Source organism: Winogradskyella litoriviva (genome assembly GCF_013249065.1).
Taxonomy (GTDB): domain Bacteria; phylum Bacteroidota; class Bacteroidia; order Flavobacteriales; family Flavobacteriaceae; genus Winogradskyella; species Winogradskyella litoriviva.
On the sequence record NZ_JABRWQ010000001.1, the window covers coordinates 865,072 to 911,668 of the forward strand.

Below are 46,597 nucleotides of genomic sequence, written 5' to 3' on the forward strand. Positions count from 1 at the left end.
CGACATTCTTGAAAAATTATTTCCTTGTATGCGCGTAATTTTTATGATTTCAGTTGAATCTCAAAGGTAATGAAACTAAAAACGCAAGCAAAAGTCCGAGACTAGAATCTGTTAAAATTTATGAGACTTTTATCAAGGTTCGTTTTGAAATGCTTAATTTCATAGAATTAAATATCCAACCACAATGATTAAGTCAAAATTCCTCTCGTTTACTTTTATATTAAGTTCATTGTTTTGCTTTGCGCAACAGCCAGCTACTTCAGCAGAAATAATTAAAGACGCTTTAGTGAAAAAGCAAAAAATGCAAGAAACATCTTTAGTGAAAAATGTACCTTTTCAAAATATTGGGCCAACAGTTATGAGTGGTCGTGTGGTAGATGTAGATGTAAATCCGGATGAACCTTCAGAGTTTTACGTTGGTTATGCATCAGGAGGTGTTTGGCATACTACAAATAATGGCACAACGTTCACACCTATTTTAGACAGTTCAGATACTCAAAATGTAGGTGATATTGCCGTCGATTGGAAAAACAGGACCATTTGGGTTGGTACAGGCGAAAATAATAGCTCAAGGTCTAGTTATGCAGGTATTGGTATTTTAAAATCAAATGATAATGGTAAAACATGGGAACATGTTGGTTTAGAAGACTCACATCATATAGGACGAATTCTTATTAATCCTAAAAATCCAGATGAAGTAGTTGTTGGTGTTACAGGTCATTTGTACTCTCCAAATGAAGAACGTGGGATTTACAAAACTACAAATGGTGGACAAACCTGGACTAAAACCTTGTTTGTTGATGCTATGAGTGGCATTATTGATGTGCAACACGCACCTAATAATTTCAAAATAATGTTCGCTTCTTCTTGGACAAGAGATAGAAAAGCTTGGAATTTTACTGGAAACGGAAATAATTCAGCAATTTATAAAAGTACAGATGCAGGCGATACTTGGACAAAAGTATCGACTAAAAAGAGCGGATTCCCAATAGGAGAAGGTGTTGGTAGAATAGGAATAGCCATGTACGACGAAAACACAATTTATGCCATACACGATAGTCAGTTTCATAGAAAAGCAAAGTCTAAAAAAAATAAATCTTCAGGATTAACAAAAGAAGATTTTAAAACTATGAGTGTTGACGCTTTTATGAATCTTGAAGACAAAAAACTAAACGCCTATTTAAAAACAAATGGATTTCAAGAAAAATACAGAGCATCTAACGTAAAACAATTAGTAAGTAGCGGAACTGTAAAACCAATTGATTTAGCCAATTATTTAGAAGATGCAAATGCTTTATTGTTTGATACACCAGTTATTGGTGCTGAGGTTTATAAAAGTACAGATGGTGGAAAAAATTGGAAAAAAACACACGACGATTATATAGATGGTTTATACTATAGTTATGGTTATTATTTTGGTGAGATAAGAGTAGACCCTCAAGATAAAAATGGTATTTACATTATGGGAGTTCCTATTTTAAAATCTAAGGATGCTGGTACAACATTCACCTCTATTAGTGCTGAGAATGTACATGCAGACCATCAAGCACTTTGGGTAAATCCTAAAAAACAAGGACATCTAATAAATGGTAACGATGGTGGACTAAACATGAGTTATGACGATGGCGAAAATTGGATTAAACTAAATTCGCCAAGTGTTGGACAATTTTATGCCATTAACGTAGATAATGAACAGCCTTATAATGTATATGGTGGACTACAAGATAATGGTGTTTGGTTTGGTGCAAATAATGCCGTAGAAGATAAAAGCTGGCATCAAAGTGGACAATATCCATGGGAAAGTATAATGGGAGGCGATGGTATGCAAATTCAAATTGATAGTAGAGATGCTAATATTGTGTATACAGGTTATCAGTTTGGAAATTATTATAGAATTAACCGTAAGACGGAAGAATTTAAATACATTCAACCCAAACACACTTTAGGTGAAACACCTTATCGCTTCAATTGGCAAACGCCAATATTATTGTCGTCTCACAATCAAGATATTTTGTACTTAGGTGGAAATAAATTAATGCGTTCTATGAATAAAGGCGATGATTTTGAAACTATAAGTAACGATTTAACAAATGGAGGCAAAAAAGGAAATGTAGCTTACGGAACCATAACGTCTATTAGCGAAAGCCCATTTAAGTTTGGGTTAATATATACAGGAAGCGATGATGGTGTTGTAAGTGTAACCAAAAATGCTGGTGGAAGCTGGACAACAATTTCTAGCGCTTTACCAAAAGATTTATGGGTAAGTAGAGTAGTTGCATCTCAACATAAAAAAGAACGCGTTTACGTAACATTAAATGGATATCGTTGGGACGATTTTAAAGTTTACATATATGTCAGTGAAGACTATGGACAAACATGGAAAGATATTAGTAGTAATATCCCATCATCTCCAGTAAATGTTATGAGAGAAGACCCTTCAAAAGAAAACTTATTGTATTTAGGAACCGACAATGGTGCATATATGTCCTTTAATAAAGGAGAATCTTGGGAAGCATTTTCTAATGGATTACCCAATGTAGCTGTGCATGATATGGTTATTCAACCTGAAGCTAAAGATTTATTGATAGGCACACATGGTAGAAGTATTTATAAAACTAATATTGAAGCGCTTCAAACAATAAACACGGAGAACACTACTAATGACATTGCGTTCGTTAGCTTAAAACCTGTAAAACACTCACAACGTTGGGGAAGCTCATGGAACTCATGGATTGATGCCTATGAACCCGAAATTACAATAAAGTTTTATAGTAATGTTTCAGGACCGAAAACCTTGAAAATCTTATCTGAAAAAGGTGTAGAATTGCATCGTATTTCTGTAGACGTAGAAAAAGGATTTAATTATGTGGACTATAATTTAGAAATTAACGAGAAAGGAAAAAAAGCTTTATTGAAAGAAGATTCTACTTTAAATTTTAAAGAAACAGGTAATAAAAAGCATTATTTACCTAAAGGTGATTATAAAATTGAAATTGAAAATGTTGTTACTAGCCTTGAAATTAAGTGATTATTGCTCTAGATTAAAACCATTCTAAATAAATCAATTATCATGCAGCGTTGTTGGCAAAAAGTTTATTGCGCTGTATCTTTGTTAGACAAATAACTAACCACTATAATAATGAGCGGAATTCTAAATTCGTCGATAGGAAGAAAGATAGCCATGGCGCTTTCAGCATTATTCCTTATTTTTTTCTTAATAATTCATTTAGCAGTTAATATTACATCACTTTTTAGTGCAGACCTCTTTAATGAATTATCCCATTTTATGGGTACAAATCCTCTAGTACAATTTGCATTACAGCCCGTTTTAGTTCTCGGTGTGATTTTTCATTTTATAATGGGTTTTGTTTTAGAAATAAAAAACAAAAAAGCTGTTGGTAATATTAGCTACAAAAGAAACAACGGAGCAGCAAATTCATCATGGATGAGTAGAAACATGATTTACAGTGGAATTGCAATTTTAGCATTTTTAATATTGCACTTCATTGATTTTTGGGTTCCAGAAATGAATCACAAATATATTGAGGTCCTTCCTGAAGATCCAACACGATATTTTGGTGAATTGCAACACAAGTTTGTTCCAATTTGGAGGGTTGCTGCTTATGTAGTAGCTTTTATTTTCTTGTCATTACACTTAATGCACGGATTTACATCTTCTTTGCAATCTATGGGTGTTTCAGCAATTAGAAAAAAATTCTATAAAAATTTTGGTTTAGTATATTCAATTGTAATTCCTTTAGGTTTTATAATAATTGCATTATTTCATCATTTTAACCATTAATCTTAATACAACATGACTTTAGATTCAAAAGTACCAGAAGGTCCAATTAAAGATAAATGGACAAGTTATAAAGATAAAATCAATCTTGTAAATCCTGCCAACAAACGTCATATCGATGTTATAGTTGTTGGTACAGGTCTTGCAGGAGGTTCTGCAGCTGCAACGTTAGCAGAATTAGGATATAATGTAAAAGCATTTGCTTACCAAGATTCACCTCGTAGAGCACACTCTATTGCAGCTCAAGGTGGTATCAATGCAGCAAAAAATTACCAAGGAGATGGTGATTCTACTTATAGATTGTTTTACGATACTGTAAAAGGTGGTGATTACCGTTCTCGTGAGGCTAACGTTTACCGTTTAGCTGAGGTGTCTTCTAACATTATTGATCAATGTGTAGCTCAAGGTGTTCCTTTTGCTAGAGATTATGGAGGATTGTTAGATAACCGTTCGTTTGGTGGTGTTTTAGTATCTAGAACATTCTACGCAAAGGGTCAAACAGGACAACAATTATTATTAGGAGCTTATTCTGCAATGAATAGACAAATTGCTCGTGGTAAGATTGAAATGTTTAACCGTCACGAAATGCTAGATGTTGTTATTGTAGACGGCAAAGCAAGGGGTATAATTGCTCGTAATTTAATTACTGGTGAAATAGAAAGACATTCAGCACATGCTGTTGTTGTTGGTTCTGGTGGATACGGAAATGTATATTTCTTATCAACAAACGCCATGGGTTCTAACGCAACTGCGTCTTGGAAAATACACAAAAAAGGAGCGTTTTTTGCTAATCCTTGTTATACACAAATTCACCCAACATGTATTCCTCGTTCAGGTGATTACCAATCTAAACTGACGTTAATGTCAGAATCATTGCGTAATGATGGACGTATTTGGGTACCAAAAAACATGGAAGATGTTTTGGCAATTAGAGAAGGTCGTAAAAAACCAACCGATTTGTCAGAAGACGAACGCGATTATTACTTAGAAAGAAGATATCCTGCATTTGGTAACTTAGTGCCTCGTGATGTAGCATCTAGAGCAGCAAAAGAACGATGTGATGCTGGTTATGGTGTTAATCAGACTGGAGAGGCCGTTTATTTAGATTTTGCTTCAGCTTTTGAACGTTACGGAAAAGAGCAAGCTAAAATTCATAATATAAAAAACCCATCTAAAGAAAAAATCATTGAACTAGGACAAGCAATTGTTGAGGCAAAGTATGGTAACTTATTCCAGATGTATGAGAAAATTGTAGATCAAAATCCATACGAAACGCCTATGATGATTTATCCTGCAGTACATTACACTATGGGAGGCGTTTGGGTAGATTATAATTTAATGACTACAATTCCTGGTTGTTATTGTATTGGTGAAGCTAATTTCTCTGATCATGGTGCGAATAGACTTGGAGCTTCGGCTTTAATGCAAGGTTTGGCTGATGGTTATTTTGTGTTACCTTATACTATTGGTGATTATTTAGCTGATGATATTCGTACAGGAAAAATTCCAACAGACACTAAAGAATTTGATGAAGCAGAAAAAGAAGTCGTTGATAGAATTAACTTCTTTGTAAACAATAAAGGAACAAAATCTGTTGACTATTTCCATAAGAAGTTAGGAAAAGTAATGTGGGACAAGGCTGGAATGTCTAGAAATGCTCAAGGTCTTACAGAAGCTATGGCAGAAATTAAAGCCATAAGAGAAGAATTTTGGAAAGATGTATCTGTTCCTGGTGAAGCAAATGAAATGAACCCAGAGCTTGAAAAAGCTGGTCGTGTTGCTGATTTCTTAGAGTTAGGTGAATTATTCGCAAAAGATGCATTAGTAAGAGCTGAATCTTGTGGTGGACACTTTAGAGAAGAATCAGCAGAATTAGATGGTCCTCAGAAAGGTGAAGCTAAGCGTAATGATAAAGACTTTGCTTTTGTCTCAGCATGGGAATATAAAGGAGAACCAGCCGATGCAGTTTTGCATAAAGAAGAATTAGAATTTAAAGATATAGAATTAAAACAACGTTCATACAAATAAGAGAGTTATGTCAGGAAAAGGAATGAATCTTACATTACAGATTTGGCGTCAAAAAGATGCAAACGATAAAGGCAAGATGGTCGATTATAAAGTGACTGATATTTCAGAACACATGTCTTTCTTAGAAATGATGGATGTTTTGAATGAACAATTGGTAAACTCAGGTGAAGAACCTGTTGCATTTGATCATGATTGTCGTGAAGGTATCTGTGGTATGTGTTCTATGTATATCAATGGTGAAGCACATGGACCAGATAGAGGTATTACTACGTGTCAGTTACATATGCGTATGTTTAATGATGGTGATACTATTACTATAGAACCATTTAGGGCAGCAGCATTTCCGGTAATAAAAGATTTAGTTGTAGATAGAATGGCGTTTGAGCGTATTCAACAAGCAGGTGGATTTATTTCTGTAAACACCTCAGGAAATACACAAGATGCTAATTCTCTTCCAATCTCTAAACATGCAGCAGATGAAGCTATGGATGCGGCTACTTGTATTGGTTGCGGAGCTTGTGTAGCAACTTGTAAAAATTCTTCTGCAATGTTATTTGTTGGTGCTAAAGTATCGCAATATGCATTATTACCTCAAGGACAAGTTGAAGCTGCAGATCGAGTAAAAAATATGGTAGCACAAATGGACCTAGAAGGTTTTGGTAACTGTACTAATACTGGAGCTTGCGAAATTGAATGTCCAAAAGGTATTTCATTAGATAATATAGCACGTATGAATCGTGAATTTATGGCAGCGAATATTAAAGGTTAATATCATTCTAAGCAACAGCGAAGAATAACATATAAAAGTAAAAATCCCAAGGTAAAATCTTATCTTGGGATTTTTACTTTTCTTATATTTCCATTTTAAATATGCATTATGCAAAACCCAAATACATTTTATAAAGAGCAATTAGAAATCAATGAAATTGAATCTAAGCGTATCTTCAAACAACTTAGTTTATATAGTGTATTGCGCCTTTCAATTTTTGTACTTTCAGCGATAGGTGTCTATTTTACGTTTCAGAATTGGCAATTAGCATTAGGAATTGGTGTTGTTGGTATGGCAAGTTTTCTTTTTTTGCTTTCTAGATATACAGATTTAAAAGCCAAAAGAAATCTTCATAAACGACTTATTGAAATTAATAAAGATGAATTAAAGATTGCAAATGGCGATTTTTATGACAGGCTAGATGGCGAAGAATTTCAAGACCCAAAGCATTTTTTTAGTTTAGATATTGATTTGTTTGGAAAAGGGTCTTTCTTTCAATTTATAAACAGAACAGCAATACAAGAAGGTACTAAAAAGTTAACAGATAACTTACTTTCTAATAATATTACAAATATTGAAGCTAGGCAACAAGCTATAAAAGAATTAGCCTCATTACCTCTATGGCGACAAAATTATGCAGCTGTTGCTCAAGGTGTAGAAATAGAGCATTCCGCTAAATCTATTATCACTTGGTTAAAAGATTATAATCCCTTTTTAGGAAAAACACAGTATTGGCTGACTATTGGTTTTAGTATCGCTTCTTTGGTACTTATAGGCCTTGGAATTGCCGAAATAATTCCTGTTTCAATTGCTGGTTATTGGCTGCTATTAGGTTTAGGAATTACAGGTGTATATTTAAAGAAAATAAACATATTAGCACAATATACAGGGAGAGCAAAAGATACATTTAGGCAATATGCATTATTACTTCATGCTATTGAAACTACTGAATTTAAATCTGAATTATTACAGGCAAAACAAAAACGTATTCAGTCTGAGGGTTTAAAAGCATCAGAAATATTTTCAAAATTTTCCAAAAAACTAGATGCTTTAGATAATAGAAACAACTTAATCTCTGCAATTTTTGGTAATGGCTATTTTCTAGTTGATATCAGAAACAGCTATAATGTTGAGAACTGGATTGAACAATATGGTAGTAAAGTAGAGGATTGGTTTGAAGTCGTTACCTTTTTTGATGCCTTTAATAGTTTTGGAAATTATGCATTTAATCATCAAGATTTTACATATCCGATTTTAACAGAAGAACCTGTTACAATTTTAGCAGAAGGTTTGGGTCATCCGCTTTTAAATGCTGAAAAACGTGTAGTTAGTGATTTAAAACTTCAAGAAGAGCAATTCTTTATTGTAACAGGTGCAAACATGGCTGGGAAAAGTACATTTTTAAGAACAGTGGCTCTTCATATTGTAATGGCTAATGTTGGATTGCCTATTTGCGCTAAACAAAGTAAATACAAGCCTATAAAACTTATTACAAGTATGCGAACCACAGATTCGTTAACAGATGATAGTTCGTATTTCTTTAGTGAGCTTACACGCTTAAAATTTGTAGTAGATACTATTGAAAATGATAAGAACTATTTTGTAATACTAGATGAAATATTAAAGGGAACCAATAGTACAGATAAAGCCATAGGCTCAAGAAAATTTGTTGAAAAGCTGGTAAAACAAAATGCCACAGGCATCATTGCTACGCACGATTTAAGTCTAACAGAAATTGAAACCGAACTTGAAGCCGTAAAGAACTATTATTTTGATGCAGAAATTATAAACGACGAACTCTTTTTTGATTATAAACTAAAACAAGGGGTTTGCCAAAACATGAATGCTAGTTTTTTATTGAAGAAGATGGAGATTGTATGATGATATCTTGATTACCTGACAGGTCTGTTTTAAGGAATCAAATAAAAAACCCTCTCTATAAATAGAAAGGGTTTTTTAATGTTTTAAGAAAAGGATTCTTAAGCCTCAAAAGGCTCTATAGAAACGTAAGACTTGTTGTCTTTTTTCTTAGTAAATTTTACTAGACCATCAACTTTAGCGTGTAAAGTATGATCTTTTCCTTGGTAAACGTTTTCACCAGGATGGTGCGTGTTACCACGTTGTCTTATGATAATGTTTCCAGCAATAGCAGCTTGTCCACCAAAAATCTTAACGCCTAAACGTTTCGATTCTGATTCTCTACCATTCTTCGAACTACCAACTCCTTTTTTATGAGCCATGATCTTAAGGTTTTATATTGTTATACTTAAGTGATTTAGCAATTATGCTTTACCACCATCTAATTCGTCTTGCCATTTTTTAAGCTCGTCCCACTTACCATCAGCAGCTAATTGTGCTTGTGCTGGCCAAGTATCCGTAACATGGTTACCACGAACTCCTGCAATGATTTCAGAAATTGCTTCTGGTGTAGCTTTAGCTAAATCAGAAAAAGTAGCGATACCAGCTTCTACTAACGTAGATGCAATTTTTGGTCCAATACCTTCAACTTTCTTTAAATCATCAGCTTTGCCTGTAGCTTTTTTAGCTTTTGGTGCAGCAGCTTTCGCTTCTACTTTAGGTTCAGCTTTCTTAGTTTCTTTTTTAGGAGCTGCTTTTTTAGCTCCAGAAGCAGTAATACCTTCAATTACGATTTCAGTTAAAGATTGTCTGTGTCCGTTTTTTACACGGTAACCTTTACGTCTTTTCTTTTTAAAGACTATTACTTTATCACCTTTAAGGTGCTTTAAGACTTTAGCACTTACTTGTGCTCCGTCTATAGCTGGGGCGCCTACAGTTACATTGTTACCATCGCCAATTAAAAGAACGTTATCGAAATCTACTTTCTTACCTTCTTCAGTTGCTAAACGGTGAACAAAAACTTTTTGGTCTTTTGCAACTTTAAATTGCTGCCCTGCTATCTCTACAATTGCGTACATAGCGTAACGTTTTTATTAATTTGTTTATATCAAAATTTACTTTCTTCTCAGAAAGCGGATGCAAATATACTCCTATATTCTTAAAATACAAACGTTTTAAGGGTTTTAGAAGCTTTTTTACTCTTAAAAATGAAAAGTAAATAGTTATAAAAGACATTATAATTGTAATATAAGGTGTTTTACCATTAAAATTCCATTAAAGAGATAATCATTGTTTATTTTTGTAAGGCTAGGTGTAACAATAGACATTTAGTAAAGACTAACACTTAAAACATTTTAATTTTAAACAAGACTACAATGAAAAACTATTTAATGGCTTTGGCTTCTTTGTTGTTTATTAGCCAATTGGCTATAGCGCAAAAGGTTGAATTTGAAGAATTTGATTTAGACAATGGGCTGCATGTTATTATGCACAAAGATAACACAGCACCAGTTGTAATTACATCCGTAATGTATGATGTTGGTGGAAAAGATGGCGATAGACAAAGAACAGGTTTTGCTCACTTTTTTGAACACCTTTTATTTGAGGGCTCTGAAAACATTGGTCGTGGAGAATTTATGAAAATTATTCCTGCTAATGGAGGAACTTTTAATGCTAATACTTCTCAAGATAGAACTTATTATTACGAAATATTTCCATCTAACAAATTAGAATTGGGATTATGGTTAGAGTCTGAGCGTATGTTACATCCTGTAATAGACCAAATAGGTGTAGATACACAAAATGAAGTAGTAAAAGAAGAGAAACGTCAGTCTTATGATAATAGACCTTATGGAGGACTTTTAAAGACTATTGGTGAAAATCTTTTTGACGCACATCCTTACAAAGATCAAAATATTGGATTAATGGAGCACCTAGACGCTGCAACATTAGAAGAGTTTAATGCCTTTTTTCATAAATATTATGTACCTAATAATGCAGTTTTAGTTGTAGCAGGTGATATTGATTATGCTAAAACCAAATCTATGGTAACTGATTATTTTAGTGCTGTTAAGAAAGGTCCAGATGTGGTGAGAGATTTTCCTATGGAAACACCAATTACTGAAACTAAAAAAGCTGTTGAATACGATAAAAACATTCAAATTCCTGCAATTATTGCAGCATATAGATTACCAGGTCAGTCTACTAGAGAAGCGTATGTATTAGATATGATTTCGAGTTATTTAAGCGGAGGAAAAAGTTCGGTACTTTATAAAAAATTAATCGATGAGAAAAAGGAAGCATTAACAGTGCAGGCTGTAAACTTAGGACAAGTAGATTATAACATATTTGCATTATTTGCCTTGCCATTAGGAGATGTGAGTTTAGAAACGTTGTTAGCAGACATGGATGAAGAAATCCTTAAAATGCAAAATGAATTAATAAGCGAACGTGATTACGAAAAGCTGTTAAATCAATTTGAAAATGATTTCGTTAATTCTAATTCTAGTGTAGCTGGTATAGCAAGTTCTTTAGCAACATATTATTTATTGTATGGTGATGTTAATATTATAAATAATCAATTAGATGTTTATAGATCGATAACACGAGAAGAAATTCAATCAGTGGCTAAAAAATATTTGAGTCCTAATCAAAGAGTAGAAATTCAATATCTACCAAAAACAGAAGATCAATAATATAAAAACAGTATTAAACATGAAAAATAAAATAGTAGCGTTTTTTGCATTATTTGTTATAACTATTAGTGCAACTGCACAAATAGACAGGTCTCAACCACCTATGGCTGGTCCTGAACCTGAAATATCAATTGAAAAGCCACAAGAATTTGAATTAAAAAATGGTTTAAAAGTACTCGTAGTAGAGAACCATAAATTACCAAGAGTATCTTATTCTCTAAGAATTGATAATAAACCAATTGCTACTGGTGATAAAGCTGGTGTAGAAAGCTTAATAGGTAGTATGTTAGGAAATGGAACAACTTCAATTTCTAAAGATAAATTTAATGAAGAAGTAGATTTTTTAGGTGCTAGCTTAAACTTTGGATTTAGTGGTGGTTTTGCGAGTTCATTAACAAAGTATTCAGAAAGAATATTAGAGTTGTTATCTGATGCAGCTATTAACCCATTATTGGTTGAAGAAGAATTTGAAAAAGAAAAAACAAAATTACTAGAAGGTTTAAAAGCAGATGCAAAAAGCGCAGATGCAATTGCTGGTAGAGTTGGTTCTGCTTTATCTTACGGAACAAAGCATCCTTATGGCGAATTTGTAACTGAAGAAACTATAAACAATGTGTCTTTTGGTGATGCTGTTGCTTTTTACGAAAAGTATTTTAACCCTAATAATGCATATTTAGTAGTTATTGGTGATGTTGAATTTAAAGATGTAAAAAAGCAGGTTAAAAAATACTTTAACGATTGGACAAAATCTGTAGATGTAGATACAACCGTACCAAAACCTAGTCCTAATGTTCAGTACACGCAAATTAATTTTATAGATGTACCAGATGCTACCCAATCTAATCTTTCTATTACCAATAATGTTAATTTAAAGATGAGTGACGAGGATTATCACGCAGCTTTAATAACAAACAACATCTTAGGTGGAGGTGGAGAAGGTTATTTATTTAAAAACCTTAGAGAAGATAAAGGTTACACCTATGGTGCTTATTCTAGATTAGGTAATGATAGATATGGAGCCTCTCGTTTTAATGCAACTGCTAAAGTAAGAAATGAGGTTACAGATAGTGCTGTTGTAGAGGCGTTAAAAGAAATAAAGAGAATAAGAACAGAGCCTGTTGATGCTCAGCTTTTAAAAGATGCAAAAGAGAAATATATTGGTAATTTTGTAATGGCTTTAGAGCGTCCTCAAACCATAGCAAACTATGCTTTAAACATAGAATTAAACAATTTACCAGAAGATTTTTACTCTACATATTTACAAAAAATTAAAGATGTTACAGTAGAAGATGTTAAGCGCGTTGCTAACAAATATTTTCAAGCAGATAACTTAAGAATTATAGTTGTTGGTAATGGTGCTGAAGTATTAGAAAATTTAGAGAAAACAGGAATTCCTATCATGTATTTTGATAAATACGCTAATACAGCTGAAAAACCAAAATTCGAAGTAAAACTACCCGAAGGTGTAAATGTAAATTCAGTTATTGCTAAATATTTTGAAGCTATTGGTGGAAAAGATAAAGTAGATACTTTAAATTCTATTTTATTAAAATATGAGGCGAGTGTTCAAGGTTCTGTAGTTGTTAGTGAAGAAAAGAGAATGGAAGGAAAATTAGTGCAAACTATTTCTATGAATGGAAATCCAATGATGACTGTTTTAACTACGCAAGAAGCGGTATCTATGAATAAAAATCCACTACCTGAAAATATGGCAAATGATATGAAGCCTTTGGGTGGATTATTTACAGAATTAAATCTGTTAAATTCTGAAACGGCTAAAATAACAGGTATAGAAAAAGTAGAAGATAAAGAAGCATATAAAGTACAATTTCCTGGTGAAACAGTATCTCTAACTTATTTCTATGATGTAGAAACTGGGTTAAAAGTAAAAGAAGTTCAAACAATTTCTATGCAAGGACAAACTCAAGTACAAGAATCATTGTTAAAAGACTATCAAGAGTTTGATGGTGTTAAGTTTCCTGGTACAAGAGAAGGTTCTCAAAAGGGACAGCTTGTAGTTTATAAGTTATTAGATGCAAAAATAAATGAAGGTGTTTCTGAAGCTGATTTTAATTAAATCTAATTCACCTCTTTAAAACTAAGACCGAAGCGAAAGCTTCGGTTTTTTTATGCTCTTTTTTTATTGGCTAAGTAAACACCAACTAAAATTAATAATGAGGCTAAAAATTGAATAAAGCTAAATGATTCACCATCTAAAACACCCCAAATTAACGCAACTATAGGCATTATATAAGTTACTGAAGAGGCAAAGACAGGTGTTGACATTTGTACCAATCTAAAGAATAATATTTTAGCCAAGGCAGTGCCAAAAACGGCAAGAATAATTATATACATCAATGCTTCTGGTAATGCAGGATTCTCAAAGGTTTCGGTTGTGAAAAAGTTGCTAAATAAAAGGACTATAAATGCAGGAATTACAATAAAGACATAATTACCAGTAGCAATTGCCAATGGTTTTACATCTTGTAAATAACGTTTAATAATATTTACGTTTGCTGCGTACATAAGGGTTGATGCAATAATATATAATGCATAAAAATAGTTTTGATTAGGATTAAGTTCAGATCCCTTTAAAATTAATAGGGCAGTTCCTATAAAACCTATAATTACACCTAGTACTTGTTGTCTGTTAGAGGCAATTTTAAAAAAAGCAAAACCTATTAATATGGTGTTTAAAGGTACAAGTGAGTTTAATACAGAAGTTACAGCGCTATCTATTTCGGTTTCTGCTATAGCAAAGAAAAATGCTGGAATAAATGAGCCTAAAAGCGCAGAAAGTAATAACCACTTCCATTTAGATTTTGGAACTGTTTTTAGTTTTTTAAAACCAAATGTTAATAGAATTACACCAGTAATAATAGTTCTAAGTGAACCGATTTGATATGGTGTTAATCCAAGTAAAGATTTTTTTATTAAGATAAATGAGCTTCCCCAAATAATAGAAAGTACAATTAAATAAATCCATTTAATATTTGGAGTTTTCATATAATATAGCGCTCAATTAATCACAAAATTCGTTAATTATCTCACAAGATTCGTCAATATTTATTAGATTTAGCCAAAATAATAATAGTTTAAATCTATGAACACATTAAAAACAATAAGTTTAGTAGCTATAATGGCATTAGTTTTTACATCTTGTAAAAACGAATCGCAGCCAGAAGTTAAAACTGTAGAAGTAGAAGTGTCTAATAATGATGTAGCTTCAACTTTAGATCCTAATGCAACATATGCTAAAGTAGAATTTGGTATTGAAGGTATGACTTGTGCAATGGGTTGTGCTAAAACCATTGAAAAGAAAATGGCAAAGATGGACGGTGTAAAATCTGCAAAAGTTGATTTTGACAAACGTTTAGCTATGGTAGAATATGATGAAGCAAAAGTGTCTCCTAAATCTCTAGAAGAAGCAGTTAGTAAGGTAGCAGATATCTATAAGGTTAAAGACATGCATTTGGTTGATAGCTTTGATGGTGAAAAAAAGGCAAGTTGCGCAAATAAAACAGAGGCAGAGAAAAAAGCCTGTAAAGCAAGTTGTGCAAATAAGACAGAAGCAGAAAAGAAAGCTTGTAAGGAAGATTGCAAAGAAAAATGTTGCAATGGTGAGAAAAAGGCTTAAACTTATATATACATTATTTAAAAGCTATCCATTTGGATAGCTTTTTTTGTTTATAATGTGTCTCAATTAAAATTTTTAATTAAAACACAAACCTTAATACTTATACTTCTTTTTAAGCTGAATTAACATCTCTGAGGTCATGTTTCTAAGATTAAAATCATGAGACCAGTTCCAATCATTACGAGCTTCACTATCGTCTATAGAAGATGGCCAACTATCCGCAATAGCTTGTCTAAAATCTGGTTTGTAGCTTATTTTAAAGTTAGGCATTTCAGCCTTTATACTTTCTGCAATTTCTTGAGGCGTAAAACTAATAGCAGATAAATTATAAGAAGATCTTATATTTATCTTTTCAGATGGAGCAGCCATAATTGTTGTTGTAGCCTTAATAGCATCATCCATAAACATCATAGGTAAGTTGGTGTTTTTAGATAAAAAACTCTCATACTTTCCTTCTTTTATTGCTTCATGATAAATTTCTACAGCATAATCAGTTGTTCCTCCGCCTGGCATAGCTTTATGACTAATAATACCTGGATATCTAATACTTCTTACATCAACACCATATTTGTTATGGTAATATTCGCACCATCTTTCACCGACTTGTTTAGTAATTCCATAAACTGTAGTAGGTTCGCAGATGGTATGTTGAGGTGTGTTTTCTTTTGGTGTAGTTGGTCCAAAAACAGCAATACTACTGGGCCAAAATACTTTTTTAATTTGTCCGCCTTTAGCTAAGTTAAGAACATGAAAAAGAGAATTCATATTTAAATCCCATGCTTCCATTGGGTATTTTTCACCTGTAGCACTTAATAAAGCTGCCATAAGGTAAATTGTATCTATATTATTGTTTATACAGCAATCTTTAATTGCATTAAAGTTTTTAGCATCTAAAATTACAAATGGACCAGCATTAACTAAATCTAAGTTTCGGGTATTAATATCGCTTGCAACAACATTATCTACACCATGAATTTCTCTTAGTTTGGTAGTGAGTTCTGTACCAATTTGCCCACAGGCACCAATAATTAATATTTTTGAAGACATGAGCTACAATTGTTTTATTCGCAAAAATAAAAAGAATATACACGATGTGACATTAAAATTTTCAAAAAAATGTCAATAATATTATCAAATATTTAATCTTAAAATGGTAAGTTGAAATACTAAATATTAAAATACTTAGTTTAAGTATCTTTACCACTCAAAATAAAAATACACTTATGAAAATTACTGCTATCACTTTGTTTTTATGTAGTTTTTTAATTCTTGGATGTTCTAATGATAAAAAAGTTACATCAGATATTGAAGCCATAGAAAGCCATAATAACGATAATAAAATAACAGCTAAAACTATTGAGAATATAAAATACAAGGATTATGCGTTAAGCCCAGAAGCAGAAACGTTTGTCGTTTCTTGGACACAATATCAAGAATTATCAAAACAAATTGGTTTTTTAAAGAAAGGTGACTTTTCTTTTTTTAATGATGATGTTGCTGTTCTTCAGGAATTTATAAAGGGTTTTAAAGCCAGTATGCCCAATGAATTTAGAACCAACCCAATTACCTCAAGAAATGCAATTATTGAAACGGCTCTTTTAAAACTTAATGAATATCTTACTCTAGATAATATAGAAAAGAGTGATAAAATTTTAGGCATAAAAGAAGTGTTTGTTGCTTTTTCTAATCTTAATTATCAGATTAATAAAAAGCTAGAACGTGATATGTATAATGATATTCAACCAGAATAATAGAAAGTAAAATGCAGCTTATTGAGCTGCATTTTACTTTCTATTATTAATAGAAACGATTATTCTTTTTTTGCTGCTGCAGCCGCTTTTTGTGCTTTTTGAGCCTCTAAAGCTTCTCTGCTTATTTTTGCCATATTAAAATTAGGGTCAATAGCTAAAGCATCGTTAAATAATTGAAGAGCAGTATCAGTATTTGCTTCTTGATTTTCATTAAACTTCAATAATCCTTTTAAATATAGAAGTGCTGCTTTCATAGAAGTTTCGTAAGGCTGTTGTCTTTCATAAAAGGCGCGTTTCATGTCGTCTTTTACATTAGCTAAACCATAATCGATATTGAGTTTTGCACCTACTAAATCATTAATTTGAATTTTCATGTCAGCCATTTCATAGGCCAAATAAACATTTGGATCTCTACTAAATAATACTTCAAAATGCTCTAACGCCATTTTTGGCTGATTTAGATTTTTTAATGCTAAAGCTTTTACTTCTACATTAATATCAGAATCTGTAGCGCTTTTTTCAACGCCAATAGTATTTAAAGCTTGCATGTATTGCCCTTCAGATAGGTAAATGTAAGCTAAGGTGTCTCTTCTGGCAACAGAAGGTTCTAATACTTCAAGATGAGTCATTGCATTAATAATGCCTTGAACATCGCCTTGTTTTTTCATTTGTTTATAATATGCTTCGTAGTGTTTTTTCAATTCTGTATTTGTCTGTCCAAACATGCTCAGTGAAAATAGCATAAGAAATGCAATAGTAATCGTCTTCATTTGTTTTTTAATTAGTTTAATATTAATGGCTAAATCTATAAAAATTAATAGTAATAGGTCTTATAAAAATCATAATTTCTATGGTACTGCCGTAAAGGTATAATTCAATAGTTGTACCAAAGTGGTAGATTCTATTATTTTACCCTTACTTTCTTCTGTATAGTTATAGTTTGGAGGCGGTAGGTTTTTAAGTTTACAGTCTTCCTTATAATAGGTTTCTTTATCTATATGCTTAGGGAAGACAGCATTGAGTACTAAATTCCATAGGTTATTTTTTATGATTGTTTTAATAATCGCTACACAATCTTTTTTATGAATTAAGTTGATTGGCGCCTTTGGGTTAGATACATTTTCTCTTCCAGATAACATAGTAGATGGATGGCGAGTTTCATCTACTAAACCTCCAAATCTTAAGATTGTAGTATTAAAATTAGGATTATCTTGAAACATTTGCTCGATCTCTATAAGCTGTTTTGCGTTATTTGAAGTAGCGTTGGGTTTTGTATTAGCTGTAATTATTGGAAAATTTACTTCATTTTTAAAGACAGAAGTTGAACTTATATAAAGGACATTTTTTATACTATGTGCTTCAATAGCATGCATTAAGTGTTTTAATTCTAAAACGTGATTTTTAGTTGGATTTTTGCGTAAACCTGGCGGAATATTAATAACAATAGTTTCACTTGCAGTTAAGAATTGAGAATAATCTCCTGTAATTTCGGACTCTTTTAAATTTACTAAATACGCTTTAATACTATTAGAGTTTAAGAGGTCTAACTTATTCTTAGATGTTGTAGAACCTTTTACTATAAATTGGTCTTTAGCTAAGCTTTTAGCTAAAGTTAAGCCAAGCCATCCACAACCGATAACGCTAATTTGTGATTTCAATGCTAAAAGGATGATAATTAACGACAAAAGTACGACTTATTACGTCCATGAGCTACAGATTTGCTTAACCAATTAATTTTCAGTAACTTTAATATTCACTCTAAAAATAATCGTTATGCCAATAAAAAGTTTTCAAGGTTCTCGCAAGCAGCAAAATGTAACAGGTGCAGTGGCACTAAAGGTGAGAGATTATATGACTACTAACCTTATAACGTTTAGACCCGATCAGTCTGTGCAAGAGGTTGTAGAGTCTTTAATTAAGAATAAAATTTCTGGTGGACCTGTAGTAAATAGTAACCAAGAATTGGTTGGTATTATTTCTGAAGGTGATTGTTTAAAACAATTAAGTGAAAGTAGATATTACAATATGCCATTAGAACATGATAATGTTGAAAAACGAATGATGACTAATGTAGAAACTATAGATGCAAACTTAGATGTGTTTGATGCTGCCAATAAGTTTTTACAGTCCAAGAGAAGACGTTTTCCAATAGTGGAAAATGGAAAACTTATTGGGCAAATTAGCCAAAAAGATATTTTAAAAGCAGCACTTTCTCTAAAAGGCGAGAATTGGAATAGTACAACTAAGGGTTAAATTTTAAGAGTTTTATTGTGCTTTTCAAGAAGCTGTTATAATAACTTAGTAGAAGAATTATTAATATTAAAGGAATTAAAAAATCTAATTTTTAGATGTTAATTAGGCTAGTATTCATTTAATCATCGCGTTTAACTAAAGCATAATATTCACCTTCGAGTGGTAAATATCCTTGGTCATATACAAAATAATAAACGGTACCTGCTTTTGTGGTATAAATACTAGTAATATAATTAAAGTCGAAGCCTTTTTCTATGAGTTTAGCTCTTGAGCATTTCATTTTTTTATTTGGGTTGAGTGCTTCAAGAATTCGGTAATTTTTTCTTAATCTGTTGTTAGTATTTCTTACAAGGTTTTTAGAATCTTTGTTAAGACGGTTGTTTTGCGCATTTCTACAACCATCACTGCAGTATTTTTTATCTATTCTGCCAATAATAACATCACCACATTCTGGACACTTTTTGCGCATATTCTAATTATTTGTAATTACAATATACTAATTATAATTTTTATAAAGTATTGGTAACTAATTGTTTTAAAGAAAACCTCATGAATTAATTCTATTACAATTCATGAGGTTTTAAAATATGTTTTTATTAAAAAAAGTTAATTGCTAATTGAATACGTGCAATTTTTTTAGAAGGATTCCAAAGCGTTGTTGCGGTAACAGGAAAGCTAAGGTCTGAAAATTTCAGTGTTTTTTTAGCTGTGAAACCAACATTTACTAAATCGAAATTTTGTTCTCCATCACCATATAAGTGGGTGTCTCCATTTAATGAAAATCCTGCGCCTACAAAAGCATTTATATCTACTCTAGATTTGCTAATTAATGGATAGGATGCTTCAATGTAGGTAGAATATCTCTGCTCTCTGTCTCCATTTTCTAATTGTGAATCTCCACTACCATAGAGTAATACATCTGCCTCTAATCTTAATGGGAAATTTTCATTAAATTGATAAGAGGTTCTCAGGTCTAGAAGGTGCGTTGTTGTGTTTTTGTCGTAATTCCAAATATCCGGATTTTCAACACTACGTGTATTAAATAAATCCCATAAACCTATAGATAAACCATTTTTTGCGTACTGTACGTAGTAATTTATTTCCTTGTAAGACGTGTTATCATCATCGTTAGAAAAAGCCATTCCGCCCCAAAAACCTGTTGTAAAACTTCCAGATTTGTTTAATCGTAATTTAGAGAAAATTGCTGCCATTGGCTTGTCTGTTATTACCAAACCTCTCCATAAATGGTTAGTTTTAATGTCTAAACTAAAGTCGTAAATACTATCTTTTGTTGCTGAATCTTGGGCGTAGTTTACCTGTATCGCAAATATTGCGATAAATACTATGAGTAATTTTTTCATGTTGTTATGTGCTATTAATTAGTGTTACATTAGGTATAAGTATAATCCGGTTGCGATTAATGAGCCAATGATCGGACCAACAACAGGTATCCAAGCGTAGCTCCAGTCGCTTGATCCTTTAACAGGTAAGATGGCATGCATAATTCTTGGACCTAAATCTCTGGCAGGATTAATGGCATAACCTGTAGTTCCGCCTAATGCTAAACCGATTACCCAAACAAGGAATGCAACAGGTATAGCACCAATAGAACCTAAGCCTATAACCGCTTCAGTTGTGCCTTCTATACCTAAATTAATTGTAGGACCAGAAAGATAAAAGATGACGAATATTAAAACGAAAGTTCCTATAATCTCACTTATTAAGTTTGAAGATGTTTTTCTAATGGCTGGCCCTGTGCAGAAACAGGCTAATTTACCTGCTTCATCATCGGTAATTTTAAAGTGATCTTTGTAGAATATCCATACGATTAGAGCACCTAACATGGCTCCAATGAATTCTCCTGCAAAATATTCTGGGACTACTGCCCAAGAAAGTTTTCCGGCTGTGGCTAAAGCAATGGTTACGGCTGGGTTTAAATGAGCACCACTGTAAGGTCCTGCTATTATTACACCAAGAAATACGCCTAAAGCCCAACTTGTTGTGATTTCTATCCATCCGGCTCCATTGCCTTTGGTGCCGTTTAATACGACATTTGCAACGACACCATTACCACATATAATGAGGATCATGGTGCCTAATATTTCTGCTACTAAAATTGACATGGTTTCTGTTTTTAAAGTTGTTGTTTATTCTTCTATCCAATGTTGTGCACATTTAACTGCTTTGTGCCAATAGTGTAGCATATTATCTACCTTTTCTTTTGGAGCTTCAGGATAAAATTCTTTATCAACAGTCCACTGTGATTGTATGTCGTCAATGCTATCCCAATAACCTACTGCCAAGCCTGCTAAATAAGCAGCACCCATTGCTGTAGTTTCAAGTGTTTTAGGTCTTATTATTTTGAATCCGAATAAATCTGATTGAATTTGCATTAATAAATTACTAGCAGAAGCGCCACCATCAACTCTAAGTTCTATACTTTTTTCACCAGAATCTGCTTCCATGGCTTTTACAATATCGTATACCTGAAAAGCAATTCCTTCTAATGTTGCACGAGCAATATGTGCATCTGTAGTGCCACGAGTAATGCCAAGCATTGCACCACGTGCATACTGATCCCAATAAGGAGCACCTAAACCAGTTAATGCAGGCACAAAATAAACACCTCCATTATCTTCTGCCATTTCTGCTAAATAGTTAATTCCTGGAGCTGTTCTTACCATTCTGGCACCATCTCTTAACCATTGTATTGCTGCACCACCTACAAATACACTTCCTTCTAAAGCATAGGTTGTTTTGCCATTTATTTTCCACCCAACAGTTGTAAGAAGATTATTGTTGGAGTAAACTGCTTTGTCGCCTGTGTTCATCAATAGAAAACAACCCGTACCATAAGTGTTTTTAACCATACCAGGTTTAGTGCACATTTGTCCGAATAATGCCGCTTGTTGATCACCTGCAATACCTGCGATAGGAATTTTTGTAGAGAATAAAGTTGTTGCAGTTGTACCATAAATTTCACTGCTTTCTTTTACTTCAGGTAACATAGCTTTAGGAATATTAAATAATTCCATTAATTCTTCATCCCAAGCCATGGTATGAATGTTAAATAACATAGTTCTACTTGCGTTAGAAACATCAGTTATAAACATTTTTCCTCTAGTAAGTTTCCAAATAAGCCAACAATCTACAGTACCAAAACATAGTTTTCCGGCTTCCGCTTTTTCTCTAGCACCTTCAACATTATCTAAAATCCATTTTACTTTAGTGGCAGAGAAATAAGCATCAATAACTAAACCTGTTTTCTTCTTTATTGTATCAATATGGCCAGCATCTTTAAGCTCATCACAATATCTTGCTGTTCTTCTATCTTGCCATACAATAGCATTATAAATAGGCTCACTAGTTTCTCTGTCCCAAACAACTACGGTTTCTCTTTGGTTGGTAATGCCAATAGCAGCTATGCTTTCACCGTTTATGCCATGTTGAGCTACAACTTCTGCCGCAACCGAAATTTGAGAAGACCAAATGGCGTTAGGATCATGTTCTACCCATCCTGGTTTTGGGAATATTTGTTCAAATGGTTTTTGAGAAACTTTTACAATTTCTCCATCGTGATTAAATAATATAGCTCTCGATGACGTAGTGCCTTGGTCAAAGGCAAGTATGAGTTTGTCGTTCATAATTATTTAGTATTAATTGGTTCAATTTATTGTTGTTTATATGATGTAATTAGAGGTTACATTTGTGTAATTTGTTATTTGTTGTTGTTGCCAATTCTCATCTTTATTTAGTTCTTTGGCCATTATTTGAGCAACTTTTGGTGCCATTTTTAGACTTTCTTTAGCGTCTAGCAATTGGCTACGGACTCTACGTGCTAAAAAGTCTTCTATATGTATTGCCATTTCGTTTCTTACAGCCCAAACTACTTGTGCTTCTATAATTCCTAGTGAATCACTTAGAGAGGTGTTCCAGCCTTTTTCTTTTGAGAGTTCTATAATGTTTTCTTCATCACTTCCATAGAAATACAAAGGGTTGTTGTAATCAACATTTTCTTTGTAACCATGAATTTTTAAATGCTTTGTTTTTGTTGGTATGTGTTTCCAGTTATGATTTTTTTCGGCCTTATTTACCAAATCTTCTCCCATTCTTCTAAATGTGGTCCATTTCCCGCCAACCATGGTGAGTAAGCCAGAGTTTGATGTGTATATTTTATGACTTCTAGAGATTTCTTTCGTTTTGCTACCTTCTTTTTTTGGTGCTGCTAATGGACGTAAACCTGCAAAGACACTTAATACATCACTTCGTTGAGGTGCTTTGGTTAGGTATCTTCCTGCTGTACTTAGTATAAACCCTATTTCTTCTTCGAGAGCAACTGGTTCTAGTGATTCTTTTTCTAAAGGAGTGTCTGTGGTACCAACAATAACACGGTTATGCCAAGGCACTAAGAATAGTACACGACCATCGTCTGTTTTTGGTATAGTAATGGCGTCATCGCCAGGAAGAAAAGATTTATCTAACATTAAATGTACACCTTGACTTGGTGCAATTGTTTTGTCTGCGCCAGGTGAATCCATTTGTAAAATATCATCTGCAAAAACACCAGTAGCGTTTACAATTTGCTTTCCTTTTATTTCGAATTTTTCGCCACTCTCTTCATCATGTGCAGAAACACCAATAACTTTTCCTTCAGAATTTTTTGTTAATCCGTCTACAGCACAATAGTTAAGAGCAATAGCTCCCATTTCTACGGAACTTTGTAGTGTGTTTATGGCCATACGCGAATCGTCAAATTGGCCATCGTAGTAAACAACACCAGCAGATATTTTATCTGGATTGATAAGGGAAATTCGTTTTAAGGTTTTTGCTTTAGAAATTCGTTTTGATCGTCCTAGGCTTAGTTTACCTGCAAGTAAATCGTAAAATGTTAACCCTACAGTGTATAAAATTTCGTCATATAAGCCATGTGTTGGTATAATAAAGGATTGGCTTTTGGTAATATGTGGCGCATTTTGTAGCATTAATCCACGTTCTACAACGGCTTCTCTTACTAAGCCAATGTCTCCTTGTGCTAAATACCTAACACCACCATGTACTAACTTAGTTGCTTTACTAGATGTAGATTTTGTGAAGTCAGATTTCTCGAGTAAAACAACGGAGTAGCCTCTAGCAGATGCTTCAAGTGCAATACCAATTCCGGTAGCTCCTCCTCCTATAATTACAAAATCATAAGTTTTAGAATTTGTTCTTAACTTATCAATCATTTTTGCTCTATTCATAACATTTTGGTTTTAATTGCATGCTAAAGATATAATAAAACGAAAGTAAAAAAAAGCTTTTTTTTATTATTTTGTGTTATTCTGCTATTTTAATATGAATTTTCTGTAAAATTTGTATTGTTTTATTTCGATTTTAATTTTTTAAGGATAGTTATTGTTGTTCATTCGTAAGTTGTGTTTCGTTTTGTATTGTAAAGTTTCGAAAATTATAACGTTTAGGCTTCGTAATGATATTTCTAAGCTTTATTTTTGTATTAAACGAATTAGTTATGTCACTTAATATTATAGATCGCCATAAACTTATACTGAAGAAACTAGAAGCTAATGGGTTTGTTACCGTGAATGGTCTCAGTGATGATTTTAATGTATCTCTTGTAACTATAAGAAAAGACTTAAAACTTTTAGAGGAAAAAAAATTGTTATTTAGGTCTCACGGAAAAGCGGTACCTGTTAATCCTTATATAACAGAAAGCACTGTTAAGATTAAGGAAAAAATTCATATTGAAGAAAAAAATAAAATAGCAATTGCTGCAGCCCAAACATTAGAGCCAAATGACAGTATTATTATAGCATCTGGAACATCTGTAATAGAATTTGCTAGGCATATTAAGCCTTTAGAGGGATTGACTGTTTTAACAGCGTCTTTAAATACGGCTATTATTTTAACTAAAATTAAAGGTATTGATATTATGCAATTAGGCGGCACTGTAAGGTCTAGTTCTGCATCGGTAATTGGGCCAATTGGTGAAAAAATGTTAGCTGAGTTTACATTTACAAAATTATTTTTGGGTGTAGATGGTATTGATATAGATTATGGTCTTACTACTACTAATTTAATGGAGGCTTCACTAAATAAAGAAATGATTAAGGCTTCGCAAAAGTTGATTGTTTTAGCAGATTCTTCTAAATTTAATAAAAAAGGCTTTGGAAGAATTTGTGGACTAAATGAAGTGGATCAAATCATCACCGATTCTGGATTAGATGAAAAAACCAAGAATAGGTTGTTAGAGTTAGGTGTTGAGTTAACCATTGTTTAATTTAATAGTAACTAGAAGTTCAATAAAAATTATAGAACAACTTTTTTTGTAATTCTAAACTTGGTTTTAGTGATTTCCCCTTTTTGTTAAAGCCTTAATATAATTACTAGTTATTGCTTAAAAAAAGTATTACTCTTTTACAATTTCTAATTGATTTTTATAGTTCTTAATTCTTGAGTGAGCAGTTTCGTCTACTAATAGAATAACAGTAAGCATAGCAATAGTAGTTATTAGACTAGCACGCCATATAGGTTTGTCTAAAAAAATAATTGCGATGGCACACGTCGCTATAATTAAAGGAATTGCTTTAAATACAATGGTTTTATATTCTTTTAAAGTACTTTCAGCTCGCTGTAACTCTGACTCAATAAAAGTTGAAGCATCTTTATTATATGCTATTTCAAATTCTTTAATTCTTGTTTTATTTGTATAAAATAAACCAATACCTATAGTTAGAAGTAAAACACCTGCTATTAATGTTGGTATAATATAAGCCCTTGCTATTTCCGTTTTTCCTAGTTGCCAAAAACCTAAGCTTGCTAATAAAAAGACAAGTCCGAAGAGTATAAAAAAAGGGGTTGAAAAAAGCTCTGCTTTTGCCCAATCGATTGCTGTTTTTAAAATTTCCATGATTTAATTCATTTTATATAATTCTCTATATTCTGATGGACTAATACCTTCCTTCTTTTTAAATAATCTCGAAAAATATGGTGGATATTCAAATCCTAATTCATATGCCACTTCTGATATACTCTTATTGGGTTGTAATAGTCTATTTTTTGCTTCATTTATAAGATGTAAGTGCAAATGCTCGGTAGTTGTTTTACCTGTTTCCTTTTTCATAGTATCACTTAAGTAACGCTGTGAAACCGATATTTTTTCTGCAATCTGTTCTATGCTTGGGATACCTTTTTCTTGCAATTGTCCTGATTCAAAATAGGTAGTTAAATGCTGATTAAATTGCTCTAATAAATCGTTAGATATTTCTTTTCTATTTAAAAACTGCCTTTCATAGAAACGATTGGCATATTTTAACAACGTATTTAAGTGAGAAATAATAATGTCTTTGCTAAAAACATCTTGATTGTTTTGATACTCAATTTCAATATTTTCTACTATCGATTCTATTTGCTTTTCTTCTTTTGGTGAAAGGTGTAATGCCTCGTTTACTGAATAAGAAAAGAAACCGTATTTTTTTATTTGTTGTGCCAATTCTGTTCCTTTCAGAAAATCTTCATGGAAGTTAATTGAAAATCCTTTTTGCTCAAACACTACGCTGTTATCCCACTGTAAGACTTGTCTTGGTGCAATGAAAATTAAAGCTCCGTTAGTGAAATCATATTTTGTTCGACCGTAATTTAAATCTCCTTTTATATACTTTTTAAAACTAATAGAATAGCAATCATTGGTAATTGGCGGAGAACTTTCTCTTGGGCAAGGTAAATAACCATCGCCTTTTGAGTTAAAAACACTCAACATTGGATGCTCTGGTCTAGGCAAGCCTAAATAATCTAAATACGATGATAATGTTTTAAAATGTTGCATACTACAAATTTAGATATTCCATTTTACACCTGTTTCTTTTTCCGAAACTTCCCATAATTTTTTAGCTACTGCTTTATCTTTGGCGTGTGGTTCTAATTTATGCTCACCTACTGGACCAACCCAATTGCTTCTTCCCGTTGGTCCATAAAAACCACCTTGGTCTAAAATAGGTTCTGTTGCACACATTAATTGTGGATAAGCACCTTTTTCAGCAGATTGTGTTAAAGGCGATAATTTCATTAGATTAAAGATGAATTTCATCATAAAGCTGCCACTTGAATTTATTAAGTTGGTTCTTGATGAACCAGGATGACAAGCATATGCTTTAATAGTTGTTTTACTAGCTGCTGCCAATCTATCTTGTAACTCATAGATAGACATAATCTGTGCTAATTTGCTTTGGCTATATGCGTTATTAGGTGTGTAATCTTTATCCCAATTTAAATCATCAAATTTAATGGTTTTAATTCCCATATTATATCCCAAACTTCCTACCGTTACAATTCGTCCATTAGATTTTTCAATAAGTGGAAACAATAAAGCTTGTAACGTCCAATTTCCATAGTAATTTGTTCCCATTTGACTTTCCCAACCATCTACGGTTAGTGTTTGTTTAGGTACTTGAGCAATTGCTGCATTGCAGATTAATGCATCAATTTGAGGGACTGTTTTTAAAACGTCTTCAGCTGCTTTTTTTACCGATGCTTGTATTGATAAATCTAACACAATATTTAAAACGTCTATATGGTTACCAAGTTCTTGTTTTAGTGTTGCAATTGTGTCTTTCGATTTTTTTGCATTTCTGTTTAGCATTATCACTTTGGCGTCTTTAGATAAAAGTATTCTGGCTGCTTCAAACCCAGTGCCGCTTGTGGTACCTGTAATAACATACGTTTTACCATTTAAGTCTCCTATTCTGTCTGGTGTCCAACCTTCTTTACCAAATTGATTGATATTCATTTTGTCAATTTTTTTGTTGATTAAAAATAATATTACAAAGGTCGGATAGAAGTAGGCTTATTTCCTTATACGGAATTTCGAACTTTGTATACAATTTGGTAAGGTTACTAAAACAGTTTGAGTTATAGTATGTTTTTTTAATTAATAACTCTTAACTTAAATATTTTCATAAAAATGAAGTTGTTTTAGTTCTATAAGTAACAGTATTCTATTTTAACTATGCAAATGTTCGTTATTATATTAGTAAGTTGTTTGGTCTGCAAAATTTTGAAAATAATATTATTGATTAATAAATGTATTACATCTTCTTAATTGGTATTTTCTATTTATAAAAGACAGTGAGTCATCTAATCTAGATGCAGAATAGAATACCCATACGTTTTCATTTCCGATATAGACTTCGGGTTCAGACACATTTAAAGTACTATCAAAATCACTTAATAGCCACATTTGTTGATTTGGATTATCTAATGTTGTTAACCAAATTTCACCAGGTCGATTAAAGGCAGTTTGATAAAAATTGTTTCCGCTATTGTTTATTTGAAATGCAGAATACAAATTATTATTAAAAATAAAAGGCTCATGTGATTGATTCAATGATGGTGTGTCGAGGTTTAATGACGTTGGTGTAATTATTTCGTTTTGAGCGAACGTAGATTCAAAAGACGCTCTTTTATAGACATATGCAGTATTTGTAGCATCAATACCGCTCAAAAAATATTGATTACCGTTTAACGAGTTTAAAATGGAGTTGCCATCTACTTTATTAGATGAATCGTTTGTAATAGGGATTGCAGAAATATTTGGCGTAAGCGCATTAAATTCCTTTGCCTGTACTATGCCGTTAGAATCTTTATAACCGTAGGTAAGATAAGGACTATTTTTAATCCATCTAGGAACAATAACGTCCATGGGCACAATTAAAGGATAGATACTTAGCTGTTCTTCAATTAAATAGTCATTTGAAGGATTATCTAAATCAAGAAGTCGCAACTGAAACTTTGTATTTTGTGGATAATTTGCTGAAAAGCCATTAACCACGTCATTTAAAATGTAGATTACAAATCTTTTGTTTTCGTTAGGAAGTTGTGACGGATAGAAAACGCGTCGTTTATTGTTTACAGGTGCTGCAATATCAGTAACCATTGCGGAAGTAGGACTTAATGGTCTTACCATTTTTATTTGTCCTAATGGTGTAGCACCAACATAAAAAACGCCTAAATTATCAATTCCCCAATCCGCAGGCCGAGCATAAATATTTGAATTAAATGGACTAAAACCTTTCCCATCTGAAGGAATTAAATCTCCGGTTTCAGAATCTAAACCACATTGCCATACTTTGCCCAATACACCATTAATAGTGTCAAGTTCCATCCAAATCATATAATTGTCCGTAGGAGAAATTTCGGGATTTACATAGTTTACCATAAAATCCCCAACTCTAATATCGTTTTCAGTGTTAGGTATATTAATTAACCTATTATCATCTGTCTTTGAACATTGTATAAAAAGCAAGCAAATTATAAATAGTAATACCGTCTGTCTCATTAATTTAACTTTTATATTTGACTGTATTTTTTTGGAAAGGTTTAACAGCAGACGATGATTTGTAATTAGCGTAAAGGAAGCGTTTTAAAAATACGATTCTACATTCTACAGGGAATTTAACCACATTGTATTTATATATGTTTAGTTGTGCGTTTAAGTGAGTAATTTAGCAATGAAATTACAGATAGAAAATCTGATACGATTTTATTAAGTAGCCTAGAAACTAGCAATAAATTATATATGGTGTTGTGCTTTTGTTATTTTATTATTTCTGAATCAAGGTCAACTAAAATTTGTTCTATTTGTTCTTTTATACCACCAAAAAACCTTTGTCCATTTGTTGCATTAATAGTTAAATAGTAATCCAGAAGCGTGTTTTCAAATTTAATTAAACCAAAAACCTTTTTATTACTCGCATTATCAGAAATCGATCGATGTTCAAAATTAAAGCCTCTATTGATTAATACTTTTCGAACACTTCCATTTTCATTTAATTGATTTTGAAGTTCTTTCTGCATTTCGTGAGTAGAAACTTCTTGTATTTTTAATAAATCTAATGTACTATCAAAAGATGCAATTTCTTGTCTTAGTTTTTCATTCTGAATTAAGTTGAGGTTTCCAGAGCTAATTATATCTGTCAGCACTCCTTTTGAAGGGATAAAAGTCGGGACTCCTTTAAAGACTGAGAATATAATATTTGATATTTCTTTTTCACTTATAGTGTCACGAACGTTATCATCAAATAACGTAAGCATATTCTCAACTGCTTTCACTTGATTATAATTTTCGGTGAGACAATTGTTTATTTTCTCTAAGTTTGTTTTAAATTCAGATTGAAGAGACAACAAATAAGCTTGTTCTATTTTCCTTTGTTGTCTATTGTTATTATGATTATTTATTGAAAGTGCAATTAAGATACCAATTACGACAAGAATAATTTCTCCGATAGCGTAGGTCAGATATTTTCCGAACTTATTTTCAGACAGTGTCTTTTTTCTGATTTTTCTAAAGAATTTTATCATTGGTTTCTTGGTTGGTTAATAAGAAGTACAAGGTGTTTGTGCTTAGTTAGTTGCGTGGTTTAAGCACCTAATTTATTAAATATAAACCGAATAGAAAATTCTCGAGGATTTTTGTGAGTAGGCGAGTACTAGGCGTTAATTATAAACGTTGTTGTAAAACATTTTTTATTCTCTTTTTTTTAAAATTTCATTTCCAAAATATAGAACTGACAAACTAATTAAAAGACAAGGGAATAATCCAGTAACAAATCCTGTCGGAAATCCGTGTTTTGCGATAACTAAAACAAAATAACCAATGTAACCAAATCCGAATTTGAGCATTCGTTCCATAGCGTTCATTTTTTTTGTCAGAGTAACTATGAAAAATGGAAGAAAAATGCTCAATAAGAATCCTCCAAACACACTATTCATATTTGCGTTTGAGTCCAAAGTTAGAAAGCCAATAATTCCTATTAAGACTAAATTCAGTGCCAATAGAAAAAGCCCGTTAATTATTTTTGTTCCGATATTTTTTTCTCGAATAGAATTGTCCGCTAAAATCAATTCTTTTGAATCAATTTCTAGAACTGCACAAATCAAATTTAGCGTTTTGCCTCTTGGTTCACTTTCAGAGTTTTCTATCCGTTGAATTGTTCTCAAATTTATTTTTGCTTGTTCGGCCAATTCCTCTTGGGTAAGTCCTTTGATTTTTCGGGTTTCACTTATTTTGTTTGCAATCCGGTTCATTTGTTAGTTACTTTTATTTAATTCTAAAAGTAGTATTTTGTTCTAAATTTGATAACGGTTTTCATTTGACTTTTAGACGACATTTACTTTGTCGTTAAATGTCGTAAAGTTTCTCTAAAGTGTTTGAGTATGGTTAATTGCATGTTTAAGCAAATAAACTAGCATATAAATCACAGATACAATATTCTGCAGGAATCTTTTAAGTTGTTAGTGACTAGGTAATTAATTGTAAACGATGATGGCAAATCGTTATTTTTTAATTATCTTAAATGTTGTTGATTCTCCACTTGCAGATTGAACATGAATGAAATAAATTCCGGATGTTCCTTTATGTTCAATATTCAACTGATTTTTATTCTCAAAAGAATACTTTGCTACTACTACACCCAAAACATTCATAATCTTTACTTCTAGTTGGTCATACATTTTTTCAGTTTGAAGAGTTAACAAACCTTCTGTTGGGTTAGGATGGACTTTTAGTTTAAGTTGTTCTGATTCTTCTTGGGTTGACAGGGATGAGTCTACATTTCTTACTGCTCTTACAAAGTTATTAACGTACAAAATATCACCTTGTGGTCCAAAATAAGTTGGGTAAGTACCTGTTCCAATTTCTTTTGGGTCATTTCTTTGAGCTCCAGCTCCATGCGTATCGTATATTGTTTGAATATTAGTTGGTGGTAATGACATTTGCCCTTGCGCTTCACCGAAACACAAATAAACGGCATCAGTATACGGTGTTGGTCCATCCATTAATGGTGAGCTAGTCCAGTAATATCCATAATTAGGGTTACCATCAGGATTATTAAATGAAGTACAGGAAAACAAAGGGTTTATTGCAGGGGAATTAGTTATATCTGGGCAACGAGTATAGTCTAAAATACTGTGTAATTCTTTAGCATTAGGTAAACGCCAGTCATTATGTCCTGCTAGTGTAAGATTCTCGCAATAAGACAAAGAGTTTTCCCAATCACGAGTATTTCCGTCATCTGTTTGTTGCCACATCAAACCCGTAGCATTATCTGTTATTGTGCCATCTTCATTATCCACAAAATTATTTATTCCATAGGATGTATTTCCTCTTACAAGTCTAAAATACATTGTGTTTGCATCTCCTGTTGCGGGTTTATATTTTGGATATCCTTTTAATCTTCCATCAACAAAATTGTATCCAAAAACAGCTTCGTTTCCGGCCATTATTAAACTTGTATATTGTGTACTTGACCACGTTTGAGCATCAATTTCGCGCTCACCAATACTTACATCTCCAATTGGCTGATTAAAATAATTAGTATCTATAAATTTAATTACAGCATTGCTTCCAAAACATCTACCTGTAAAATTCGCCAATGAGTATAATTCTTTAATTGTAGGAACTCTCCAATCAGTATAACCACCTAAAGTTGAATTTGCAGCTTTTATAAATGCAGCATCATATGTAATTTTAACTCCCATATCTTGTTCCCACATTAATCCGGTTACATTATCAGTTATTGTACCGTCACCATTGTTGGTATAAGATGGTTGGTTACCATTATAATGAGCATCCTGACCATAAAAACTTTGACCAATTGTAGGTGTTGTAATAATAGAGTTATTATCATAAAAGTCGCTTACATCTGTATCTACAATAGGATAGTTTTGACTATAAGAAATAGTGCTTGATGTTATAATTATACAGCCAAGGGTTACTAGAAATTTAAAATTCATGTATTTGTTAGTATAGGTTGTCTATTATTTAGATGTCTTTTTTAAATTTCTTGTGATCGACATCAATATTTTCTTTAGACAATAAATTCCTAAAATGGTTTAATTATACATAGTGTTAGGTATAGTTATTTTTCTACTTTTATTTCTCTGACAAACAGATTAACATATGTCACAAATGTTTTTTCTTGGTCATTATGTTCTTCGCTTATTCCTGAAATTAAATAATTGTTTCCGACTTTATTGATAGAATTGAATACATAATAATGTCTTGTATATTCATTATTAAATTTATAGTACCTTTCATCTGGAATATCCCAATTCCAGTTTATTCCATTGTCTAAATCCAAATTCAAAACCCAAGGTTTTCCGCTCGAATTTCCAATTACTAAAATGTTTTGCTCACCTAAAAAAACAAAATCGTTTATATCATATGCTGTGATATATTCTTTTTCAAATTCCTCTTTCGTTGGTGGTTTGCTTGCCCAACTTGGTGTGTTTTCGTTGTATTCTAAATTCCGAGGTAATTCAAATTCTAAAATATTGGATAATTCTAAATATTTGTCGATTTTTCCAAAAATCAATTTGTCTTTTAGGTTGTCTAGTTGACCTAAAGCAAATAAAGAATTTTTATAAAATTTTAATTTTTTGATTTTGAAATGTACTTCTTTGTCAATCCTTTTCTTGCCATTTAAATTAGAAGTGTATAAAAAGGAATTTGATTTTGAATAGTGATGAGCAAGAACAAAAATAGCATCATCAAAAACTACTATTTGTTTTGGTGGCAGAAATGAAAACTCGAAATCTACATCTTGCTTGAACTTGGTTTTCCAAAGTACATTACCATTCTTATTAATAGAAAGTTGGCATATATACGTGGAATGGAAAAAATGACCAGCAATATATAATTTATTGTTGGCAGAAGTGATGGCATCGAAAGTCAAGTAATTTTTGCTGAATGTATTTGAGTAGTCTTTATTCCAAATGATTTCTCCGGTCGAGTCAAATTTGGTTATTTCAGTTCCGCAACTAAAAATAATATCATCATTTGAGTCTATTATTACTCTCTGTTGAGCACAAGTCTCTACTACTTTTTTCCAGATTATTGTTCCGCAATTTTTAAATCTTGCTAAACTGCCATATTGAGATAAAACAACTAAGTCTCCATTTGAGAATTTAGCGGTTTCTATAGGTGGAAATTTTGAAGCGTAGTTTGACGAATTATGAGTGTAACTGTCAATATCCAAATTCCAAGATTCTGAAATTTGACCTTGAACACTAAAAGTGAGTATTAGAATTAATATGTTCAGGGTGATTTTCATATTTGTGCATAATGTGTTTGTGCATGTTTAGTTGCTTGGTTTAGCTCGTAATTTAGGGAATAAAAACCGAATATAAAATCTGTTAGAATTTTCGTAAGTAGGCGAGAACCAGCCATTAATTATACACGGTGTTGTAGGTAGTTTTTTATTTACCATTCAGTTTTTCAAAATATTTTTTCCGATAAAATTTATTCACATCTCTTTTAATTGTATCTGTTTTTGAATTTATAATATAATATTCAAAATCGGAATCTATTTTCTTATATAAGGAATCTCCGACATTCAATTTTTTGTGTATAAAAAGGGGAATTTCTTTTTGCCATTTATTATCAATCAGAATTGGTCTTGTTCGTCCTTGTGTTTTATTTAGTAAACTTGTTATTTTTCCAGAGTACGAGTTATTTCGGATTTCTTTATATTCTTTTTCAAGATGACTTTCCGATTTGTTTTGAATTATTGAGATAGAGATGATTATAATAAAAATTGGAATAAATACTAATGCAAGACTTTTCTGGATTGTCTTTTCTTGTTTCTTCAATTCAGCTTTGCTTTCACTATTCATTAATCATATTACTAAAATAATTATAACTTATTCAGGATGAGTTCTTATCTAAATCCAACTTCTTTTTTATGATAAAAATTGGTTTCTATTCCGTAATCTTTAAATATTTTATTTACTAATTCTGATTCACTTCTGTTGCAATTAAAACGAAAGGTTTTGTCATTTAATTCAACCTTAAAATGCGCAGGCGTTCTAGATATATATTCATAATAAACAACCTTACTAATTTCAGAAAAATTTATAGTTTCATTTTTTTGTCCTAAAAGATTTAATGGGTATTCAATATTGATTTTTGAATTTTTGGAGTCAATTTTTATTCTATTAATCCATTTTTTATTTTTTAAGAATAATATCGCCGAAAATCCGACGATAAATATTAGAAAAATCAGAACCTTGTTCTCTATGAAATAAATAGGGAAAAGACACATCAATAAAGTTAGAATTAATACTTTTAATATTCCACTAAAATACTGAGGTTCAAACTGCATTTCGTGTTTTTAAATTACCTACAACCGTCTAGTTTATGATTTCGTTGCTTGTTAAAACATTAAAGTTAGTAAATAAATCACAGATAGAAAGTCCGCGTAGACTGTTGTAAGTAAGCTATAACAAGCAAGTAATTATACACGTTGTTGTGCTTTCGTTATTTTTTTAATTCTAGATTAATAATTTTAATAATGGAATCTGCGGTTTTATTGATTTTAATAAGCGCTTTAATATTGGTTCTATTTACAGCTTGTTTCCAGATAACGTAGGATTCAAATGCTATAATCATATCTGGAATTCTATCATCAAAATCTAATTTTTTAAATAATTCTGGCTGATTAGGATAGTTCTCAATATTAAGTAGAACTCCACCTTTGTGAGCAAGATTCTTCAACAAATCATTAACATCTTCATTGTTGTCTCTAGCAAGTATTTCGGTCTGGTTTTTACTACCATTATATTCAGTTATTATATCTATTATCTTTGGGTTTAATAATTGCAAATCACCCGTATTAATTAAAGTTTCTATGGTTTTTGTTTTAAACTCTAAATGTAATGTTATAATGTCATTTGTGCCTAAATTTTGAATAATTTCTACAAGGCTTAAATTCGGTTTTTTATAACTTTTTCTATAGTTATCGTATAATACCCGAGAAGAATCAACTCTTGAGATATATCTATTAGCATACGCTTTATCAGCTTTTAAATCTGATAAAAGGCGATTGTAGTAATTTTTCGCTAATATATTTTTTTTTCGTGACTCATTCCAATTGTTGATTTGTAATGCTATTATAATTCCGATAACTACTAGAATTATTTCACCGATTGCGTAAGTTAGATATTTTCTGAATTTATTTTCAGAAAGTAATTTTTGTCTAATTTTTCTAAAGAATTTTATCATTGATTAGCGGTTTCTTGTAACGTGTTTACATATGGCTAGTTGCAAAAAATTAGCGATGATTTTCCGTCGTAACCGAAAGATAACAAATTGCAATGAATTCCGATTAGAAATTGAGCCGCAATGAGCTATACGCGTTATTGTAACATGTTTTTTGCGTTTAAAATTATGATATCAGCTAATCTTTTAGGACTCACATTGAGACTTGTTAAATCAATTTCTTGAATACCTTTATTAATTGTTCCGACAATTATTTTATGTTCATTTACCCTTGAGCTTTTGGCTTTTAAAATTCCGAGGTCAATTATTTCATTCCAGTTCAACATCTTTCCGTCATATTCAATAGCAGTTTTAGTTATTCTCATTTTGATTTTATGTTCCATAAAAAAAGCTCGATATATGAAAATAGGAATGATTATTAGGAAAACACCAAAACCCATTAAAACACCATCATCTAAAGTTGAGTTTACAATATCATTATAGTTTACAAAGAAAATATATACAACTGCGAATAACATTAAAACCAAAACAGCCTTATCATATGCTACATTATTTTTAAAAGTTAGATTATGAGTTTGTTCGACTGATTTATATTTTGGATTTCTACTTCTTGATGGTCTTGTGAATATTCCATCATTTAAGCCTAAAATTTTTTCAACACCATTTGCAATATATTTATCATCAATTTGACTTTTAACTTTGACTCTAATTTGTTCCAATTCAGAGGAGTCTAAATCGAATGTTGGACAGTGTTCATTAAAATTAGCTATATCGTTTGTAAGAGAGCATATCAATCCCTTATTAAAATCCTTTTTTCGATTGTTACAAACTTTACAAAACGTTAGATGATATTCTCTATTCACTTGATTTGGTTAAAATGTTGTACAACGGTTCGTATAAGAATAGTTGCGTGATTTTCCGAGTAAGCACAGACTAAGCAATTTTTTTATACTTTATTACCAACTGGCTTTATTTCGGTTATTAGAATCGGCTCATATTTTTCTTTTTTCACAATATGAGTCAATTCCGTTAATATTTTTTCTAATTCTTGTATTGAGTTCAGCTTTTCTTTTCTGGTATCAATTCGTTTTGTGAATGAGTAACGTGAGAAGTCAATATTTGAATGATTATATTCTTTCGCTTTTTGAAGATATTCTTTAGAATTGAGATGTTCAGTCAATCCATAGATGCTAAATTCTGCTACTTTAGGTTTTTTAAGGTCAACATCAAAAGTAATTTGACATTCGTTTATTTCAGCGAATTTAATATAGTCAACTAAACTGTTATGGTTTGTTTTAATAACACTTTTTGTAAATCCGATTTTTTCCATTTCCGAATATGGTTTTTTAGAAAGAATTCGGTTTTTGTACCTTCTTTTTCTAAACCAGTCAGAAATCCAAGCAGATAAAACAAATAAAGGTGCAAAAATTAAAGTTATAGAGTAAATTATTAATATCCATTTAGTTGGGACTTCCGAAAAAAAGAAAATCAGATAGATTGAAAATCCGCTAGTTAGAATTCCACTAATCCATAAATAACCTTTAATCAAAAATCCTTTATTTAATTCTAGCAGTTTGTTCATTCAGTTTGTTGGTAACGTCCACTGTGTATGGCGAAGTGAGGCGCGCCTCACGAGGAGCCATAATTGCGCCTCATTCGCTATACACGCTGATGTGTGTAGTTTCGTGTGGAGCTCACCTAGACTCGACTAAATATATCACAAAATTTTGGGAGGTGCAATTAACAGTGGACGATGTGGTGAAATTAGTAGAAAGGAAGCGTTTGGAAAACGCGATTCTACGTGCCGCAGGCAATTTCACCACATCGTGTTTGTGTATGGTTAGTTGCGTGGTTAAGAAACTAATTTAGCAAACTTTTACGAACCCGTGAATATTCCGCAGGAATATTCGCAAGTAGGGAAGAACCTAGCAATTAATTATACACGGTGTTGGCGATAGTTTTTATTTTTTTTGCTTTTCTAAAATAGAGGTTATCATTTTCTTCATCATTATACATTCTATAAATACTTATAGGTAGCATATTGCCTGGTGGTCTAGGAATATCATTATCTATGAAAAAGTCGCTTTTGATAGTAACAGGTAAACTTGCTGTAATAATTGAATCTGAAATTGGCTTGTCGGCATATACGCTCAAATAAAATCTTTCTATACGCAAATCTTTAGGCCCAAAATAAGTTTTTAATGTGTCTTTAAATCGTTTGATATCATTTTCTAAACTATTTAGAGAATTAGAAAGTTCAGTTTTGCCTATCACTTTATTATTTACAGCAGTCATAAAAATTTTCATTCCATAAACTGGGTCTTTTTTTATTAATTCAGTCGAATCGCTTTTAGGTAAAGTAAATTCAATTCCAAATTTTCTCTTTAGATATTCACTGTAACTTTTCGTCTTAAGCATACTGAATTTATGTATGCCATAATTGTTCTTTATAGTTCCAAAAAGGCTGTCTTTATTATCAGAAAGTTTGTAATTAATTAAAATCTTGCTAGTTGTATCAATAGGCAGACTTGAATCCGATTTCCAATATGATGTCCTTAGTTCAAATTCAATTTGCGATTTATTAGCGTTCCATTTTGTTTTCTTATCAAATTCGCTAGGTAATTTAAAAACTAAACTATCTGGATAGAAGTGCCAAGTACTATATTCATTTTCAATTTCTCGCCAATTTCCATTTAGCTCTTTTTCAGATGAATTTTGTCCACAAGAAAAAGCTAATAGAAAAAGCATAAAGTTCAATATGTAAACGGATTTTTTCAAATTATTGCCAACGGTCTCGGCTATGATTTCGTTGTGGAATCATCCGCAGGATTATTCCACTTAGAAATCAGCCATTGATTAATACTTTTATTTTGGTGTGGCACAAAACCACAATGAATTATAGCCATTGTTGTGCGTTCGTACTTTTTATTCCGATTTATATACTTCAAGTTCGATTTCAACCATAAATTCAGGTAATGCTAATCCTTTTACTTCAAGCCAAGAACCAGCCGGAAATCCATTTTTATAAATTTCAGCACGATATGCTGATTTTTCAAGCATTTGAGCCATATCAGTTGTGAAAATATCTTCTTTTACAACATCGTCAAATGTGCAACCAAAGTGTTTTAATATTTTTTCTAAATCAGTATAACAGTTTTTCATCTGCTGTTCTATATCGCCAACAGCAGTTGGATTTCCTTCATTGTCCATACTTACTGCACCAGATATTTTGATGTCGTTTCCAATTTTCACAGCGTGTGAATATCCGTATGCTTTTTCTACTTCTGGACGCAAGAGAAAATATTCAGGTTTTTCGGATTCAACAATTATTTCTTTTTCCACCTCTTTAGTTTCTTCCTTTTGCTTTTGTTCACAACTCTGTAGTCCAAAAGAAAATATGCAGAGAGTTGCAAATAGAGTCAGTCGGTTGATTATAATTTTCATAATTTTCATTGTTTAGTGCCTACTTTGGTCGGTTGTCGGTTTTCCCTTTTTATTTTGAAATCTGTTATTCGCGTATGACGCACAACGTGTTTGTGTATGGTTAGTTGCGTGTTTAAGCAACTAATTTAGCAAACTTTTACGAACCTGAGAAAATTCCGCAGGAATTTTCCAAATAAACAACGACCAAAGCAAGTAATTATACACGTTGTGGGCAAACGTTTATTTTAATTCATATTTTTCTAGATGATAAGCATCTCCTCCATTAGCTGGATTTTTTAATATATATAAATCCTTTTCAATTACCTCAAAGTCCAAAACATAAAACCTCTTTGATTTTCCTAATGAATAAAAATTTTTTCTATTTTTCTCATCGATTTTTTCCAACCAATATTCACGTAATGAAAGTTGACAATCGTCTATTGAAAAAAATGATTAAATTAACGAATAAGTAATCTCGTTTTTCGTTAACTCCCATTTTTTGAAATTATTTTCTTTTCCAGTTACACCAATATTTTTGAAATCGTACTTTATCGTTTGTTTAGTTGTCGCCACTTTTTTTCCAGTTTTGATATCTATTTCAAATTCTCCACTTTCGTCTATTAGGTAAAGTTTATCTTTATTAATTTCTAATTTTCCTCTTTCAGTAACTTGTAGATTCCATTTCGGCTGTAATTCGTGTTCATTAGAACATGATACCAATATGAAAAATAGAATAAATGTTATCGTTAATTTCATCTAATGTTTGCCGACGTGTTTGTTTATGGTTTGTTGCGTGGTTAAGCAACTAATTTAGCAAACTTTCACGAACCTGCGAAAATTCCGCAGGAATTTTCGCAAGTAAGCTCAATGAAGCAATTAAATATACACGGTGTTGTAAACAGTTATTTATTCGAGTGACTTCTTCCATCAACTTCTTCTACTTTCAAAATATTTTCTGAATAAAAAATTGAACTATCAAGTTGTGTTAATTCAATTTCCAGTTTCATTTTTTTCTTTTTCTTATACAAATCTACATGTCTAATATCTTTTACTTTTGCATATTCTTTTTCGGTCAAATGGACAGTAATTACTGAATCCTTTTCCAATAGTAAAAAAATGTATGGAAGCTCAAATAGGTCGTTGTCTTTAAGTTTCTGAAAGTAATTAGAAAGTTCTAAATCAGATTTTCTTGGTTTTTCCAATTTTCTGATACTATCAAAGTATTCGTTAATTTCGGATATTTTTTCATCCGTTCCACCATAAGCACTATTGAAGCTAATTGACCTGAAAGTTAAATCAGCTTTTATTGTTTTCGTGTTATTTTTTTTACACGCAGTTAATAAAAGACCAATGATTAATATTAATAGAGCCTGTTTTTTCATAATTGTTTACAACGTGATTGTGTATGGTTAGTTGCGTGGCTGAGCAACTAAATTAGCAAACTTTTACGAACCCGAGAAAATTCCATCGGAATTTTCGTACGTAAGCTCAAAAAAGCAATTAACTATACACGATGTTGTAAATTGGCTTTTATTCAATCGTACCGTTAAAAGTTTTTGATTCATTATAAACTGTAATTCCGAAAAGATTCCACTTCAAAATTCCATTTGCAGTAAATTCAGCTTTTCCGTTCGGTTTATAATTATTAGTTTTAATCGAAGTGAATTTCCAATCGTAACCACTAACAAATCCAGTCAGAAAACTATTACTCTCAATAGGAATCAATTCGTTTTGTTCAAACGAATATTTCACGAGCATATTTATATCAAAAGTCAAATTATCTTCGAGCGTTACTTTTTCTACTTTTGAGTTATTCTTCTTGTTATTGTTGTTTGTTATGGTGATTCGGTTCGTTTTTTTATACGAATTAGCAGCAGAAATTACTTGAACAATTCCAATTACCATTACAAATATTGAAACAACTTTAAATTTAGGATTAAAAATTCGTTTACCTTTTCTAATAAATCCGACAATCAGATATAGAAAATAGAAAACAATAATTAAATTAATAATTGACCAAAGTAAATGTATCATAGGCTTACGTTTTTTAGCTTGTTTACAACGATTTCGTATAACCGTCAGTTACGGGATTAAGGTTAAAAATTTTCGGTTTAGCACAGACGTTAGCAATTCCGAGTGGATTCGGACGTAGTCGAATCCGCCGTAATTGTGGTTATACATTGTTGTAAGCTGGCTTTTACTTTTTATATGTCAAAACTGTTATTCCACATTCGTAGGCTTTTGCACTTTCCAGTTTTAATTCAGTTTTACAATCAACTTTCTCAAATATTGGCATTCCTTTCCCCAAAATCGAAGGATTAATGAAAAAATAATATTCGTCAATTAAATTTTCTCTAATTAGTGAAGAAACAAATTCGCCTCCTCCATAGGCAATTATGTCACTTCCAGTTGAGGACTTTAATTTTTCTATTTTTTCGACTAAATCTCCTTTTTCCAAAAGAGTATTTTCCCATTCAGTATTTTCGAGTGTTTTTGTAAAAACTATTTTATTTGAGTTATTAATTTTTTCAGCACCTTCCAATTCTTTGTTGGATTTCCAATGTGGAATAAATCCTTCAGCAAGTTTTCGTCCTAATACAATGGTGTCAGTCGATTCTGTTATTTCTTTGACGAAGTTCTTTAGTTCTTCATCCCAATTCCAAATCATCCAGTCCATTTCTCCGTTTGGACCAGAAATGAATCCATCAATCGAGAGTTGAATTTGAAGTTTTAATTTTCTCACTTTTTACTGTTTTTCGTTAAAGTTACAATCTTGTTTTCAGCTTGCTTACAACGTCCACTGTGTATGGCGAAGTGAGGCGCGCCTCACGAGGAGCCATAATTGCGCCTCATTCGCTATACACGCTGATGTGTGTAGTTTCGTGTGGAGCTCACCTAGACTCGACTAAATATGTCACAAAATTTTGGGAGGTGCAATTAACAGTGGACGATGTGGTGAAATTAGTAGAAAGGAAGCGTTTGGAAAACCCGATTCTACGTGCCGCAGGCAATTTCACCACATCGTGTTTGTGTATGGTTTGTTGCGTGGTTAAGCAACTAAGTTAGCAAACTTTAACGAACCCGAGAAAATTCCAACGGAATTTTCGTACGTAATCTCAAAAAAGTAATTAACTATACACGTTGTTGGCAATATTGTTTTTGTTTTTGGTCAAAATGGCCATCCATTTATAATTTTATAATTCGTTTTTGGGTCAAATTCATTTCCGATTTCTTTTTTCGGATTCCATTGTTGGTTTATAAATGCCGCTGGATTTTTGGTTATGTCAGTCCAATTAATGTTCGGGAAAACATAAAGTTTCCAATGGTCAGAATCCCAAGTTCCGTACAGTTTTTCATTCGGCAAGTAGAGTAGGATATATTCAGGGTCATAATGTTCACACTCGTCAGTCAGATTAATTGCAGGAATTTCATAATAAGATTTTCCACTAACATTTCCCTCAATCCATACTTTTCCGAGTTCCAACTTTTCAAAGTCAATAATTCTGACAAAGTCAGGTTCCACAGTTTTGTGGTCGTAAATCAATTCCGATTTTGCTTTTAGAAATTCAGTTAAGTCTTTGGGTAAATCCATATTCTGTCCAAATATTGGTAAGGCGATTAAATAAGCTAAAATTATGATTCCTTTGTGCATTTCCGACATTATTGCCAACGTGTTAGTATATGAGAAGTTGCGGTTTTGTGTGCGAGGATTTTCCGAAGGAAAATCAGACGTAACAAAACAAGCAACGACCTTTGATTAAGCACAACACCAGCAATTTTTTATATACTGTGTTGTGTGTATTTTTTTAATTGTTTTATTATTTTCCTTGCGTTACTTTCTATTATTTTCCAATCCCACAATTCAGGATTTCCAAATTCAGGATTAGTGCTTTTCCAATTTTCAGCTCTTTTTCTTGAGTTCACAGAAATTCGGCATTCAATTTCGTTTTCGGTATTTAGTAAATTCAGATGAACGTATATTATTCCCCAACCATCAATTCGGTTTCGGTAGGTTTTTCCGTTGCAGTATTTCGGGTCGAGTTTTAATTTTGTTATAGTGAACTTGCCTTTACTTTCAGGATTATAAATCCCAAATCCTAATTGCCTTTTCTTTTCAGTAGTCGAATGTTCGAAATAGTCTTTAAATTCTGAGAAATTACTTATCCGAACTAATTCGTTTTCCATTTCAGAATATGATTCATAAAGTTCAGTTTTTGAATCCGATAGAATAAATTCAATCAGCTCAAAAAGTTTCTCTTTATTTATGATTTCTGTTCTTTGCATTCGGTTTTCTCAAATTACACACAACGTGTTTGTATATGGTTTGTTGCGTGGTTTAGCACGTAATTTAGCAAATAAAAACCGAATAGAAAATCCGCGAGGATTTTCGTAAGTAGGCTAGAACTAGCAATAAATTATATACGGTGTTGGCAACTGGCTTTTATTTATTCAGTTCAATTATTCTCTAAATTAATTTAAAAATAGACTTGCTAAAATTGGCAAAATTCCAAAAATGACAAGTCCAACTATTGAAGTCCAATATTGATAATTTTTCTTCTCTTTTTTTATGGTACTAAAAATTATAAAAATCAGACTCAATAAAAGTAAAACTGTTCCTAAAATTCCGAAATAAAATAAAACTTCTGCTGTGTTGTCTCCTTCATTAAATATACTGGTGTAGCTGATTGTTAGATAAAAGGAAATAATATTTATTATTAAAATCCAAATCATAAAATGGAATGCCCATTTTTTAAAATTTATGCTATTCATTTTAAGTTAGTTTTTCAGTTCGTTTTTATACAATTCCGCTATTTTATTTCTTTCGTTTTCGTTTTTTAAAATATTTTGAAGCCACATTTGTGGTTGGTCTGTTGCATTTCCATATTCTCTATCCTTATATTCTTTAAATTCCGAAAATTCAAGCCAATTCTTGTTGTGAATATGCTGAAGTGAATAAACAGCCATTTCTCCGTTTGTTGCTCCAAAAAATGGGCAAGTATGCACTTTGGTTTTAGTTGTGTCAGAAAGCTTGGTTATAAGAAATTCAGTCAATTCCGTTTTGTCATTTTTCGCAAACTTTTCCCATTCTTTTTCACTAAAAACCATAGTGGGAATTTTTCTCTTTTTTTCTGTGACATATTGTGTTCCACCTAAACAGCCTCCTTTTTCAAAGACCATAAAATTCCACTGTTCAGCAATTGAATCGGTTTGTTGAATTTCGGGTTGGGAAAATTCTTTAGACAATTCAGCAGTTTCAATGCTCAATTCAGATTTTGACTCCGATTGATTTTTACAGGAAATCAAAGTTAAAATCAGAAGTAATATGTTTAATGCCTGTTTCATTTTTAGCTTGTTGCCAACGTGTTTGTATATGGTTTGTTGCGTGGTTTAGCACGTAATTTAGTAAATAAAAACCGAATAGAAAATCCGCGAGGATTTTCGTAAGTAGGCTAGAACTAGCAATAAATTATATACAGTGTTAGCCACTGGTTTTATTTCGTTTTTTAATTATTCCGCTTATTATATTTATCGGATAAATTAACTGTCCGAAAATTGCAATTAAAGCTATTAAATAAATTCCAAAAGTCAGATTATTATTGAAATTATATTCCATTATTGATTCTCGGAAAAGTTGCGCTAAAATCCAGATGAGTAAAATTCCGCCAAAAGTCAGCGTAATGTGAATCAAATTCAGCCATTTGGATAGCTTTCTGTTGGCTTTTAGCATAATCCAATATCCAATTCCGATTATTCCGAAAAGAATTGAAATCAGAATGGCTAAATCGATTTGGCTAAAAACGAAATAAGTATCGTGAACATTTATATCCAACATTTCGTTTCTGTTTAATATTCCGAATAGGATTATTATTGGAATCGAAAGAAAAAAAATCAGATGCGGTTTGTTAATCAGGAATTTCATTTTTTGGTTTCAGTTATATTTTCGGATTGAAATTCGTTTATTAAAAATCTAAAAATTTGAATTTATTACTAATTTTCGTTGGTCTGGTTAACTTGTGGCTAACGTGTTTGTGTATGGTTAGTTGCGTGGTTAAGCAACTAAATTAGTAAACTTTTACGAACCTGTGAATATTCCGCAGGAATATTCGCAAGTAGAGAATAATAAAGCAATTAGTTATACACGGTGTTAGCATTTCGTTATTTTATACTAATTCTTTATTTAGCAAGTCTGCCAATTCATAATATGCTCTAAAAGAATTGTTCCCATTTTTAGGTTTAGGTTTATTTTTAAGCTCAATAATGTTGTCAGATAAAATAAAAACCTGTTTCTCATCTTTAGGTAGTTCTAACCAAATTTTATTTTCCAAAAGATAATCAACATAGCCTTTTACTCCGTTGCGATAATTTTCACTGTAATTTTCATCTTTCATAAATGTGTCAAGATCGTCATGAAAATTCAAAATAATTATGTCTTCGACTTTAAACAACTTATCCATTTCACCACCGCCACTTTTTCTGAAAGTAATGTAGAGCGGCTTGTGCTTAATTAAATATTTCCCACTATTTGGGCATTCATAAACCTTTAATTTATTTATTGCTTGTTCTGACCATTTTGCTGTTGGAATAGAAAAAACTTCTTTTTCGTAAAATTTCATTGTCCCATTAATATTTGTTAGAAAACTAAAGTAATCATCAAGTAGTGTATTCTGATTAGGTAGTACTTTATAAAATGCACTAATAATATCTTCCCAGGTGATTGATACTAAACTGGCATGTCTCGTATAGCTCGGAAGTTTTGTTAATGTTATTCCAAGACTATTGTTGCCAAACACTTTAAGCTCTTTAAAAACTTCATTTTCAATATAATTCTCAATTTGTTTATTTGTCTCATAAACGGATGTTCCTTTATTGATGCTCTTAGCCTCAATCAGAATAGCTTTAAAAGGTTGTCCATCTTTGTAAAATCGCAATACAATATCCGCTCTGTATTTATTAAGTGAATTAGAGATTAGTTCACAATTAACAATTACTCGGCTAAGGCTTTTCAGATCAATTTCTCCAACTTTCGATTTAATTGAATTAATGTCAAGAAAGGCTTTTAAAGCCGTTTGTGATTTAGATAGTAGAAGTCCAAGTCCTTTCGTTTGCTGAGTTTCTTTGTCTCCTGATATTAAATCAAAATAGCTCGAATTCATCGAACTGTATAGTCTAAAACTATTTCTCATCTCGGTCTTTTATAATGAATGCTAACGTGTTTGTGTATGGTTAGTTGCGTGTTTCAGCAACTAATTTAGTAAACATTCACGAACCCGTGAATATTCCGCAGGAATATTCGCAAGTAGAGAATAAAAAAGCAATTAAATATACACGGTGTT

48 protein-coding genes are annotated in these 46,597 nt (G+C 31.9%); 11 read left to right on the forward strand and 37 right to left on the reverse strand.

Features of this window, described 5'->3' with window-relative positions; all coding sequences use genetic code 11:
• The first annotated feature begins 184 nt into the window (after nt 1-184).
• The 5 genes from HNV10_RS03720 (at nt 185) to HNV10_RS03740 (ending at nt 8,477) form a co-directional block, all read left to right on the forward strand.
• Nucleotides 185-3,028 (forward strand): WD40/YVTN/BNR-like repeat-containing protein, encoded by a 2,844-nt coding sequence (locus HNV10_RS03720; protein WP_173299976.1) that lies wholly within the window; start codon nt 185-187, stop codon nt 3,026-3,028.
• 111 nt (nt 3,029-3,139) lie between these two features.
• Nucleotides 3,140-3,802 carry a succinate dehydrogenase cytochrome b subunit gene (locus HNV10_RS03725; protein WP_173299977.1) on the forward strand — a complete coding sequence of 221 codons (663 nt, stop codon included), beginning with the start codon at nt 3,140-3,142 and terminating at the stop codon, nt 3,800-3,802.
• 12 nt (nt 3,803-3,814) lie between these two features.
• Nucleotides 3,815-5,827 carry a fumarate reductase/succinate dehydrogenase flavoprotein subunit gene (locus tag HNV10_RS03730; RefSeq protein WP_173299978.1) on the forward strand — a complete coding sequence of 671 codons (2,013 nt, stop codon included), beginning with the start codon at nt 3,815-3,817 and terminating at the stop codon, nt 5,825-5,827.
• A gap of 22 nt (nt 5,828-5,849) precedes the next feature.
• Complete coding sequence (locus HNV10_RS03735; protein ID WP_173300061.1) at nt 5,850-6,596, forward strand: succinate dehydrogenase/fumarate reductase iron-sulfur subunit; 747 nt, start codon at nt 5,850-5,852, stop codon at nt 6,594-6,596.
• 108 nt (nt 6,597-6,704) lie between these two features.
• On the forward strand, nt 6,705-8,477 hold the full coding sequence (locus HNV10_RS03740) for a MutS-related protein (RefSeq protein ID WP_173299979.1): 1,773 nt from the start codon (nt 6,705-6,707) through the stop codon (nt 8,475-8,477).
• Between the two features lie 98 nt (nt 8,478-8,575).
• Here HNV10_RS03740 and rpmA read toward each other — a convergent pair whose 3' ends face one another.
• Together rpmA and rplU are read right to left on the reverse strand one after the other, a co-directional pair.
• Nucleotides 8,576-8,836: a 50S ribosomal protein L27 gene (rpmA, locus tag HNV10_RS03745; protein WP_013869859.1), complete on the reverse strand. Its 261-nt coding sequence runs from the start codon at nt 8,834-8,836 to the stop codon at nt 8,576-8,578.
• 42 nt (nt 8,837-8,878) lie between these two features.
• Nucleotides 8,879-9,532 (reverse strand): 50S ribosomal protein L21, encoded by a 654-nt coding sequence (rplU, locus tag HNV10_RS03750; protein ID WP_173299980.1) that lies wholly within the window; start codon nt 9,530-9,532, stop codon nt 8,879-8,881.
• Nucleotides 9,533-9,829: 297 nt separating this feature from the next.
• Between rplU and HNV10_RS03755 the strand changes: the two genes are divergently transcribed.
• Nucleotides 9,830-11,149 (forward strand): M16 family metallopeptidase, encoded by a 1,320-nt coding sequence (locus tag HNV10_RS03755; RefSeq protein WP_173299981.1) that lies wholly within the window; start codon nt 9,830-9,832, stop codon nt 11,147-11,149.
• 19 nt (nt 11,150-11,168) lie between these two features.
• On the forward strand, nt 11,169-13,226 hold the full coding sequence (locus HNV10_RS03760; RefSeq protein WP_173299982.1) for a M16 family metallopeptidase: 2,058 nt from the start codon (nt 11,169-11,171) through the stop codon (nt 13,224-13,226).
• A 50-nt stretch (nt 13,227-13,276) separates the two neighbouring features.
• Here the strand turns inward: HNV10_RS03760 and HNV10_RS03765 are convergent, their stop codons facing one another.
• Nucleotides 13,277-14,155: a DMT family transporter gene (locus HNV10_RS03765; protein ID WP_173299983.1), complete on the reverse strand. Its 879-nt coding sequence runs from the start codon at nt 14,153-14,155 to the stop codon at nt 13,277-13,279.
• Between the two features lie 97 nt (nt 14,156-14,252).
• Between HNV10_RS03765 and HNV10_RS03770 the strand changes: the two genes are divergently transcribed.
• Nucleotides 14,253-14,786 (forward strand): cation transporter, encoded by a 534-nt coding sequence (locus HNV10_RS03770; RefSeq protein ID WP_173299984.1) that lies wholly within the window; start codon nt 14,253-14,255, stop codon nt 14,784-14,786.
• A 93-nt stretch (nt 14,787-14,879) separates the two neighbouring features.
• Here the strand turns inward: HNV10_RS03770 and HNV10_RS03775 are convergent, their stop codons facing one another.
• The gene (locus tag HNV10_RS03775; protein WP_173299985.1) at nt 14,880-15,833 is read right to left on the reverse strand and encodes an NAD-dependent epimerase/dehydratase family protein; all 954 of its coding nucleotides are present in this window, start codon (nt 15,831-15,833) and stop codon (nt 14,880-14,882) included.
• A 176-nt stretch (nt 15,834-16,009) separates the two neighbouring features.
• On the opposite strand from HNV10_RS03775, the gene HNV10_RS03780 reads away from it, so the two are divergent.
• Nucleotides 16,010-16,537 carry a hypothetical protein gene (locus HNV10_RS03780; protein ID WP_173299986.1) on the forward strand — a complete coding sequence of 176 codons (528 nt, stop codon included), beginning with the start codon at nt 16,010-16,012 and terminating at the stop codon, nt 16,535-16,537.
• 59 nt (nt 16,538-16,596) lie between these two features.
• Here the strand turns inward: HNV10_RS03780 and HNV10_RS03785 are convergent, their stop codons facing one another.
• Both HNV10_RS03785 and HNV10_RS03790 read right to left on the reverse strand, forming a co-directional pair.
• Nucleotides 16,597-17,307, reverse strand: a complete 711-nt coding sequence (locus tag HNV10_RS03785; RefSeq protein ID WP_173299987.1) for a hypothetical protein — start codon at nt 17,305-17,307, stop codon at nt 16,597-16,599.
• 78 nt (nt 17,308-17,385) lie between these two features.
• Nucleotides 17,386-18,195: a Rossmann-fold NAD(P)-binding domain-containing protein gene (locus HNV10_RS03790; RefSeq protein WP_173299988.1), complete on the reverse strand. Its 810-nt coding sequence runs from the start codon at nt 18,193-18,195 to the stop codon at nt 17,386-17,388.
• Nucleotides 18,196-18,310: 115 nt separating this feature from the next.
• Between HNV10_RS03790 and HNV10_RS03795 the strand changes: the two genes are divergently transcribed.
• On the forward strand, nt 18,311-18,790 hold the full coding sequence (locus HNV10_RS03795; RefSeq protein ID WP_173299989.1) for a CBS domain-containing protein: 480 nt from the start codon (nt 18,311-18,313) through the stop codon (nt 18,788-18,790).
• Nucleotides 18,791-18,908: 118 nt separating this feature from the next.
• Here HNV10_RS03795 and HNV10_RS03800 read toward each other — a convergent pair whose 3' ends face one another.
• From HNV10_RS03800 to HNV10_RS03820, 5 genes are all read right to left on the reverse strand, one after another.
• Nucleotides 18,909-19,259: a hypothetical protein gene (locus HNV10_RS03800; RefSeq protein ID WP_173299990.1), complete on the reverse strand. Its 351-nt coding sequence runs from the start codon at nt 19,257-19,259 to the stop codon at nt 18,909-18,911.
• 127 nt (nt 19,260-19,386) lie between these two features.
• Nucleotides 19,387-20,151: a hypothetical protein gene (locus tag HNV10_RS03805; RefSeq protein ID WP_173299991.1), complete on the reverse strand. Its 765-nt coding sequence runs from the start codon at nt 20,149-20,151 to the stop codon at nt 19,387-19,389.
• A gap of 24 nt (nt 20,152-20,175) precedes the next feature.
• Nucleotides 20,176-20,913 carry an MIP/aquaporin family protein gene (locus tag HNV10_RS03810; RefSeq protein ID WP_173299992.1) on the reverse strand — a complete coding sequence of 246 codons (738 nt, stop codon included), beginning with the start codon at nt 20,911-20,913 and terminating at the stop codon, nt 20,176-20,178.
• 24 nt (nt 20,914-20,937) lie between these two features.
• A complete protein-coding gene (gene glpK / locus HNV10_RS03815) occupies nt 20,938-22,434 on the reverse strand; it encodes a glycerol kinase GlpK (protein ID WP_173299993.1) in 1,497 nt (498 codons plus the stop codon).
• Between the two features lie 36 nt (nt 22,435-22,470).
• Nucleotides 22,471-24,030: a glycerol-3-phosphate dehydrogenase/oxidase gene (locus tag HNV10_RS03820; protein ID WP_173299994.1), complete on the reverse strand. Its 1,560-nt coding sequence runs from the start codon at nt 24,028-24,030 to the stop codon at nt 22,471-22,473.
• 269 nt (nt 24,031-24,299) lie between these two features.
• Between HNV10_RS03820 and HNV10_RS03825 the strand changes: the two genes are divergently transcribed.
• On the forward strand, nt 24,300-25,067 hold the full coding sequence (locus HNV10_RS03825; RefSeq protein WP_173299995.1) for a DeoR/GlpR family DNA-binding transcription regulator: 768 nt from the start codon (nt 24,300-24,302) through the stop codon (nt 25,065-25,067).
• Nucleotides 25,068-25,196: 129 nt separating this feature from the next.
• Here the strand turns inward: HNV10_RS03825 and HNV10_RS03830 are convergent, their stop codons facing one another.
• The 26 genes from HNV10_RS03830 to HNV10_RS03955 all read right to left on the reverse strand — a co-directional run bounded on the left by HNV10_RS03830 (nt 25,197) and on the right by HNV10_RS03955 (nt 46,417).
• Entirely contained in the window at nt 25,197-25,697 is a 501-nt protein-coding gene (locus tag HNV10_RS03830; RefSeq protein WP_173299996.1) for a hypothetical protein, read from the reverse strand.
• Between the two features lie 3 nt (nt 25,698-25,700).
• On the reverse strand, nt 25,701-26,612 hold the full coding sequence (locus HNV10_RS03835; protein ID WP_173299997.1) for a helix-turn-helix domain-containing protein: 912 nt from the start codon (nt 26,610-26,612) through the stop codon (nt 25,701-25,703).
• Between the two features lie 9 nt (nt 26,613-26,621).
• Nucleotides 26,622-27,572 (reverse strand): SDR family oxidoreductase, encoded by a 951-nt coding sequence (locus HNV10_RS03840; RefSeq protein ID WP_173299998.1) that lies wholly within the window; start codon nt 27,570-27,572, stop codon nt 26,622-26,624.
• Nucleotides 27,573-27,851: 279 nt separating this feature from the next.
• Nucleotides 27,852-29,120, reverse strand: coding sequence for a hypothetical protein (locus HNV10_RS03845; RefSeq protein ID WP_173299999.1), 1,269 nt, complete (start codon nt 29,118-29,120; stop codon nt 27,852-27,854).
• Nucleotides 29,121-29,377: 257 nt separating this feature from the next.
• Nucleotides 29,378-30,142, reverse strand: a complete 765-nt coding sequence (locus HNV10_RS03850; protein WP_173300000.1) for a DUF6090 family protein — start codon at nt 30,140-30,142, stop codon at nt 29,378-29,380.
• A gap of 165 nt (nt 30,143-30,307) precedes the next feature.
• Nucleotides 30,308-30,868, reverse strand: a complete 561-nt coding sequence (locus tag HNV10_RS03855) for a helix-turn-helix domain-containing protein (RefSeq protein ID WP_173300001.1) — start codon at nt 30,866-30,868, stop codon at nt 30,308-30,310.
• Between the two features lie 249 nt (nt 30,869-31,117).
• The gene (locus HNV10_RS03860) at nt 31,118-32,575 is read right to left on the reverse strand and encodes an Lcl domain-containing protein (protein WP_173300002.1); all 1,458 of its coding nucleotides are present in this window, start codon (nt 32,573-32,575) and stop codon (nt 31,118-31,120) included.
• A 125-nt stretch (nt 32,576-32,700) separates the two neighbouring features.
• Nucleotides 32,701-33,894: a hypothetical protein gene (locus HNV10_RS03865; RefSeq protein ID WP_173300003.1), complete on the reverse strand. Its 1,194-nt coding sequence runs from the start codon at nt 33,892-33,894 to the stop codon at nt 32,701-32,703.
• A gap of 145 nt (nt 33,895-34,039) precedes the next feature.
• Complete coding sequence (locus tag HNV10_RS03870) at nt 34,040-34,456, reverse strand: hypothetical protein (protein WP_173300004.1); 417 nt, start codon at nt 34,454-34,456, stop codon at nt 34,040-34,042.
• A 44-nt stretch (nt 34,457-34,500) separates the two neighbouring features.
• Nucleotides 34,501-34,944, reverse strand: coding sequence for a hypothetical protein (locus HNV10_RS03875; RefSeq protein WP_173300005.1), 444 nt, complete (start codon nt 34,942-34,944; stop codon nt 34,501-34,503).
• A 155-nt stretch (nt 34,945-35,099) separates the two neighbouring features.
• On the reverse strand, nt 35,100-35,843 hold the full coding sequence (locus tag HNV10_RS03880) for a DUF6090 family protein (protein WP_173300006.1): 744 nt from the start codon (nt 35,841-35,843) through the stop codon (nt 35,100-35,102).
• Nucleotides 35,844-35,977: 134 nt separating this feature from the next.
• The gene (locus HNV10_RS03885) at nt 35,978-36,559 is read right to left on the reverse strand and encodes a hypothetical protein (protein WP_173300007.1); all 582 of its coding nucleotides are present in this window, start codon (nt 36,557-36,559) and stop codon (nt 35,978-35,980) included.
• A 227-nt stretch (nt 36,560-36,786) separates the two neighbouring features.
• Nucleotides 36,787-37,422 carry a hypothetical protein gene (locus tag HNV10_RS03890; protein WP_173300008.1) on the reverse strand — a complete coding sequence of 212 codons (636 nt, stop codon included), beginning with the start codon at nt 37,420-37,422 and terminating at the stop codon, nt 36,787-36,789.
• 350 nt (nt 37,423-37,772) lie between these two features.
• Complete coding sequence (locus HNV10_RS03895) at nt 37,773-38,588, reverse strand: hypothetical protein (RefSeq protein ID WP_173300009.1); 816 nt, start codon at nt 38,586-38,588, stop codon at nt 37,773-37,775.
• Between the two features lie 177 nt (nt 38,589-38,765).
• Nucleotides 38,766-39,284 carry a RidA family protein gene (locus tag HNV10_RS03900; protein ID WP_173300010.1) on the reverse strand — a complete coding sequence of 173 codons (519 nt, stop codon included), beginning with the start codon at nt 39,282-39,284 and terminating at the stop codon, nt 38,766-38,768.
• A 219-nt stretch (nt 39,285-39,503) separates the two neighbouring features.
• Nucleotides 39,504-39,668: a hypothetical protein gene (locus tag HNV10_RS03905; protein WP_173300011.1), complete on the reverse strand. Its 165-nt coding sequence runs from the start codon at nt 39,666-39,668 to the stop codon at nt 39,504-39,506.
• Nucleotides 39,669-39,716: 48 nt separating this feature from the next.
• Nucleotides 39,717-40,019: a hypothetical protein gene (locus HNV10_RS03910; protein ID WP_173300012.1), complete on the reverse strand. Its 303-nt coding sequence runs from the start codon at nt 40,017-40,019 to the stop codon at nt 39,717-39,719.
• A gap of 146 nt (nt 40,020-40,165) precedes the next feature.
• Nucleotides 40,166-40,645, reverse strand: coding sequence for a hypothetical protein (locus HNV10_RS03915; RefSeq protein WP_173300013.1), 480 nt, complete (start codon nt 40,643-40,645; stop codon nt 40,166-40,168).
• 148 nt (nt 40,646-40,793) lie between these two features.
• Nucleotides 40,794-41,297: a hypothetical protein gene (locus HNV10_RS03920; protein WP_173300014.1), complete on the reverse strand. Its 504-nt coding sequence runs from the start codon at nt 41,295-41,297 to the stop codon at nt 40,794-40,796.
• Nucleotides 41,298-41,460: 163 nt separating this feature from the next.
• Nucleotides 41,461-42,006 carry a dihydrofolate reductase family protein gene (locus HNV10_RS03925; protein ID WP_173300015.1) on the reverse strand — a complete coding sequence of 182 codons (546 nt, stop codon included), beginning with the start codon at nt 42,004-42,006 and terminating at the stop codon, nt 41,461-41,463.
• 426 nt (nt 42,007-42,432) lie between these two features.
• Complete coding sequence (locus HNV10_RS03930; RefSeq protein ID WP_173300016.1) at nt 42,433-42,924, reverse strand: hypothetical protein; 492 nt, start codon at nt 42,922-42,924, stop codon at nt 42,433-42,435.
• A gap of 119 nt (nt 42,925-43,043) precedes the next feature.
• Complete coding sequence (locus HNV10_RS03935) at nt 43,044-43,547, reverse strand: hypothetical protein (protein WP_173300017.1); 504 nt, start codon at nt 43,545-43,547, stop codon at nt 43,044-43,046.
• A 186-nt stretch (nt 43,548-43,733) separates the two neighbouring features.
• Nucleotides 43,734-44,033, reverse strand: a complete 300-nt coding sequence (locus tag HNV10_RS03940; RefSeq protein ID WP_173300018.1) for a hypothetical protein — start codon at nt 44,031-44,033, stop codon at nt 43,734-43,736.
• Between the two features lie 6 nt (nt 44,034-44,039).
• Nucleotides 44,040-44,606, reverse strand: coding sequence for a hypothetical protein (locus HNV10_RS03945; RefSeq protein WP_173300019.1), 567 nt, complete (start codon nt 44,604-44,606; stop codon nt 44,040-44,042).
• Between the two features lie 136 nt (nt 44,607-44,742).
• Nucleotides 44,743-45,096: a hypothetical protein gene (locus HNV10_RS03950; RefSeq protein ID WP_173300020.1), complete on the reverse strand. Its 354-nt coding sequence runs from the start codon at nt 45,094-45,096 to the stop codon at nt 44,743-44,745.
• A 328-nt stretch (nt 45,097-45,424) separates the two neighbouring features.
• The gene (locus HNV10_RS03955; RefSeq protein WP_173300021.1) at nt 45,425-46,417 is read right to left on the reverse strand and encodes a hypothetical protein; all 993 of its coding nucleotides are present in this window, start codon (nt 46,415-46,417) and stop codon (nt 45,425-45,427) included.
• Nucleotides 46,418-46,597 lie beyond the last annotated feature (180 nt).

Coding starts and splice junctions, on each gene's coding strand:
- HNV10_RS03720 (WP_173299976.1), top strand. CDS start 185: ATGATTAAGTCAAAATTCCTCTCGTTTACTTTTATATTAAGTTCATTG.
- HNV10_RS03725 (WP_173299977.1), top strand. CDS start 3,140: ATGAGCGGAATTCTAAATTCGTCGATAGGAAGAAAGATAGCCATGGCG.
- HNV10_RS03730 (WP_173299978.1), top strand. CDS start 3,815: ATGACTTTAGATTCAAAAGTACCAGAAGGTCCAATTAAAGATAAATGG.
- HNV10_RS03735 (WP_173300061.1), top strand. CDS start 5,850: ATGAATCTTACATTACAGATTTGGCGTCAAAAAGATGCAAACGATAAA.
- HNV10_RS03740 (WP_173299979.1), top strand. CDS start 6,705: ATGCAAAACCCAAATACATTTTATAAAGAGCAATTAGAAATCAATGAA.
- rpmA (WP_013869859.1), bottom strand. CDS start 8,836: ATGGCTCATAAAAAAGGAGTTGGTAGTTCGAAGAATGGTAGAGAATCA.
- rplU (WP_173299980.1), bottom strand. CDS start 9,532: ATGTACGCAATTGTAGAGATAGCAGGGCAGCAATTTAAAGTTGCAAAA.
- HNV10_RS03755 (WP_173299981.1), top strand. CDS start 9,830: ATGAAAAACTATTTAATGGCTTTGGCTTCTTTGTTGTTTATTAGCCAA.
- HNV10_RS03760 (WP_173299982.1), top strand. CDS start 11,169: ATGAAAAATAAAATAGTAGCGTTTTTTGCATTATTTGTTATAACTATT.
- HNV10_RS03765 (WP_173299983.1), bottom strand. CDS start 14,155: ATGAAAACTCCAAATATTAAATGGATTTATTTAATTGTACTTTCTATT.
- HNV10_RS03770 (WP_173299984.1), top strand. CDS start 14,253: ATGAACACATTAAAAACAATAAGTTTAGTAGCTATAATGGCATTAGTT.
- HNV10_RS03775 (WP_173299985.1), bottom strand. CDS start 15,833: ATGTCTTCAAAAATATTAATTATTGGTGCCTGTGGGCAAATTGGTACA.
- HNV10_RS03780 (WP_173299986.1), top strand. CDS start 16,010: ATGAAAATTACTGCTATCACTTTGTTTTTATGTAGTTTTTTAATTCTT.
- HNV10_RS03785 (WP_173299987.1), bottom strand. CDS start 17,307: ATGAAGACGATTACTATTGCATTTCTTATGCTATTTTCACTGAGCATG.
- HNV10_RS03795 (WP_173299989.1), top strand. CDS start 18,311: ATGCCAATAAAAAGTTTTCAAGGTTCTCGCAAGCAGCAAAATGTAACA.
- HNV10_RS03800 (WP_173299990.1), bottom strand. CDS start 19,259: ATGCGCAAAAAGTGTCCAGAATGTGGTGATGTTATTATTGGCAGAATA.
- HNV10_RS03805 (WP_173299991.1), bottom strand. CDS start 20,151: ATGAAAAAATTACTCATAGTATTTATCGCAATATTTGCGATACAGGTA.
- HNV10_RS03810 (WP_173299992.1), bottom strand. CDS start 20,913: ATGTCAATTTTAGTAGCAGAAATATTAGGCACCATGATCCTCATTATA.
- glpK (WP_173299993.1), bottom strand. CDS start 22,434: ATGAACGACAAACTCATACTTGCCTTTGACCAAGGCACTACGTCATCG.
- HNV10_RS03820 (WP_173299994.1), bottom strand. CDS start 24,030: ATGAATAGAGCAAAAATGATTGATAAGTTAAGAACAAATTCTAAAACT.
- HNV10_RS03825 (WP_173299995.1), top strand. CDS start 24,300: ATGTCACTTAATATTATAGATCGCCATAAACTTATACTGAAGAAACTA.
- HNV10_RS03830 (WP_173299996.1), bottom strand. CDS start 25,697: ATGGAAATTTTAAAAACAGCAATCGATTGGGCAAAAGCAGAGCTTTTT.
- HNV10_RS03835 (WP_173299997.1), bottom strand. CDS start 26,612: ATGCAACATTTTAAAACATTATCATCGTATTTAGATTATTTAGGCTTG.
- HNV10_RS03840 (WP_173299998.1), bottom strand. CDS start 27,572: ATGAATATCAATCAATTTGGTAAAGAAGGTTGGACACCAGACAGAATA.
- HNV10_RS03845 (WP_173299999.1), bottom strand. CDS start 29,120: ATGAGACAGACGGTATTACTATTTATAATTTGCTTGCTTTTTATACAA.
- HNV10_RS03850 (WP_173300000.1), bottom strand. CDS start 30,142: ATGATAAAATTCTTTAGAAAAATCAGAAAAAAGACACTGTCTGAAAAT.
- HNV10_RS03855 (WP_173300001.1), bottom strand. CDS start 30,868: ATGAACCGGATTGCAAACAAAATAAGTGAAACCCGAAAAATCAAAGGA.
- HNV10_RS03860 (WP_173300002.1), bottom strand. CDS start 32,575: ATGAATTTTAAATTTCTAGTAACCCTTGGCTGTATAATTATAACATCA.
- HNV10_RS03865 (WP_173300003.1), bottom strand. CDS start 33,894: ATGAAAATCACCCTGAACATATTAATTCTAATACTCACTTTTAGTGTT.
- HNV10_RS03870 (WP_173300004.1), bottom strand. CDS start 34,456: ATGAATAGTGAAAGCAAAGCTGAATTGAAGAAACAAGAAAAGACAATC.
- HNV10_RS03875 (WP_173300005.1), bottom strand. CDS start 34,944: ATGCAGTTTGAACCTCAGTATTTTAGTGGAATATTAAAAGTATTAATT.
- HNV10_RS03880 (WP_173300006.1), bottom strand. CDS start 35,843: ATGATAAAATTCTTTAGAAAAATTAGACAAAAATTACTTTCTGAAAAT.
- HNV10_RS03890 (WP_173300008.1), bottom strand. CDS start 37,422: ATGAACAAACTGCTAGAATTAAATAAAGGATTTTTGATTAAAGGTTAT.
- HNV10_RS03895 (WP_173300009.1), bottom strand. CDS start 38,588: ATGCTTTTTCTATTAGCTTTTTCTTGTGGACAAAATTCATCTGAAAAA.
- HNV10_RS03900 (WP_173300010.1), bottom strand. CDS start 39,284: ATGAAAATTATAATCAACCGACTGACTCTATTTGCAACTCTCTGCATA.
- HNV10_RS03910 (WP_173300012.1), bottom strand. CDS start 40,019: ATGAAATTAACGATAACATTTATTCTATTTTTCATATTGGTATCATGT.
- HNV10_RS03915 (WP_173300013.1), bottom strand. CDS start 40,645: ATGAAAAAACAGGCTCTATTAATATTAATCATTGGTCTTTTATTAACT.
- HNV10_RS03920 (WP_173300014.1), bottom strand. CDS start 41,297: ATGATACATTTACTTTGGTCAATTATTAATTTAATTATTGTTTTCTAT.
- HNV10_RS03930 (WP_173300016.1), bottom strand. CDS start 42,924: ATGTCGGAAATGCACAAAGGAATCATAATTTTAGCTTATTTAATCGCC.
- HNV10_RS03935 (WP_173300017.1), bottom strand. CDS start 43,547: ATGCAAAGAACAGAAATCATAAATAAAGAGAAACTTTTTGAGCTGATT.
- HNV10_RS03940 (WP_173300018.1), bottom strand. CDS start 44,033: ATGAATAGCATAAATTTTAAAAAATGGGCATTCCATTTTATGATTTGG.
- HNV10_RS03945 (WP_173300019.1), bottom strand. CDS start 44,606: ATGAAACAGGCATTAAACATATTACTTCTGATTTTAACTTTGATTTCC.
- HNV10_RS03950 (WP_173300020.1), bottom strand. CDS start 45,096: ATGTTGGATATAAATGTTCACGATACTTATTTCGTTTTTAGCCAAATC.
- HNV10_RS03955 (WP_173300021.1), bottom strand. CDS start 46,417: ATGAATTCGAGCTATTTTGATTTAATATCAGGAGACAAAGAAACTCAG.